A 57,671-nucleotide genomic window follows, 5' to 3' on the forward strand; every position below is an offset into this window, starting at 1 on the left:
TACTGGCCGCCTGCGCTTACAATCTGCGCACCATGATTGGCGTCCTCTATCCACCCGATGAGAGGCGGACATGAGGGAGGAGTGCGTCCACAATCCGGCAGGATGGCTGCCTAAACCGACAAAGGCCCCGCAAGGGCCGCGGAAAACCGCTCTGCCGGCCTTCAAAAAGGCCCTCACTGACCACCGAAATCCACTTCGCTCCCCGTGCAAAGCCCTCACAAGGGGAGAAGGGCTCGCCGCATGAGCCAGCTCGGCGCTACCATTACCCCCGAAGGTATCCGCTTCGCCGCATGGTCGTCTGCGGCCAGCCGGCTCTGGGTCTCGATCTTTGACGAACGGGGAAACCGCGAGATCGACCGGCTCGAACTCCGGTCGGAAGGCGAGGGCGTTCACGCGCTTTTCGTTGCCGGCCTCGCTGCCGGCACCCGATACGGCTTTCGCGCCGATGGCGACTATGCGCCCGAGCGAGGGCTCTGGTTTGATCCCGACAAGCTGCTGGTCGACCCCTATGCCGTCGAGATCGACAGGCCGTATGTCTATGACGACCGGCTCGCCGCTCGCCGGGGCGAGGGGACCGACACCGCCCCGCTGCTGTCGAAGGCGATTGCCGGCGCCTTGGCAGAGCCGCTGGCTGCTTTGCCGCCGCTGTTCCAGCCCGGTGGACTGGTCTACGAAGTGCCGGTGCGAGCCTTCACCATGTTGCATCCGGACATCCCGAAGCAGCAGCGCGGCACGATTGCCGCCCTTGCCCATCCGGCCGTCGTCGAGCACTTGAAAAAACTCGGGGTCGGCGCGGTCGAATTGATGCCGGTGACGGCGTCGATCGACGAACGACATCTGCCGCCACTCGGGCTCCGCAACGCCTGGGGCTACAATCCCGTGACCTTCATGACGCTCGATCCGCGCCTCGCGCCCGGCGGTCTCGCGGAATTGCGGCAGACGGTCGCCGCACTGCGTGAGGCCGGCATCGGTGTTATCCTCGACTTGGTCTTCAACCACACCGGCGAAAGCGACAGGTTTGGACCGACGCTGTCGCTGCGGGGCCTCGACAGCCGCGCCTACTACCGGCATTGGCCGGACGGCAGCTTGGCTAACGACACCGGCACCGGCAATACGGTCGCTTGCGATCATCCGGTCGTCCAGGAAATGGTCCTCGACACGCTTCGTCATTTTGTCCGCCATGCCGGCGTCGACGGTTTCCGTTTCGATCTGGCGCCCATTCTAGGGCGGGTCGAGGGCGTTTTCGACACCGATGCGCCGTTGCTGAGAGCTGTTCGGAACGACCCGGTTCTTGGCGACAGGGTGCTGATCGCCGAGCCTTGGGATATCGGGCCGGACGGCTATCAGCTCGGCAACTTCCCGCCGCCTTTCCTCGAGTGGAACGACAGATATCGCGACGATATCCGCCGCTTCTGGCGTGGCGATCGCGGCATGATCGGCGCGCTGGCAACGCGGCTCGCCGGCTCGTCCGATGTCTTTGCCAAAGCGGGAGAGCGAACAAGCCGCAGCGTCAACTTCATCGCCGCGCATGATGGCATGGCGCTGGCCGATATCGTTGCCTACGAGCACAAGCATAACGAGGCCAATGGCGAGCAGAACAGAGATGGCCACAACGAGAACCTGTCGTGGAACAACGGCGTCGAAGGCGAAGCCGGCGATGAGGCCATCGCCAAGGCCCGCTTTGATGATCAATGCGCGCTGCTGGCGACGCTGTTTGCCTCGCGTGGAACGATCATGCTGACCGCAGGCGACGAATTCGGCCGCACGCAAAAGGGCAACAACAACGCCTATGCGCAGGACAACGAAATCACCTGGCTCGACTGGGCCGGCCGTGACCAGACGCTGGAGCATTATGCCTCTGGACTTGCCGCGATGCGTCGCGCCGCGCCGGCACTTTCCGACACGCGCTTCCTGACCGGAGAGCCGCGGCCCGGGTCGGAAGTACCGGATGTTGCCTGGCCGACCGAGACCGGGGCGCCAGTCGATGAGAGAAGCTGGCAGAACCCTGAGCGGCATCGCCTGGCCATGGTGCTCGGCGGCACTGGCGACGGGGGCTGCCGTCTTGCGGTCGTCGTCAATGGCGATCGTCGGGCCTGTATGTTCACGCTACCGGAGCGCGAGGGATTTTTCTGGGGCCCGGCCATGGAAACATCGGCTGGCGCTTTCGACATCTCGCAGCCGGTGCCTGGGCGAACGGTCGTTTTCATGATCGAGCGCAAGGTCGGGCCGGCCCGCATCGAGGAGAACCCATGATGGCTGATGACAATGCCGAGTGGTGGCGCGGCTGCGTCATCTATCAGATCTACCCGCGCTCCTTCCAGGACACGACGGGGGACGGCGGCGGCGATCTGCGTGGCATTGCCTCAAGGCTGGCTCATGTTGCATCGCTTGGCGTCGACGCCATCTGGCTGTCGCCCATCTTCAAATCCCCGATGGCCGATATGGGCTACGACGTGTCCGACTATACAGCCGTCGATCCGATGTTCGGCACGTCGGAGGAATTCGACGCGGTGGTCGCCGAGGCGCACCGTCTCGGCCTGAAAGTCATCATCGACCAGGTCCTGTCGCATTCGTCCGATCGGCATGAATGGTTCGTCGAAAGCCGCTCAAGCCGCGATAACCCCAAGGCCGACTGGTATGTCTGGGCCGATCCGAGGCCTGACGGCACCGCGCCCAACAACTGGCTGTCGGTCTTCGGCGGCCCTGCCTGGGAGTGGGATGCGACCCGCAGGCAATATTACATGCACAATTTCCTCGCCTCGCAGCCGGACCTGAATTTCCACAATCCGGAGGTTCAGGACGCCTTGCTGGAGACGGTGCGGTTCTGGCTGGAGCGCGGCGTCGACGGTTTCCGGCTGGATACGGTCAACTACTACGTCCATGACCGCTGGCTGCGCAGCAACCCGCCGCTGGCATCGAGCGTCGCCGGCACCAACACCGAAACCAATCCCTACCTCTACCAGGAGCATCTGTTCGACAAGACGCAGCCTGAAAACCTCGCTTTCCTCAGGCGTTTTCGGGCGCTACTCGATGGATATGAGGGTCGCGCCGCTGTCGGTGAGGTCGGCGACGAGGACCGTTCATTGCAGACGCTCGCCGCCTACACCGCCGACGGCGACAAGCTTGACATGTGCTACACTTTCGACCTGCTCGGTCCGCAATTCTCGGCAGCACACGTACGTGGCTGCGTCGAGGCCTTCGAGCGCGCAGTGTCCGACGGCTGGGTCTGCTGGGCGTTTTCCAACCACGACGTCGTTCGCCACGTGACGCGCTGGACAAGACCCCACGGCGATCCGGAGAGGGTCGCAAAATTCTCGATCGCGCTGCTGTCATGCCTGCGTGGATCGATCTGCCTCTATCAGGGTGAGGAGCTTGGGTTGGAGGAGGCGAAACTGGCGTTCGAGGATCTGCGCGACCCCTACGGCATCCGCTTCTGGCCCGGGTTCAAGGGCAGGGATGGATGCCGCACGCCGATGGTCTGGGAGAAAGGCGCCGAGAATGCCGGTTTTTCCACCGGCAGGCCGTGGCTTCCGGTGCCGGATAGCCATCGCGCCCGCGCGGTTGATGTCCAAAACGGCGAGGAGAAGTCGGTTCTAGCCAGCTACCGGGCGATGCTCGCCTTGCGCAAGCAGCATGTGGCCCTGGTACAGGGCTCGATCCGGTTTCTCGATGCAGAGGGTGATGTCCTTGCCTTCATTCGTGAAGGCGGCGGCGAGAAGCTGCTCTGCGTCTTCAATTTCGCCGACGCGCCGGCCAACTGGCCGTTGGCGCCGGATGTAGATGTTGCAGAGACAATCGATCTTGGCGGCACTGGGGCCGCCTTGCAGAGCAAAATTCTGTCGCTGCCGCCGCTGGGCTGCTTCCTCGGGCGAGCCGGCTGACCTTCCTACCTGGCCGTCATTGAACGAGCACGGAGCGCCCGCAAGTCGCGCCCAAGACCCGGACATCGGCCTCGCCGACACGCACGCCCAGTGCCGCAAGCACGTTATAAACCAATTCGTCGACAGGTGCAGTCACACCGTTCAGCAGCGCCACAATTGCTGGCTTCACCGTTCCAAGCAGCGCGGTTACATCAAGCCCGAGGCTCAGCGCACTGACCGAAAGCGACAAATTGTTGACCAGCGACGTGGTAAGAGATTGCGTCAGGTTTTTCGTGGAAGCGGTCTTTATCGTCTTGTTTGCGATTTCGGTGCTGTTGAAGGTCAATGCCGTCGGCTCGGTGTTGGTGATCTCGAAGGCCGCAGAGCCATTCACGCCGATCAGATTTAGGGTGAGAAACAGAAGCTTCACGCTGACCTGCGCGATTTCGGCATTTTGAAACGACTGTGGGTTGCTGAAATCGGCGAAGGCGGAGGGGCTGTTGTCGGCATCGCTGGCGCCAAGGTGCAGCGATGCTAGGCTCGGCCGTGCGGCAATGGAAACCTTCAAACTGTCGGGATGCCCCGTCGGGCAGCTGATGTCGGTCAGCTTGGCTTCGGCAGAGGCCACCTCGACATGCAGCGGCAGTTTGACGGCCAGGAGGCTGATGCCGCCACCGAGAGTCGCATTGCTGCCGCCGACCGACGCCACCAGCTTGATCCGTGTCTGCGCCGTACGCACCACGGCGCCCTTCTCGCCAATTGTCAGCCATGGCGAGAATTGCGCAGGTTCGCCGATGGCAACGGCAAGCGTGGTGGAGACAAGCCCCGGAATCGTGGCTCCGAGATTGAGCTCGACCTGCTTCGAGCCGTTGGCCAGCGCGGCGGCGGTGGTCAGTATGCCCATGGCGCTAGCGTCGACCGAAAAACCGGCCGACTGTTGCCCGAGGCCCAGTTGGCCAATTGATCCAAGGTCGACAAGATGATTGAGCGGTATCTTGACCGTGCTGGTGGTCCTTGAGGCGATTGTCTGCAAAGCAAGCTTGCTGGTGCTGCCAACGGGTGAAACGTCAGCCATGGCCGTCGCTATCTGGCCCACCGTAGCTTTCGAAGCCAACACCTCCGAATAGCTGACACCTGTCAGCTGCAACTGAACGGCAAGTGCGTCAAAGAACGAAAGCAGGTTGACGTCGGCAGCGATCAGAGCGTTGTAGTCCATGACGCTGAGCGAAATGTTGCCGCCCAGGAGGCCGCTGAGAAGCGAGTTCAGGATGCCGCCATTGACGCTGAGAAGCCTGGACCCGACCGAAAACATCGCCTGCGGCGCTATGCTGGCAACGGCTTGGGTACCGATCACCGGAGTCGCGATAAGCGAACTCGCGAAATAGCGGGCGGGTATCTTTTGCAGGGCGACATGGACGGCGTTGTAGGGCGTCTTGCCGGCCTCGAAGCGCTTGTCGATGCCGAGCGACGACTCTGGTGAATATCGACCGGCGGTGACCGACACAATGGTCTTTCCGAGAGTAGGAACGATTGCATGTCCTGCCTTCTGAACAACGATACCCGGCATCCCGTTATCGCCGAGCGTTGTCACCACCGCGGCCTCAATGTTGTTGATGTTTGAGGCGGCCGTGATTGCCGCCAGATCGGTTATTGTCTGGGCCTCCCGGCGCTCCACATAGATCGAACCTTCATCGATGGCGAAGGCAGCCAGCGCCAGCGCGAACGGAGCGCACAGCGCCGTCATGACGGTGAAGTTCGCCTTCGAGTCGCCAAGCATCGAGCGGGCGACCCGGCCGATCCTCCCCAGCAAAAGTTCCGACATTCAGATGCCCCCGACCCGTATTGTCGACTTGCGTGAGATCGTGCTTCCCGGCATGGGCAGCGCCGGGAATAGATTCCAGACGGGCAGGTTGCTGGCATCGTATTGGATGGAGACCACGAACTGTTTTCCGTCGGCCGTGCTGTCTTTAGCCTGATAGGTCAGCTTGTCGGAATCGACAAAGGGATATCCACTGGCGTTGTTGTTGACGAAGCTGGTCACCAGCGCCTGGCGCTCGGTTTCGTTCAGCCCGGCAATTGCCGTGCGTGCGGCATCCGCCGCGATCTGCTGCACGGAGTTGCTTGCACCAAAATAGATACCATATGCAACCATGCCGAGCAAAAGCAGGATGAAAATGGGCGAAAGCAGTGCAAACTCGATTGCAGAGGTGCCGGAATTTTCTCTACATAGACGCCAGATTATTCTTAAGTGGAGTGTTTTTTGGCACTCTGTGGCGGCTGCCTTACTTTCTGTGCTGTTCATACCCTTTGCCCGTTGGGAAATGTGTGAGATCTATCGAAGCCCATCGTGCAATGTAACCCATGGTTGCTTAAAGGCGGCTTAAGACATTTCGACAAAGTGGAATCGACGACAGGTTTCTTGCCGGAAACGAAAATCTCGAAGTGAGAAAACGCTGCCAAGCCTATGGTTTCAATTACTGTTCTATCGGCCACGAGGTAGCTCTCGGCGCGCCTTACTTTGGGTGACCCCTAGAGCCTGTTGAAATAAAAATTCTCCACGTTACTGTCTGGCCACCAGCTGCCGGAAAGGGAACCGGCGGCGCGCTCAAAGGGGCCATCTGATCGGTTTCGGGGCGTCAACACTCAAGAGGCGTAGCTGTAGGGCCGTCTCGACAGGGAGAACTTCATGCTGAAAAATATGCTGAAGGCGACGGTATTCGCCACAACCATGACGTTGGCCGCGGGCACGTTCTACGCGCCGGCTTTCGCCGAGGTCGTCTATAACAGAGGCAGCGCCGCCGAAGTGGAGTCGGTCGACCCGCACAAGACCTCGACAGTCTACGAAGCCAATGTTTTGCGTGACCTGTTCCAGGGACTGGTCATGCAAGATCAAAAGGCGAATGTCATTCCGGGCGCCGCCGAGAGCTGGACGGTATCGGACGACGGCACCGTCTATACCTTCAAGCTGCGCAAGGACGGCGTCTGGTCGGACGGCAGCCCGGTGACGGCAGATGACTTCGTCTACTCTTTCCAGCGGCTGGAAGACCCGGCCACCGGCGCCGAATATGCCTCGATGCTCTATCCCGTGAAGAACGCCGAGGAGGTGAACACCAAGAAGGCCAAGCCCGAGGAGATGGGCGTCAAGGCAATTGACGCAAGTACCCTGGAAGTTACGCTGAAGGCGCCCACGCCCTACTTCCTCGAAATGCTGACCCACCAGGCGGCCTATCCGGTCAACAAGGCTTCCATCGAAAAGCTTGGCGCAGATTGGATCAAGCCGGGCAACCTGGTCTCCAACGGCGCCTTTACGCTGGCGGAGTGGGTTCCCAACGACCACATCAAACTGGTCAAGAATCCGAAATTCTGGGATGCTGCGACCGTCAAGATCGACACCGTCAACGTTATCCCGACCGAAGACCGCTCGTCGGCGATGAAGCGCTTCGAGGCCGGCGAACTCGACAGCTACGACGATCTCCCGACCGAACAGCTCGCCGATCTCAAGGCCAAGTTTGGCGATCAAATCCGCGTCGGGCCGTATCTCGGCACCTACTATTATGCGATCAAGACCGACAAGGCCCCATGGGATAATGTCGAGCTGCGCAACGCCATCTCCATGGCAATCGACCGCGACTTCATTGCCGAAAAGGTCTGGCAGAACTCGATGCTGCCCGGTTATTCGATGGTGCCTCCGGGCATCGAGGGTTACACGCCGGCAATGGCCAAGTATGCTGAGATGTCGCAAATCGACCGCGAGGACGAAGCCAAGAAGGTGCTTGAGAAGCTTGGCTACACGCCCGAGAATCCGCTGAAGATGGAAATCCGCTACAACACTTCGGAAAACCACAAGAACACCGCGGTCGCCATCCAGGAACAGTTGAAGCCGCTCGGCATCGAAATCACGTTGCTCAACACCGACACCAAGACCCACTACTCCTTCCTGGAGCAGAAGGGCGACTATGACGTCGCGCGTGCCGCCTGGATTGCGGACTACAAGGATCCGGAAACCTTCCTCGGCATCACCCGCAAGGCCAGTGGCAACAACTATTCGGTCTACAATAGCCCGAAATACGAGGAGGCCATGGACAAGGCGGCAGCCGCCGGCGGCAAGCCCGAAGAGCGCATGAAGGAACTCGCCAAGGCCGAGCGCATCCTCGTCGATGAGGTCGGCAACATCCCGCTTCTCTACTATAGTTATCACGATATCGTTTCTCCGAAGCTTCATGGCTTCGAGGACAACGTCATGGACGTGCATCCGTCGCGCTTCATCTCCAAGGACTGATTTTCCTTGGCCGAACTGCCGCTCTTTTGCAGCGCCGCGCGTCCTTCGGGACGCGCAAAGGACGCTGTAACGCTTTGATTTTGCGCATGGCCCCTTCCGAACCTTCGGTTCGGTTCGGGGTCATGAGTTAGGGCGGCGGTTCCGGTTTGCTAGCAAAGCGGGGAACCGATGCTGCGTTACGTATTTCGGCGGCTCCTGACCGCCATTCCGACGCTGTTCGTCATCGTGACGATGGCGTTCTTCCTGATACGCGTCGCGCCGGGCGGGCCATTCAATCAGGAGCGGGGCCTGAGTCCGGAGATCAAGGCCAATCTTGAAGCGCAGTTTGGCCTGAACGATCCGCTCTGGCTGCAATATGTCCACTATCTCGGCAATCTGCTGCGCGGCAATTTCGGGCCGAGCTACAACATGCCGGATTTCACCGTCACCGAATTGTTTGCCAAGGGGCTGCCCATTTCGATTCAGATCGGCGCCTCGGCCCTGATCCTGGCGCTGCTGCTCGGCAGTCTCCTCGGCACCATTGCCGCGCTCAATCAGAACAAGCTTGCCGACTATTCGGTGATTGCGCTGGCTGCCGCTGGCAGCACTATCCCGACCTTCGTCATCGCACCAGTGATCCAGCTTTTGTTCGGTCTGACCTGGAAGCTGCTGCCGATCGGCGGCTGGGGGGATGGCGCTCTCCTCAACAAGGTCGGGCCTGTGCTGACCCTCGCTTTGCCGCAGATCGCCATCGTCGCCCGCCTGATGCGCGGCTCGATGATCGAATCGTTGCGCTCGCACCACATCCGCACCGCACGCGCGCTCGGTCTGTCGGACTGGTCGGTGGTCGTCAAGCATGCGCTGCGCGGCGCCATTCTGCCGATCGTCTCCTTCACCGGCCCGGCGGCGGCGGCATTGCTCACCGGCTCGATCATCGTCGAGACGATTTTCGCCGTTCCCGGCATCGGCCGCTATTTCGTCGAGGCTGCGCTCAACCGCGACTACACGCTGGTCATGGGCACCGTGGTGGTCATCGCTCTGTTCACCATCGTCTTCAACCTGATCGTCGACATCATGTACGCCTTCGTCGATCCGAGAGTGCGCTATGACTGACATCGCAGCCACCGTTCCGGCCGTCGTCGGCCGCTCCTTGTGGGCCGATGCCTGGGCGCGCCTCAAGGCCAATCGCGCCGCCATGTTCAGCCTGTATTATCTTGCCTTCATCGCGCTCCTCAGCGTGTTCGGGCCCTCTTTGGTGCCGCATCGATACACCACCATCTACGCCGACTATGTGCGCACGCCGCCGAGCTTCTCGGCCTATCCGAAGGCCGACAAGATCGAAACGGCGCTCAATGAGGCGATCAAGCGTATGCGTGTCGACATCAAGGAGTGGCGGCAGGAAGACAATCGCATCTTCGTCACCGTCACATCTTCCAAGCCGATCGACGACCGCAATGTCCGCTACCTCGACCGTTCCGATGCCTTCGACAACACGAAGATCGAGAGCAAATCGCCTGACGGCCTTGAAGCGGTGATGAGCGCTTCGATCAGGCAGCAGTATTTCCTGTTCGGCACCGACAATACCGGCCGCGATCTCCTGTCGCGGACGCTGATGGCCGGGCGCATCTCGCTGGCCATCGGCCTGCTCGCCGGGGTCGTCGCCGGCGTCATCGGCGTGCTCTATGGCGCTACTGCCGGCCTTGCCGGCGGCAAGGTCGACGAGGTGATGATGCGCATCGTCGATGTGCTTTATTCGCTGCCGTTCATCTTCTTCGTCATCATGCTGGTGGTCTTCTTCGGCCGGAACTTCGTGCTGATGTTCCTTGCGGTCGGCGCCGTGCTCTGGCTCGACATGGCGCGCATCGTGCGCGGTCAGGCGCTGTCGATCCGGCGGCAGGAATATGTCCAGGCGGCGGAGGCGATGGGCATCGGCCAGCGCGGCATCCTGATCCGCCACGTCATTCCCAACCTGCTTGGCCCAGTGGTCATCTACATGACGCTGCTGGTGCCGCATGTCATCATCCTGGAGAGTTTCCTGTCCTTCCTCGGGCTTGGCGTGCAGGAACCGATGACCAGCTGGGGCGTACTGATCTCGACCGGCGCCAAGAACATCGGCACCGCCAACTGGCTGCTCTTGTTCCCTGCCTTCTTTCTCGTCTCGACGCTGTTCGCGCTGAACTTCGTTGGCGACGGCCTGCGCGATGCGCTCGACCCTAGGGATCGTTGAGATGGACGCTTCCGAAACGATCCTCAACGTTAAAGACCTTCGCGTCCGCTTTCGAACGCTCGACGGCGTGGTCGAGGCGGTCAAGGGCATCAACATCCACGTCAATGCAGGCGAAACCGTCGCCGTGGTCGGTGAATCCGGGTCCGGCAAGAGCCAGACGATGATGGCAGCGATGAGCCTGCTGGCCTCGAACGGCGAGGCGACAGGCGTCGTCGACTATCGCGGCCGCAACCTTTTAACCCTAAGCAAGCCCGAGTTGAACAAGGTCCGCGGCCGCAAGATCAGCATGATCTTCCAGGAGCCGATGACCTCGCTCGATCCGCTCTATTCGATCGGCAATCAGCTGATCGAACCGATCCGCCGGCATCGCGGGCTTAGTGCGGCGCAAGCACGCGAAGAGGCGCTCAAGCTCTTGCGGCTGGTTCATATTCCCGATCCCGAAAGGCGGATGAAATCCTACCCGCATGAAATGTCGGGTGGCCAGCGACAGCGGGTCATGATCGCCATGGCGCTGGCCAACGATCCCGACATACTGATCGCAGACGAACCGACGACGGCGCTCGACGTGACGATCCAGGCGCAGATCCTCATGCTGCTCGCCGAGCTGCAGCGCAAGCTCGGCATGGCGATCGTCTTCATCACCCATGATCTCGGCATCGTCCGGCGCTTTGCCGACCGCGTCTACGTCATGCGCTACGGCGAAGTCGTAGAGGAGGGCGAGGCGGAAGCGATCTTCGTCAACCCGCAGCATGCCTACACCAAGATGCTGCTGGCCGCCGAGCCGACCGGAACCAAAGCGCCGCCGCCGCCAAACGCGCCTGTCCTGCTCGAAGGCAGGAATGTCGAAGTGAACTTCAAGATCGGCGGCGGGTTTCTTGCCGGAGAGCCGCTGGTGCTGCGCGCGGTCGATCACATTTCGATCCGGCTGCAGCGGAACCAGACCATTGGCATCGTCGGCGAATCCGGTTCGGGAAAATCGACGCTCGGTCGGGCTTTGCTGCGGCTCCTGCCAAGCGATGGCCTCATCCGCTTTGGCGATCGCGATATTTCCGCCGCCGACCGTCAGGCCATGCGGCCGCTGCGGCGTGAATTGCAGCTCGTCTTCCAGGACCCGTTCGGTTCGCTGTCGCCGCGCATGACCGTCGGCCAGGTCATCACCGAAGGACTTCTGGTGCATGAGCCGACCCTGTCGGGCAAGCAACGCGATCTGCGCGCGGTCGAGGCCTTGCGCGAGGTCGGGCTCGATCCGAATGCGCGCAATCGTTATCCGCACGAATTCTCCGGCGGCCAGCGCCAGCGCATCGCCATCGCGCGCGCGATGATCCTCAAGCCCAAGGTGGTCGTCCTCGACGAGCCGACCTCGGCGCTCGACCGCTCCGTCCAAAAGCAGATCGTCGAGCTGCTGCGCAAGCTGCAGGCTGACCATGAATTGTCTTACCTGTTCATCAGCCACGATCTCGCCGTCGTGCGCGCCATGGCCGACTACATCATCGTCATGAAGCAGGGCAAGATCGTCGAGGAAGGGCCGACCGAGGCGATCTTCAGCAATCCGCAAGCTACCTACACACAGACGCTGATGGCCGCAGCCATCGACGTCACACGGTTTCGCTTAAGCGCGTAACGCGATCAGTCAGGCCTGCAGCGGAGGGAGATTTTTTCGGGAGCAAAACAGCCAACCACTGGCCGTTCCGGGAGAAGGGAGACAGTTCATTCCGGCTAGGTGATTAGTATCAAGTCTGACCACACAAACCCTGAAGAGTGGGACCCACGTGATTGACCTTTCGGGACCAACGCCGACAAAAGCGTAAATGCGCAATGGGGATAAACCACGCATGCTTTGAGCTTGCATTCCAGACAGAGCACCCGCCTGATTTGCGCGACAGTTGGCTGTTGTTAACGAACATCCAGCGCAGGTCGATGTAGGAAAACGTCGCTAGTCGGGTCGAGCGCGGCAGATGCCGGCGAGAATGGTTCAGTCGAAGAAGCCCGCGTCCTCTTCCCTGAGGTACTTCCTGGTTGCTTCGGCGTCGATATCGAGGCCCAGCCCCGGCGCTTCCAGCAGGTCCACCATGCTGTCCTTCACGATCTGCGACGGCAGGCCAATGACGATGTCGCTCCACCACGGGTCCGAAGCGCTGGGATATTCGAAAGCCACGTAGTTGGCGGGCAAGGTGGCGCAGACATTGATCAACGCGCCGAGGCCGAGCAGGCCGTTCGCCGTGCCGTGCGGCGCCATCAGGATCGAGTGCATATGGGCGTGCTCGGCTACCCATTTGAGCTCGGCGATGCCACCGATATCGGCCGGGTCCGGACCGATGATACGGACCGCCTGCGTTTCGATCAGCTCCTTGAAATTATGGCGCAGGTAGATCTGCTCGCCGGTATGGATTGGCGTCGAGGTGGAGGTGGTCAGCTCCCGATAGGCCTGCGGATTGACCCACGGCACATAGTCGCCAGTCAGCATGTCCTCGAGCCACATCAAATTGTACTTCTCGACCGCGCGAGCAAACTTGATCGCATCGGGCAGCATCCAGCCCGGGCCGCAGTCGAGCGCCAGGCTGACCTCGTCGCCCAGCACTTCCTTCATCGCGATCACGCAGTCGAGCATGTGATTGAAACCGCGCTCGCTGATCACGCCTTGATCCATGGCACCGTGATAGCCGGCCTTCTTCTGCGTCACGCCGTAATGGAAGCCCTCAATGGTGTCCTTCATGTTGGAGTGGAACGAGATTCCTTGCTTGATCATGAAGAAGTTCTGCGGCTGCTCCATCATCCATTTGACATCAGCGGCGTAATCCTCCGGCCGGTCGCCCGTGCGTTTCTGGCGGATCGAGCCGTTGTAGACGCGCACCTTGTCGCGCACTTTGCCGCCGAGCAGTTTGTAGGCCGGCACGCCTGCAGCCTTGCCGGCAATGTCCCATAGCGCATGCTCGATAGCGCTCACCGCCGCGCCATAGGGCTTGAAAGAGCCGCGTTGGCGGATCTTCAGCATCACCCGCTCGACGTCGGTCGGGTCTTCGCCGATCAGCGCCTCGCGAAAATGCAGGACCCAGGGCTTGAGGTAGGGCTTGGTGTACTCGACCTCGCCCAGGCCATAGAGGCCCTCGTCGGTGACGACGCGAACGATGGGGTGCTTGCCGATGACGGCACAGCGGAGATCGGTGATCTTCATGGCGCAGTCCTATTTCACAGACGAGAAAGCTGTCGGCGTGAGCATCTGGCTGCTGATATTGGCAATGATCTGCCCGTCGCGCTCAGACTCGTCCCGGGCTCTGTGCCATGCCGGATCGGTGACGAAAGCCGCCCATTTCGCCTCACGCTCGGCCAGCGATTCCCAGGCGAGGAAATAGGTGAGGCGATTGCTGTTTTCGCCGATCGCCGTGGTGAAAAACCCGGCTTGGCGGATGCCATGCCTCTCCCAGATGGCCAGCGTTTGGTCGGAAAAGCGCTTGAGCAAAGCCGGCAGCCTGCCCGGCAGGCAGTCATAGATACGCAGTTCGTAGATCATGGTTTCGTCCGTTTCTTTCTTCGCCTCTCCCTTGGGAGAGGTCGACACGAATGGTCGGTCGTTGGCCCTGTGAGCCTGGGGGAATGAGGGAAGGGGTCTGGGCTAACTCCAGGTCCGGTCCCAGCTATATTCATTGTCCCAATGCTCGGTGGATTGCCATATCCCCGTGACCCCCGGTTGCAGGTGCAGCGAGATTACCTCGTCGACTACGTCGTCAATCCCCAGGCCCGGCTTGTCCAGAACAGTGATAAAGCCGTCCTTGACGAGCGGCTTGGGAACGCCGGTGACGATATCGTCCCACCAGTCGACATCGGCGGAGTGATATTCGAGCGCCATGAAGTTTTCGGTCGCGGTCGCGACATGCGCCGCAGCCATTGCCGCGATTGGACTTTCCGCCATATGGATCGCCATGGCGACACCATGGTCCTGTGCCGCGTCGCCGATCTTCTTGGTCTCGAGGATGCCGCCGGTGGTCAGCAAGTCCGGATGGATGACCGAGATGCCTGAGTTGAGCAGCGGCTCGAAGCCTTCCTTGAGATAGATGTCCTCACCCGTGCAGATCGGCACGGACGTAGCCTGCTGCAACTGCCGATACTGCTCGGTGTACTGCCAGGGGATCACGTCCTCGAGCCAGGCCGGTGCATATTTCTCGATCCGCCGGGCGAGACGGATGCCATCCTGCAGCGAGATGTGGCCGACATGGTCGATGGCGAGCGGGACCTCGTAGCCGATCACCTCGCGGACCTCGTGGATATATTGATCGAGCAGGTCGATGCCCTTTTCGGTGAAGTGGAGGCCGGTGAAGGGATGCGGCACGTTCTGCGCGTCATAGGCGGCATTGCGCGCCCGGCGTTCGTCCAACGTGCGTGCCCGGCCGCGGCTGGCATGCGTGCGGAAACCGTCGAGCACGCCAGCCGGCGCGACCACCGCGCCCGGGATATGGGAGATCTGCGCCAGCCCCAGATCCATCTTGAGGAACGTGAAGCCGAGTTCCATGCGCTGCTTGAGGCGCTTGCCGGTCTCGGTGCCACTTGGCTTGTCGGCGTCGGTGTCGCAATAGACACGCACCTTGTCGCGGAACCGTCCCCCGAGCATCTGGTAGATCGGCACGCCATAGGCCTTGCCGGCGAGATCCCACAGCGCGATTTCGACCGCCGAGACGCCGCCGCCTTGCCGGCCATGGCCACCAAATTGCTTGATGCGGCGGAACAGTCGGTCAATGTCACAGGGATTCTCGCCGAGCAACCGGCTCTTCAGCATCAGCGCATAGGTGGCGCTAGCGCCGTCACGCACTTCGCCCAGGCCGACAATGCCCTGGTTGGTGTAGATCTTGATGAGCGCCGAGGTGAACGGCGCACCGACGATTTCGGCTACCCGCATGTCGGTGATGCGAAGGTCGGACGGCTTGGAGTTCGCGTTCACCCGATTGAGCGCCTCGTCGGCGCCACCCGTCTTTGGCATGGCTTGTCCTCGTTCTAGGTCAGCGGAGCTTGCCGCCCCGCACGCTGAGCATCGAGTTGCTAGTCCAGCTCGATCTCGTGGGCCTGCAGGTAGTCGCGGTCCATCTCAATGCCGAGACCGGGCCTCGACGTCAGCTTCAGGCTGCCATTCGAAACGTCGAGTGGTCTGTCGATGAGGTGATCGTATTTGCCCAGGTTCCACTCCGACGTTTCGAGCTTGTAGAAGTTGGGAACGGTCATCATCACCTGCGCTCCCGCAACCACGTTGATCGGCCCAGCTGCGTCATGCGGCGAGACCGGGATGTAGTAGGCTTCGCATAGGGCGGAAATCTTCTTGAATTCGGTAATGCCGCCGGTCCAGGTCACATCAGGCATGATGTAGTCAGCGAGCTTGTTCTCGAGTACCGGCACGAAATCCCATTTCGTATGGCCGCGCTCGCCCCACGAGATCGCGGCACTGACCTTCTCACGCACCTGCTTGAGTGCGTTAAGGCTCTCGGGCGGACAGGGCTCCTCAAACCAGTCGATCTGGCCGGCTTCCTCCAGGCTCCGACATAGGCGAATGGCGGTGGGAACGTCGAAGCGGCCATGCGCGTCGATGAGAATGTCGACATCAGGCCCCGCCGTTTCGCGGATCAGCGCCGTGAGTTCGGCCGCTTCGCGCTCGTCCTTGCGGGTCATGCTGCCATCGAGGTAACCGTCCCGCTGTTCGCGGGACAGCCCATCGGCGGTGCGGCCCTGGTGGGGGAAAGGATCGAACTTGAGCGCTGTGTGTCCGGACTCGACGATGTCCAAAATTTCGCGGACCACAGCCTCCTTGCTGGTGAATTTGGCCTGGTTAGGATGGGTGTAGAGTGCGATTTCATCGCGCACCGGTCCGCCTAGCAGCTCGTAGATCGGCTTACCGAGGACTTTGCCCCGGATATCCCAGAGGGCTATATCGATGGCGCTCACGCATTCGACGGCGGCGCCGCGGCTGCCCATGTAGGTGAAGCTGCGGAAAATCTTGTGCCAGAGACGCTCGATATGAGCTGGATTCTCGCCTGTCACGGCGATGCCGATCTGCCGCAGGATCGTGCACAGGGCGCGGTTGGCGAGCCTTGTGGTTGTCGTGATCTCTCCCCAGCCGCTCACCCCTTCGTCGGTCGTCACCTCGACGAAAAGGAACTCTCCCCAATAGGAAGCATCGGACTTGATCAGCCACGGCCGAATGCTCGTGATTTTCATCTCAACTACCTTTTTCGAAATGGTCGGGCTAACGATGTTCTGGACTGGACATTCTATCCGGCCCGAGCGGCGTTGCGCGCTCGCATCTGTTCGAGAATATGCCGGCCCGAACCCTCGACATGGCGAGAAACGAGTTCGGCCGCCTTGTCGGCCTCTCCCGCCTTTACGAGCGCGATGAGTTCGCGGTGCTCGCGAATGATCGCGGCACGCCGTGCAAGCGTGAAGTTGAAACGCCGGCTCACGGCTCGCAGCACTTCGCGATGCTTCCACCAAAGTTCGGCGGCATGGCGGTTATAGTGCCGCTGGTACATCACGGTGTGGAAAGCCGTATCCAGCTCGCTGTGCCTGAACGTGTCGGCGAAGTTGTTCTCTTCGATCAGGCCTTGGAGACGTTCGAGCTCGGCGATGTCCTCGCCGGTCGCCATATTCACAAACCATCGCGTCAAGGCCGGCTCGATCAGAACACCGATTTCATAGATATCCCGCACAAAATCCTGATCTATAGGTCGGACGCGCGCCCCGCGGTTGGGGAGAAATATGACAAAACCCTCCCCGCGCAAGAGCTGCAGGGCCTCGCGCACGGGGTTGGTCGAGGTGCCATGACGCCGGGCGAGATCGGTGACCACAAGCCGTTCGTTGGCGGCGAGCCGTCCTTCGATGATGTCTTCCCTAATCAGTTCGTAAACTGAGGCGCCCTCGCTGGAGGCCCCTATGGGGTCAATCTCCACCGGTGGCTTGGCTTTAAAATCACTTATTTCGGCCAATGCCGGCTCCCCTATTTCAGTACATACTCTGCCCGATATCACACACGGTTTCCACAAACAATGTACGATCCTATGCGTTGACAGGCAATCCACGATCTGAAAACGTACAAGGTGATCGAAGGGATACATAGAATAGGGAGGCGTCCCACGGTCGTACGAGCTAAGCCGCTTTGCCTCGGCGCAGGGCGGCATGGAGAACCAGGGAGGATACCTATGACGAGGATTACGCTCGGCAGTGCGGTCCTGCGCGGCACTGTCGCCACTGCTTTGATGGCATCGCTGATGTCCACATCGGCACTCGGTGCGCCGCCGGTCGACCTGAGCAAGTGGTCGCCGGAATATGTGCGCTCCATTGCCGGCACACAGGATTTTGACACGGCAGCCGATTGCGCCAAGGTCACCCCGCTCGACTACAAGGGGCGACTGACTTTCTGGTATCAGGGCGTGTTCGAGGGCGACCCCGACCTCCTGCGCCAGTACTACAAGGAATTCTTCGAGACCTTCCGCAAGACCTATCCGAACATCCAGCTCGAGGAACAAGCCCTCACCTATAACGACCTTCTTGACAAGTTCCGCACGGCGCTCCTGGGCAATGCCGCGCCGATGGCGGTCCGCCTGCAAATCCTGGGTGGTACCGAGTTCGCGTCAAAGGGCTACCTGGAACCGCTCAAACCCGAGGATGTCGGCTATTCGACCGATGATTTCTGGCCCGGCGCCATGAAGGCTGTAACCTGGGAGGACGTAACCTACGGCATTCCGACCAACAACGAGACGATGGCGTTCATCTGGAACGCCGACATCTTCAAGCGGGCGGGCCTCGATCCGGACAAGCCACCGGCAACCTGGGACGACGTCGTCAAATATTCCAAGCAGATCCACGACAAGCTCGGCATTGCCGGCTATGGCCTCGTGGCTCGCAAGAATGCCGGCAATACGCCGTACCGTTTCATGCCACAGCTATGGGCTTATGGCGGCGGAGTCTTCGACGAAGCAACCGCGAACCCGACCTATGAGGAGGTCGAGCTCAATAGCCCGCAGAGCAAGGCGGCGCTGCAAGCCTCCTACGACATGTACGTTCGCGACAAGTCGGTTCCGGTTTCGGCACTCACCAACCAGCAGGCCGATAACCAGCCCCTGTTCGTCGCCGGCCAGCTTGGCATGATGATCTCGCACCCGTCCGACTACGACGTGATGCTCGACCTGCAGAAGAAGGCGACGGGCACCGACAAGGACAAGGCGCAGACCGTCATCGACAACATGCGCTACGGCCTGATTCCGACTGGCCCCGACGGCAAGCGCGCCGTCGTCTTCGGCGGCTCGAACATTCACATCCTGAAGCCCGAATATGTCGAGGGCGGCAAGGTAGACGAGCCGGCTGCAAAGGCTATCATCTGCATGTGGACGAGCCCTGAATGGTCGCTGAAGATGGCCTACGCCGGCTCGAACCCGGGCAATCTTAACGGCTTCAAGACCAAATGGATGAAGGAACGTCTGGACAACATCGAGTTCCTCGATGTGACGACCTCGATGCTACCATATGGCATCCCGTTCCCAGCGCTGCCGCAGTCCCCCGAGATCATGAACATCATCGTCCCGGACATGCTGCAGAATGCCCTGACCGGAGCGATGACCGTCGACCAGGCAGCGGACGACGCGGCCCAGAGGGTCAAAGACCTGATGGGCGGACTCTAGTCCAAGCCTGACCTGGATCTGGCCGGCTGCGCCGATAGTGCAGCCGGCTCGTTCCGAAGAACGAGGGCACGCCACAGTGACGATCGTGACCGGCAAGGCCGAGGCTCGCCGAATATTGCAACCCGGTAAATCCGGCCTGTTGCGGAAGATATGGGAGCATCGCGCCGACTACGCGTACGTGCTCCCTGCGATCGCCGTGATGCTCATCGTCATCGCCTATCCGATCTACTACACGATCGAACTGTCGTTCTTTAAGACGCCGCCCGGCCTACAGCTCCGCGACAAGACCTTTATCGGCTTCGACAACTACACGACCATCCTCGCCAGTCGTGTGTTCTGGAAAGTCACCTGGAACACTCTGATCTGGACACTGGGATCCACTTTCATCTCCTTTGTCCTGGGGTTTGCCGCCGCGCTGGCGCTCCACCGCGATTTTATCGGCCGTGGTGTCCTGCGCGCTATCCTGATCGTTCCCTGGGTCATCAGCGCGGTCGCCGCCTCCTATATCTGGAGGTGGATCTACCATTCGGACTTCGGGATCATCGGCGCAGTGCTGGTCGGCCTCGGATTGGCCGACCGGCCGCCGAATTTCATCGACAGCGTTAGCACGGTGCTGCCATCCCTGATCGTCGTCAATATCTGGCGCGAGTTTCCGTTTGCCATGATCATGATGATGGCCGGCCTGCAGACAGTCCCCGAACAGTTGCTGAGCGCTGCAAAAGTCGACGGAGCCAGTGCATGGCAGCGCTTCTGGCACGTCACCTTCCCGCATTTGCGCAACGTCTCGACAGTGACGATCCTGCTGCTCGCGGTGGCCAACTTCAATTCCTTCATCATCCCCTGGATCATGACCGGCGGCGGGCCGTCGAACGCATCGCATATCTGGATCACCCACATTTATGAGCTCGCCTTCGGCCGACAACTCTGGGGCGTGGCATCGGCCTATTCGGTGCTCCTGTTCCTCATCCTGATGACGCTGGGCTACTTCTACGTCCGTGCGCTAAGCGGCAACGAGCGGAAAGAAGGGAGCGCATGAGCACGATTGTCGAGACAGCCCCTCGAGGTCAGACCCGGCGCCGCATGCGTGTCGACGGATGGCGGTGGGCCGGGCGCATCTTTCTCGTTTTCATGCTGCTTTACACCGCGTTGCCGATGATCTGGATGCTGATCACTTCGATCAAGTCCGGGTTCGCGGCGATGCAATTTCCCCCGCAATGGTGGCCGGACCAGCCTACCCTCGCCAGCTATCAAAAGCTGCTCGATCCGCAGAACAGCGTCGGTCAGGACTTCCTCCGCTTCTTCTGGAACAGCCTTTTCGTCTCGACCGTCACGACAATCCTTTCGGTGATCGTGGCTGTCCCTGCGGCCTACGCGTTTTCGCGCTTCAGTTTCCCCGGCCGAAACTTCCTGTTCTTCTCGGTGCTGCTGCGCAACATGTTCCCGGCGGTGATCTTTCTCGTGCCGCTCTTTATCCTGATGCGCGTGCTGGGGCTGGTGAACACGCATGGCTCGCTGATCCTCACCTATCTCACCTTCGGCCTGCCGCTGGCGATCTGGCTGCTCAAGGGCTTTTACGACAACATCCCGGTGCAGCTTGAGCAGGCGGCGCGCATCGATGGGGCAACGCGGTTCCAGGCCTTCATCCTGATCGTGATGCCGCTCTCGACGCCGGGAATCATTGCCACCGCGATCTATTCCTTCATCGGCGCGTGGAACGAGTACATCTACGCCTACACTTTCCTCTCCAAGAACGAACAGCTGACACTGCCGGTCGGCATCCAGCGCTTCTTCTCGGAAAATACGACGGACTTTCCGGGCCTGATGGCGGCCAGCTTTATGATGAGCGTGCCCGTCGTGGTGCTGTTCCTCGTCCTGCAACGATACTTCGTACGCGCCCTCACAGAAGGCGCGGTCAAGCATTAGGGAGTTGCCGATGGCCCACGTGGTCCTCAAAGATCTCGTCAAGACCTATGGCAGCTTCAAAGCCGTCAACGACGTTTCGTTGACGGTCAATGACGGCGAATTCGTTGCGCTCGTCGGCCCTTCGGGCTGCGGCAAGACAACCACGCTTAATCTCGTCGCGGGGCTGATCCCAATCACATCGGGCGACATCGTCATCGGGGAACGAGTGGTCAACGACCTCGACCCCAAGGACCGCGACATTGCAATGGTGTTCCAGAACTACGCGCTCTACCCGCAGAAATCGGTCTACAAGAACCTGGCGTTCCCGTTGCAGATGCGCAAACTCCCGAGGGACGAGATCGACAGGAAGGTCAAGGAAGCGGCGCGAGTGCTCGACATGACGCACTTGCTCGAGCGCAAGCCGCGCGAACTTTCGGGCGGGCAGCAGCAGCGTGTGGCCCTGGGCCGTGCCCTCGTCCGCGACCCCGCTGTGTTCCTGATGGACGAGCCGCTCTCTAACCTCGATGCCAAACTGCGCGTGCAGATGCGGTCCGAAATAAAGCGGTTCCATCAGGACCTGAAGGCGACGATCATCTATGTAACGCACGACCAGCTCGAGGCCGTGACCATGGCAGACAGGATGGCGGTGATGAACGGCGGCTATCTGCAGCAATACGATTCGCCGGCGCAGGTTTTCGCCCATCCCGTGAACATGTTTGTCGCGAGCTTCATAGGCAGCCCGGCGATGAGCCTTATTCCGCTGGAGGCATCGACGGCAAACGGCAACACCGTGTTGACCAGCGCGGAAGGCTGGAGCCTCGAGCTGTCGCAACTCAACGCGCGCAAGGTCCAGAGGGCGACGACCAAGAAGGTCGTGCTCGGAGCGCGACACTCGACGATCAAGCTGCACAACAGCGCGGTCCCCGGTGCCATTCCGGCCAAGGCCTTTACGGTGGAACCAACCGGAGACGTCACCTTCGTGCAGGCGTTCCTCTCCGGCGCCATCGTCAACATCAGCGTGCCTCCCAACATCGCCGTCGCACCTGACGAACAGATCTGGCTCGAGTTCGATCAGGAGCGGATGCATCTGTTCGACGGCGAAACTGAAATGGCCCTCACGGCCAACTGAGATAGGGCGGCGCGTGGAACGTGGGCGTAGATGACTGAGAAGCTTAAGATCACCGCGATCAAGCCCTATCCAGTATGGGTAGGAACGCGCAACCAGATGCTCGTCAAGGTCGAGACCGACCAAGGCATCTTCGGCTGGGGCGAGAGCGGCTTGAGCGGTCGCGAGAAGGCCGTGGCCGGCGCGGTAGAGCACTATCGCGAGTTCCTCATCGGCCGCGACCCGATGCAGATTGGCCGGATCTGGCAGGAGGTTTATCGCAGCCAGTACTTCGAAGGCGGCCGAGTTCTGCAGGCGGCGATTTCCGCCATCGACATCGCCCTTCACGACATCAAGGGCAAGGCGCTGGGGGTGCCTGTCTACGAGCTGCTGGGCGGCAAGCAGCGCGACCGCGTCCCCACCTTCGCCTCGACCGGAGACGAGGCCGAGGGGGATGTCGCCATAGAACGAGCCCGCGAACTCCGCGCGCAAGGGTGGCAGGCGATCCGCTTCTTCCCCGTCGGGCAAAACGGCAGGGACATCTTCGAGCCGCGCGAGTCGATCGGCGCCACCGCGAGTATGATGAACAAGGCGCGCGAGGCGCTGGGCGACGACGTCGTCCTCGGCATCGACTATCATCATCGGCTATCGGTGGCGGAGGCGGCGAGCTTCTGCAACAAGCTCGGCCGCGGCGTGCTTGATTTCCTCGAGGAGCCGATACGGGACGAGACACCGGAGGCCTACGAATCCCTGCGCACGATGACCGACATCCCCTTTGCCATCGGCGAGGAATTTGCCAGCAAGTGGCAGTTCCTGCCCTATATCGAACGCGGCATCCACCAGTTCAACCGGCTCGATGTTTGCAATGTCGGCGGACTCACCGAGGCGATGAAAGTCGCTGGCTGGAGCGAAGCGCACTACGTCGACCTGATGCCGCACAATCCGCTTGGCCCGGTGTGCACGGCCGCGACCATGCATCTCGCTGCCGCGGTCTCCAACTTCGCGTGGCTCGAGACCAGGGCGCCCGAAAGAAAGCTGGGCTTCGACAATTCCGACTTCTTCCCGGTGCAACCACAACTCGATGGCGCCGACTATCCGGTCAGTGACCTGCCGGGGCTAGGCGTCGAGGTCGACGAAAAGGCGGTCCAGGCGGAGAGCTTTCGTTTCTGGGAAGCGCCTCACCTTAAGCGCCGCGACGGTTCCGTTACGAACTGGTAGTTCTCTTTCAACCGGAGTCCACGATGACACATGCTCCTGACATCACGCGGCCGCCAAAAAACCTGATCGACGCGCTAAGGGAGATCGGCGCCGCGACGGTTGCCGGCACCCTTGGCCACATGGGATTTCGCAATCCGCACATGGTCGGACCGGTAGCCCAAAACCACGGGAAGTCGATCGTCGGGCCGGCGCTGACGCTGCAGTTCATGCCACAGCGGCCGGATCTATTCACCGAGGGAGAATATGCCGATCCGGAGACGCAGTTGCATCGGCACGTGCTCTATCACGCGCAGGAGGGCGATGTGGTCGTGGTCGACGCGCGCGGCGACATGAGCTCGGGCGTCTTCGGCGATATGATGTCGACGTATTTCAAAGGCAGAGGCGGCGCGGGTATCGTCATCGACGGGTGCATGCGCGACCGGCCCAATGTTGAAAAGCTCGATCTGCCCCTATGGCTGCGCGGCTGGACGCCAAATTATCATGTGCAGACCAGCATCTACCCCAATGCCGTCAACGTTCCGATTGCCTGCGGCGGGGTCACGGTGATCCCCGGCGACATCATCGTCGCCGACGACGATGGCGTGGTGGTGCTCCCCGTCGCGATGGCCGCAAAGGTAATCGAAGAATCGCAGAAGCATCACGACTGGGAGGAGTTCTCGCGAGTGAAACTCATGGGAGGCGGTTCGTTGCAGCGCTACTACCCGCTGCATGACGATGCCCGCGGGGAGTATGAGGAGTGGCGCAAAACAAACCGCTTGGAGAACCCGACTTAGCGCATGGATTACCCTGCGGCGGGCGGCAGACCGTCTGGCGGTATCGCCGGCGTCTACGAAAAAGTGGGGAGTCGAATTTCGCTTTGGGGCACCGCTTTCGATCTGGCAGCCGGGATTGACGTGATTCAGACTTCCCCGAAGTCCGCCGAATGTCGGCTCTTGACGGACTGTGTTGATTCTGGTTTCGGGTTTTCGAGAGTCACTTCTTGCCGACCTCGGCGAACAGGAGGGAGGGATCTTCGTTCTCGAAGCGAGGCGTTTGACGCGGTCCTAGAGGTCACGAGCGCGGTCGGACGAGTTGGTATTTGCTCGGCACACCAGGCCCCTAGTTTCCTACATCAAGAAACGCACAAGTCAGCGCTGAAGCGCGAGGCCGAAGCTCATGCTTTCCGCGTTAATGTTCAGGATGGTAAGGTGATCCTTGACGGCAACGTCAAGGTTTAGTCCGAGCGCCAGGCTCCCAAACTTGCTGCCTGGTTGTCGCAGGGAGTCCGGACTGTGGAAGATCGGATTTCGATCATCCGATGGCTCGACAAGCTGGACGCGGCGATTGCTTTGGAGGCTACCTCCCTTCGATCGATAGGCGCGGTACTCGACAGGCCCTGCATGAACATTGTGATGTTTACCAACACATTCAGCCCGCATGTCGGCGGCGTTGCACACAGCGTTGCGTCGTTGTCGGAAATGCTGCGTGAGTTGGGGCATGCAGTCCTGATCGTCGCGCCGGACTATGCGGAAGCAGCTCGATCAGAAAGCGACATCCTTCGTGTCCCTGCGATCCAGAATTTTAACGGCAGCGATTTTTCAGTGCCGATTCCGTTCACCCGCTCGCTCGAGAAGACACTGAACGCCTTCGAACCGGATGTCGTCCATTCGCACCACCCGTTTCTTCTCGGCGACACCGCCCTTCGCACCGCGGCGTCGCGAGCATTGCCGACGATATTTACCTATCACACCCGCTACGAACTCTACGGCCACTACGTTGCGCAGGATGCACCGGTCCTCCAACGGCTCGTGCTCAGCCTGGCGGCTGGCTACTGTGACCTGTGCGATCATATCATCGCTCCAACTCACAGCATTGCCGACCTCTTGCGCCACCACGACGTCACCAAACCGATCACCACAATCCCGACCGGCATTGATCTGGCCAGGTTCGCCGATGGAGATCGGCTGAGATTGCGGAGCCGGTTGGGAATAGTGGAAACCGATTTCATCGTCGGGCACGTAGGCCGGCTGGCGCCGGAGAAGAACCTGACTTACCTCACTGAAGCGGTTTGCCTGTTTCTTTTGCAAAATGAGCGCGCGCATTTTGTCGTCGCCGGCGACGGTGCGTCAGCGTCCGAAATGCGCCGCATGCTGGACGAGGCGGGTCTTCAGGACAGGTGCCATCTGCTAGGCGTGGTCGAAGGCGCCGATCTGGCCGACGTCTATGCCGCCATGGACGTCTTCGCCTTCTCGTCGCGTTCCGAAACCCAGGGTCTTGTGCTCGTCGAGGCGATGGCGACCGGCGTTCCGGTAGTTGGGCTTGATGAACCTGGAGTCCGTGAAGTGGTACGCACCGGAAAGAACGGCTATCTCCTGTCAGCCGATGCGTCCCCAGGCCAATTCTCCAAGGCTCTCGCCAGAGTCCGCGCGCTCACTCCGCCGGGCCGAGCAGCACTGCAAGAAGAAGCCAGACTTACTGCGGCCTCCTACTCACAATCTTCGACCGCGCAGCAGACCGTCGATCTCTATTCGCACGCTGTCGCGAGCCATGCCGGTGCCCGGGCTACCCGCACCCGTTCGTTTGAGGCGACGCTCGAAGGTCTCAAGCAGGAATGGAGAATCCTCGCCAACCTTGCGAATGCCGTCAAGGACGCGGTGGCGACGCGCAGTGACTCCACAAAGTGACGGCTGTGGGACGCTGCGTTCGCGCCTGGACTGCTGCATCCGTCTTCAGCCTATCCCTTCCGCTGAAAGGAAATTTCGTCGGCTCGGTTCGTGTACCTGCCGGTCTCTCGATGCATCATCGATGTCTCTTTAATCTGCTGGCGATCCAGTCCAGGCCGGTAAACAATCCGACGCGATGAAATTCTACCCAAAACTTCGTCGCGAATCCGTTGACGAGAAATGCCCTGACAACATGAAACCCTGTCACAAGCCCGACGGACAAGTGCAGCGTTTGTGCGGTGATGGCCATTTCGACCAGGCCGCCAGGCGAGGCGCCGAGGGTCGCACTGGCCAGGTCCAGTCCCGTTAGCCAGCACAGAAGGGCAGCATAACCGAAAAGCAAGGTGGCAAGGATCAGAATGAAAACCGCGCTGCTGACGAAGACGCGAGGAAGCCGCAAGACCACCTCCCTCTTGAAGCGAGAGCCAATCGAAATGCCGATGAGAAACTGTCCGAACCAATTAGGTCCGCAGGTTGATGCCGTCGGTTGCCGAGCCATGGATGTCAAACAATGAGTGGCGGCAGAATGCAGACCAGAAGCGCCTGGCTGATGCTATGGCCGATACCGTGGTCCTCACCTACTCGCTTTGCACGATCCCGCACCCGAACGGCGCGCTGGCTGAGTTCCGCCGCGTCCTGAAGGCCGGCGGGCGGCTGGTGTTCATAGAGCATGGCGGCGGCGAAACTCCGCTCCCCGAGCACGCTGCAAGGGCGTCTTGTCGGACTGTGGGGCTGGCTTGCCGGCGGCTGGCATCTGACGCGCGAGCCAGCGTGGCTGATCGCGGACGCCGGTTTCACGATCCAGCGCCAAGAAAGAAGGTGGTTTCCCGCGCCTCTGGCAGCTCGGAATTCACACCACCGGGGAAGCGCTCCTCGGCGCTGAAACAAACGAAACACTTCGCGTTCAGCGCGGAAAAACGCCTGAAACAGGGATGGTTTAAATGCAACGGCACCGCTGCATTCCGCGGCGTTAATCATGGAGCGTTGCAATGTCGATAATGCGAGCAGCTTACCGCTCTTTCCGGGACTACCGGGTTCACCGTATGGCGGAACGGACCCTTGCGGCAATGGAGGATGCCCTCCTGAAGGACATCGGGATCAGCCGGTCCGAAATTGGTTTGGTGGTCCGCGGCTTGAAGCGCGGCCAAGAAGACAAGGCGGGCTGAAACCATGAAGCTTTCATTTAGGCTCCCGCTACTGGCCTGTGCGAGCGTGGCCGCCCTTCTGGCGGCGCCCGCCGCCAATGCCCATGACTCGGGCCTTCCGCACCGCCAGGCCAAGGCGGCGGCGGTTGCCGAGGATTCGACAAGCGTCCCGCTGTTCGAAAACCTAGGTAGCCATTCCTACCTTGTCACCACCGCTAACCCGCTGACGCAGACCTATTTCGACCAGGGCCTGCGCTGGGCGTGGGCGTTCAATCACTCTGAGGCGCAGCGCGCTTTCAGGGCCGCGCAGAAGCTGGACCCGACCTGCGCCATGTGTTTCTGGGGCGAGGCTTACGTGCTCGGCCCCAACATCAACGCCGGCATGGATCCGGAGGCAGCCGCGAACGCCGCCGAAGCCGTCGCGCAGGCGCGCAAGTTGGCGCACCTCGCCTCCAGCCGGGAAAAGGACCTCATCGCCGCGCTCTCCAAGCGTTACAGCGCCGACACTTCGACCGACCAGGGCGCCCTCAACCGGGCCTATGCCACGGCGATGGCGAAACTGGCCGAACGCCATCCGCAGGACGACGAGATCGCCACGCTCTACGCCGACGCGCTTATGAACCTGATGCCGTGGGACTACTGGCTTGACAGCGGAGCAACGCCAAAGCCGGACACGATCAAGCTTGTGGCCTCACTGGAGCGGGTGCTGGGCCGCAATCCGGATCATGCCGGCGCGATCCATCTCTATATCCACGCCGTCGAAGCGTCCAAGACGCCGGAAAGGGCCGAACCCTACGCCGACCGGCTTGCCGCCCTCATGCCCGGCGCCGGACACATCGTGCACATGCCATCTCACATCTATCACCAGGTCGGCCGGTGGATCGACAGCCTGGAGATCAACCGCGAGGCGGTGGTCGCGGACGAGGCCTATTTCGAGCGCGTCAGCATAGCGCCGGAGAGCACGCCCGGTGTCTACACGGACGGCTATTATCCTCACAACCTGCATTTCTTGATGACCTCCGCACAGATGGCGGGCGACGTCGAGGCAATCGCCGGGGCGGCCAAAAAGCTCGAAGCGCTGGTCTCCGACACCATGGCCAGAAAGGTGGCTGGGCTGCAGCCGATCAAGGCGGCCACCTATTTTGCGCACGCCCAGTACAGCGATCCCGAGGTCATACTCGCGCTGCCGGTGCCGGCAAACGCCCTGCCGTATGTCGAGGCAACCTGGCGATATGCGAGGGGTGTCGCCTTCGCCGCAACGGGTGCGAGCGAGGCGGCGCGCGCAGAAGCCACCGCAATCCGCAAGCTCGCCGCCGAGACCGATTTTTCCACGGAGACGGCGGGAGGACTTCCGGCGCCGGACCTGCTGGAATTGAGCGCGCTAATCGTGGAGGCCCGCATTGCCCAGCACCAGGGTGACCTACAGGAAGCGCGCAACAAGCTTGAGGCGGCGGTCGCGATCGAGGACGGCCTTGCCTATATGGAACCGGCCTACTGGTATTATCCGGTCCGACAGACGCTCGGCGCGATCCACATGGCCATGGGCGAGCACGAGGCGGCCGCGGCAGCTTTCGAGCACGTCCTGGAGCAGACTCCAAACAACGCCTGGGCGTTGTGGGGCCTGCGCGAGGTTTTCCGCAGGACCGGCAGGGCAGCGGACGCCGAAGAGATGGATGCACGCCTCAAGGCCGCCTGGGTGGGAGCGCCGGACTTTCTCGGCATCGAACGGCTCTGAGCCGCGCTTAAGGTGCCGGCGTCGTTGTCGGCTCAGGAAACGTGTCGCAGCCTCGCAACCCGGCGGCTGCGGCACACAATTCCAGGTGTCGAGAAGACAGGCTTGGCCTGCACGCCTGCCTTTCAGTGCCCACACGTCATAGTGGAACCGCAACCCAACGCAGCATGGATCCCGAAAATCAGAAGTTTGAGCGGGGGAGCCACAAAATCGCAATACCTCGGCCGCAAGGGCTGCGCTGGTCCAACTAGGCAGCGGCGCGCTCAAGAGTAGAGGTAACCCATGCCGCGGATTGTCCTGATCACCTCCGGCTTGGAGGGATCGACCTCAATTTTCTTCCGCAGGCGCGAAACGCGAATGTCGATGCTGCGATCGAAGGGATCCCATCCGCGGTCGTGGGCGAGTTCGAGCAGTTGATCGCGGTTGAGTACTCGTCCGCGATGTTCGCTGAATACTTTCAGAAGCCGGAACTCCATCGCGGTGATCGCTATTTCGGCCCCGTCGGCGTTGTATAATTTGTGTGCGTCCGGGTCGAAGCGGCACTTGCCGAACTGGACCTGGTGGCCCGGAGTGCTCGCTTTCTCCGCAGCTCTTTCGCTCGCCGATGTTCTGCGCAGCACGGCCTTTACCCGCGCCAGCAGCTCCCGCAGGTCCACGGGCTTCGCGACATAGTCGTCGGCGCCAATCTCCAATCCGACAACGCGGTCGACGATTTCCGCCGATCCGGTCAGCATGATAATGGCAACGTCTGAGTGCTCTCGTAGATATCGCGCCAGGGAGAGGCCATCCTCTCCTGGCATTCGGATATCCAATATGACCACATCGACGTGCTGGCTATCAACAAGTTCACGCAGGGCAGGCCCTGCATTGGCCGGCGTCACGGCATAGCCATGATGCTCCAGATATTCCGCCACCGTGTCGCGGATATCCGGTTCGTCATCGCAGACAACTACGTGTGCGTGCGTCGTCAAAATCGACCACCGAGCAACTAGCCTAATGGAAAAGTTGCCTCTGGAGTGACGTGCAATTCAATGGATCTGTCAAGTATTGTTGTTAACCAAGTTCGAGACAAACGAAAGGAGCTCGTTAGGTTTGATCGGTTTCTCAAGATAGGGCCGTTTCGCGGCGCGCAGGAACATCTGCGCGTCCGGGCTGATCGTGTCCCCCGTCAGGAAGGCTAACCTGTCGAGCTCGGCCGGATGGAGCTTGGCAATCTGGTTGAACAATCCCCGTCCGTCCATGTTCGGCATTTTCAGATCGCTCAGGATCAGCGCGAAAGTGCGGTTCTGGAGGTGCAGCAGCGCTTCTTCGCCGGATCTGGCAAAGGTGACGTTGAAACCATCTCGTCTGAGCACCTCAGCGACCAGCTCACCCACTTCCTCTTCGTCGTCCACCACCAGACAAGCAATGCCGGTTGAATTCGGGAGCTCGTCTTCGGCCGTTTCGGCTCGTTCGTCGAGACGGTCCGAAGCCGGCAGCGAAAGTATGAAGGTCGAGCCACCCCCCTCGGGGGATTCGACCTCGATGGTTCCTCCATGGGATTGAACGATCCGATGACAGAAGGATAGCCCGATCCCGGTTCCTGCCCCAATCTCTTTCGTCGTGAAGAACGGCTCGAAAATGCGGGGAAGTATCTCTTTGGAAATTCCCGGACCCGTGTCGGCAACGCTGACGACTATGTTGCCGGTCGTGGGATGAAGCCGCGTTGAAACCGTGATTGTCCGTCGCCCTTCCCAGCCGTGCAGCGCCTGTTCTGCATTGACAAGCAAATTGATCAGCACCTGGGCAAGCTGATCGGGATCCGCCCAGATCGGGGGAAGACCAGGTTCAAGATGAACTGAAAGCCCGATGTCCGACGATCGAATCGAATAGCTCGCCACGTCCACCGCTTCGGAAATAATGTCATCGATCGCAACGTTTGAGGTTCGCGTCGGCTGCTGTCTGGCCATAGCCAGGAAAGTCTTGACGATCCTGGCGCAGCGTTCGGCTGCCTTGCTCATCTTGTCGGCGCGTTCCACGACCTTGGCGTCGGTTGCGGTCTCCTTCAACAGCGATGACAGGCCAAGCACCACCGAGAGCGGATTGTTGAGTTCATGCGCCACCCCCGCCAGCAATCCGCCGAGCGCCGACATTTTCTCGTTCTGGTGCAGCGTCTCGCGCTGCCGCTCCAATTCCTGCTGCATTTCGATACGGTCGGTAAGATCGTAGGCGTGGGAAACAATCACCTTCTCACCGTGGTAATCGATCAGTCGAGACGAAATCGAGCACCAGCAGGTTCCACCGTCCTTGCGTTTGAGCTGGGTTTCGAAATCGTCGACCAACCCCATCGCGAGCAGCCGCTCAACGTATCGCATCCGCGCTGAAGGATCGACATAGTAGTCGATGGCGCTGGTCACGTTGCCGAGCAGCTCAACGGTGGCGGGGCTGCGGTAAAGCAGCTTCCCGTCATGCGCGCGGGTCATCTGGATGTTGACGGGGCAGGCTTCGAGGACCTTGCGGACCATTTCATCCGCTTCCTTGGCGGCCTCCTCGGCCCGCTTGCGCTCTGTAATGTCGACACGGGTGACCACGAACCCGCCTTCGCGGGTCGGACAGTTCGAGACGAAAAACCAACCCCCGTCTGTGTGACGGAATTCCTGTTGCCGGAATTCGCGGCGGTCCCTTGCCCTCTCGGCAAGCCAGTCGTCGATCTTGTCCCGTGGAACCGGAAACTGGTTGCGCTCTGCGGTCACGCGGAGGAACTCGAACCAGTTCACGCCGGGAACGAGCACATCCGCGCTTATCGCGTGCATCTGGCGGTACCTGCTGTTGGCCAGCACCAGGCAATCGTTCCTGTCGTAGAGGGCAAACCCTTCGGCCAGAGATTCGATCGCGTCGATCAGCCGCTCGTTGGCCTTGCGCGTTTCTTGCTGGGCGGCGATCATGTCGGTGATATTCGTCGTGTTCGACACTATCACCTGCCTTCCCTGGAAATCGATCAGGCGAGCGGAAATCGAAGCCCAGAAGGCCTTGTTCTCGGTGTCGTACTGCTGGATCCGAAAATCATCGATCCTGCCCTTTTCGATCAGGGTGCGCTCCAATATTGCGCTATAGTCTGGATCGACATAGTGGTCGGTTATTCGAGGACGGTCGGCGTAGAGATCTCTGGTAGCAGGATTGCGGTAGAGCGTTTCTCCCTCGATCGTGGTCATGTGTATCGGCGAAGGGCAGGCATCGAGCACCTTTTGCAGCAGTGCCGTGGCGTCGCGCTCGGCAGCCTCGGCCTTCTTGCGCTCGCTGATGTCGGCGCGCGTTACGACGAAGCCGCCAAGATCGGTGGGATGTATCGATACCGAGTGCCATTTGCCGTCGGAGAGGGGGACTTCGAAATGGGAGTGAAACTCGATCCGGCCTTGAATCCGCTCGTCCAGCCACTCATCCTCGCGCCCAACCGCATTGCGGTAAACGCCGCGCTTGGCGGATTCGCGAAGGAGTTCGGCCCATTCCACGCCCGGTTTAACGAGATCCCGCACCGGGTGGTTCAGCTCGCGGTAAAGGCTGTTGCACATGACCAGGCGGTGATCTTCGTCGTACAGTGCGAACCCCTCGGAGAGTGATTCAACGGCGTCTGCGAGCATCTCCCGCGCCGCAGCGACCTCGCCGTCACGCTTCTTCTGCTTGGTCACATCGGCGATGCCGGCGAGAACCACTCGCCGGCCCTGGAACTCGACGATCCTGAGATTGCCCGTGGCCCAGAACTCTTGGCCGTCGGGTCTTTTAAGAAGCACCTCGCAATTTTCGACGACGCCCTTTTGCATGAGCTCCCGATTGATTTCCCGGTGTTTCTCGGGGTCGACAAAGTAATCGCCGAGCCGCACCGTCTCGCGTTGCGCCTTTTTGCTCCATCCAAGCAGCCGTTCGGCAGCATTGCTCTGGTAGATGAGTTCCCCCGAACTCGCGTCGTTCATCCATACCGGCAACGGATGATGCTTGATCAAGAAACCGAACAGATCCTCGCGCTGCTTCCGTTCCGTGATGTCCAACACCCCGATGATGAGCGAGCGGCGCCCGCCATAAACACCGCGACGGCAGTTGGTCGAACACCAGACAGTCGATCCGCTCGCGTTTCTAAGCTGGATTTCGTGATCCCGCACGATGTCGCTGTTGTTGGCAAGAGACCTGATTTCATCGAATTCGCCAGTATTCACGAAATGATCCGTCAGGAATTGCGGTTCGTTCGACGTCCATTTTCGGCCAAGCAGGTTCGACGCATCGAGGCTTTCATAGAGGATTTGCCCGCTTCCCGCGTCCACCACCCAAACGGGCAGCGGGTGACTGTCCGTGATGCAGCGGAATATCTCGGCGTTTTCCAGGTGCGCGATCTGCGCTCGCTTCATGTCAGTAATGTCGACGCTTACCAGGGCGATGCCACCGTCCGGCCGAGGATGTGCCGTGAGCAACTTCCACCGCCCATCCAAAGTCTCCGCTTCAACAGGAGCGTCGTCGATTTGCATCCATCGCGCCGCAGCGCTTTCAGCGAACGCGTCGCCCGGCTCGATGGGGCGGCCGTCGAAACTTTTCAGACATGAGAGGGCTTCGGCGATTGCGGCAATGGCGTCCATCGGCTGCATCTCGCCGCGGTCGAGCCGCTGGCTTCCAAATATCTCCGGATTGCTACCAACGAGGACATTGTTGGCGTCAAAGAGGGCATAGCCTGTGGGTGTGGATGTAACCGGATTATCAGGCCGCATGGACGTTCCCTTTGTTCGCGTGATGTCCCGAGGGCGGATACTAGACCCTCTTTGTTTCAGCACACATTCAGACGCTGCGTGATTTGTTTCAACTGTTTCGGCGCGTGGGAGTCTTCACCAGCGCTGGCGTGAAAACGAAATTTATCCAACGCTCCAGAAAAACGGCCGAAACATGAATGGCCTAGATTGCACGGCCGAAACCACGGCTCGAGCTAACGACTCGGGATCTTAACCAGCCACAAAATGCCGCCTGTCATCCCCTTCGAGCGTGCCGCTGAAACAAACGAAACATTCCCACGGCGTCACAGAAAAACGTCTGAAACGAAGGCGGTGTATGACAAGAAGAGCCGCAGTGCGGCAGATTCAACCGGCGAAACGCAAATGTCCGGCGCCCAGGACGAACAATCTAGTCTTGGCGAGTTGCCGACGCGTCTTGCTCCGAAACCTGAGGGTTCAAAATGGATAAGCCAGTAACTTCGTATGATTTCCCCGACCGGCTCCGCGCGAGCCTTATTGACCAAAACCATCCGGTCTATGAAGAGGCTCGCGGGCTCTACAACGCTATGATCGACAAGAGGCCGCGCTGGATCATCCCTTGCGCCGAGGTCGCCGACGTCGTCGCGGCCGTCAATTACGCCCGAGAGAAGCATTTGCTTCTTGCCATTCGCGGCGGCGGCCACAACGGTCCAGGCTTCGGCAGTTGCGACGGCGGGATGGTCATCGACATGTCGCCGATGAAACGGGTCGATATCGATCCCACGACTCGAACGGTTCGCGTCGAGGCCGGCTGCACCCAAGGCGATGTCGACCGCGCCACCAGCGTTCATGGGCTGGCGGTGCCGGCGGGCATCGTCGCGACCACAGGCGTCGCCGGACTGACGCTGGGAGGCGGCACCGGCCATCTCACGCGCAAACACGGCCTCACCATTGACAATCTGCTTGCGGCCGAGGTCGTGCTGGCCGACGGCAGCGTCGTGACGGCAAGTGAGGACGAACACCCGGAGCTGTTCTGGGCGCTGCGCGGCGGCGGCGGCAACTTCGGCGTTGTGACGCGCTTCATATTTCAGGCGCATCCGGCGAAGGATGTCTATGCCGGGCCGATCTTCTTCGACATCGCAGATGCCGCGGAGATCATGCGCTGGTACCGCGACTTCCTGCCCGGAGCGCCGCGAGAGCTCGGGATGTTCTTCGGCATCAAGACGGTGCCCTCCTGCGACCCTTTCCCGCGCGAGATCTGGGGAAGGCGCATATGCGCGCTGATCAGTTGCTACAACGGCGCAGAGGAGGACGGCATCCGGGCGATGCAGCCCGTGCGCGACGCGCTTCCCAAGCCTTTGATGGACGGTATGGTGCAGATGCCCTTCGTCGATCTGCAGGCGCTGTTTGATCCGCTGCTGCCGAAGGGCTTGCAGTGGTACTGGAAGGGCGATTATGTCGACGAGCTGTCCGATGCGGCCATCGCTGCCCATGCCGAGCACGGCTCGAAGACCCCGAGCGAGCTGTCGCTGATGCATCTCTACCCCATCGACGGAGCGGTTCAGGACGTGGCTCCGGACGCCACCGCCTGGGGGGCGCGGCGAGCGCGTTGGTCCATGGTTATCGCGGGCATCGATCCCGACCCGACGAAGGCGTCGGAGCTGAGGCGCTGGGCAAGCGAGTATTGGGCCGCGGTGCACAAGCACAACCCGCATGGCGGCGCCTACATCAACTTCATGATGGATGATGAAGGTGAAGCGCGCGTGCGCGCCGCCTACGGTGCCAACTATGAGCGGCTCGTCTCGGTTAAGCGCAAATACGATCCGGCGAACCTCTTCCGCGTCAACCACAACATCCGGCCGTAAGCCGGGCTGAGCCTGTCCGTCTTTGGGTCACGCCGAGGCGGACAGGCTTGTGGCATGCGAAAGCCGGTGTCGCGTTCCATCGAGGGCTGACCGGAAAGCGGCCCTTACGAACTGGAAATGCAAGACAGCAATTGGCCTGCGATCATCAGCCCTCGCCGTCATCGTCGCGGGTAGTGGCGCGCCCCCATTTCGGTCGACAATCCCTCTAAGACGACTTTTCCCAACATGCGGCCGCCCTCAACAAGCCGATGCGCCTCCAGAAGACTGCTGGGCGTGAGCTTTCCAAGGTCGGTCGTCACTGTGGAGCGCAGGACACCGGAGTCAGCGAGCGCCGAGACCTCTTCGAGAATCCTGTGATGAGCGACCATGTCGGCACCGCCAGAATGAGGTCGCGTCACCACGTCCTCCCAATGCAACGAAGCGCTTTTCGACCGAAGCGGCGTCGCATCAAGGATTGCATGGTTGGTAATGACTCCGACCTTGCCGTAGGGGGCAATGATCGCTGCGATCGCAGCCCAATGCTGCTCTGTCTGGTTGAGGGCTGCGATGTGGGTGATTGCCGAAGCGCCTGTAGCGGCAAGCTCCTCGATCATCGATCGCGAATGATCGATGACATGGTGCGCCCCGAGCGACAGGCACCACTCCCGGCTCTCGGGCCGTGAGGCGGTCGCGATGACGGTCAGGCCGGTGAGGCGTCGCGCCAGCTGGATCAGCATCGAGCCGACACCGCCCGCCCCGCCGATGATCAGCAGCGTGCCGCCATCGTGCAGCCTTCCGGGCGTAACGTCGAGGCGGTCGAACAGTAGCTCCCAGGCCGTCAGCGACGTAAGAGGCAGCGCTGCCGCCTGCATGAATGTGAGCCGGGCCGGCTTGCGACCCACGAGACGTTCGTCTACCGCGTGCAATTCCGCATTGGCACCGGGCCGATTGAGATTGCCCGAATAGAAGACTTCATCGCCTGGGCGAAAGAGCGTGACGTCGGCACCAACATCGACAACGACCCCTGCAACATCCCAGCCGAGGACGTCGATCTCTTCGCCTAGGAAAACCTGGCCGTTGCGGATCTTGGTATCGACCGGATTGACAGAGACCGCGCGTACCGAGACCAAGAGATCGCGCGGGCGCGGCTTGGGATACTCTTTGCTGATCTCTACGAAGCATTGAGGGTCGGACAAGGCGGAGCCTGGACGGTAGCCGATAGCCTGCATGGGAATTCCTTTTCGATGCTGAAACACCGAGCAAATTGCCATTGCGACAGACTTTGCCAATACGGCTGTTTGGCGTATTAGCTTCCCAAAAGGGAACCGTCGGGAATGAAGGTAAAGCACTATGTTGATGTGCCGGGGTGCCCGGTGGAGGTTACGCTCGACCTTATCGACGGGCGTTGGAAGGGCGTCGTGCTATTTCATCTGCTCGACGCCGGCTGCTTGCGCTTCAACGAGCTGCATCGCCGTGTACCCGATATCACCGCACGGCTTCTCACCAAGCAACTTCGGGATCTGGAGGAGGCAGGCCTGGTCAGCAGGACGGTCTATGCCGTAGTTCCACCGCGGGTGGAGTACCGCGTCAGCCAGGAAGGTGAAAGTCTCCGGCCTATTGTGGAGATGCTTTCGAAATGGGGCGAGGCGCGGCTCGAGCGCCAGCGTACGAAGCAGGCTGCAACTCACGCCCGCCGGACTGTTTCGCGGAACTCATAGATAGCGGCAGCATGCGGACTTTGAGATGGCGCAATGCGACCTTGAGGTTGGTGACCTCCGACACAAATCAATAATGACTGCAATATCAACAGCATAGTGGAAAGCCGAGCTAGGGTCATGCTCCGGCGCCGGTCCACATGCACGAGGTCACCCGCTGCGATAGCGAGCGTGGTGTCTCGCTCGGCGGATGTGCGTATGAAATATATTTCTGCATATGAATTTTATTGACAGCTGAGTGAACTCCTGCGAATGATAAATCGCTGGGCCTCGGGAGGAGGTTCGGTGTCAGCAACCACAAGCGGCGGCACGTAAGTGTCCGACCGTCCAATTGACCAGGCTTCGGCCGAGGGAGGATTCTTGCGCAAATTTTTGAGCATGCTCGCCATTTCGGCAGCAGCCACCACTGTGTTGGGGGCAAGCCACGCCGCGGCCCAGGCCGCCAACCCGTTCAAATGCGAGCCGGGTGAAAAATACGTCATGAACGTCATGGTGTCCGGCGTCGAATATTGGTTCCCGGTCTACGAGATGTTCAAGCAGGCCGGACAGCAGTTCGGTTGCGAGACCGAATACACCGGAACGCCCGAGTACGACGTGAACAAGCAGATAGCGACATTCGACCAGGCGCTGGCTCAGAAGCCGGCTGGTATCCTGGTGCATCCGATGAACTCCGATCCATTCATCGAGCCGATCAATCGGGCTATCGACCAGGGAACGGCGGTAGTCACATTCGCCGCAGATTCGCCCAACTCCAAACGAGTGTCCTACATCACCTCCGACAATCTCGCCGAAGGTACCTATGCTGCTGATGCAGTTGCCAAGGCGATGGACGGCAAGGGTGAATACGCGGTCCTCGAAAACCCCGGACAGGATAATCACGACAAGCGCATCGCCGCTTTCATCGGCCGCATGGAAGCCAAATGGCCTGAGATGAAGCTCGTCGGCCGCGCGGCGTCGAACCAGGATGCGACGAAAGCCTATCAGGCCGTGCTCAGCCTTGCTCAGGCGCATCCCGAACTGGGCGCAGTGTTCATGCCGGAAGCCAACTCGGCAATCGGCGCGGCGCAGGCCGCGAAGGAGGGGGGCGGCAAGATCCGGGTTATGCTGGCCGACGTCAACGCCAAGATCCTCGATATGATCAAGGCCGGCGAAATCTTTGGCTCGGTCAACCCGAACCAGGGCATGCAGGGCTACATGGGGTTCATGCTGCTGTGGCTGGCCAAGCATCCTGAGCTGATCGATCCGATGAACGACGCTCGGCGGTCGGGATTCAACGGCATGGGCGTGCCTTTCGTCGACAACGGCTTTTCCATCGTCACTGCGGAAAATGCCGATGATTTCTATTGGGACGCCTATCTCAAGCGGCGCGGCACCAAGGGCATCGAGGAATAGGGCCCGCCGCTCTCGGAGCTCTTTCGGAATGCTCGAACCGGACGGGGCGCGCTCGCGCCCCGTCGACCGGGCCATTGTCGTCAATATCAACGCTGCAGGGGGACGGGGTGACTGCCGCCGCCATTCTTGAAATCCGCGACATCTCGAAATCCTTCGGCGCCATCAAAGCGCTGACCGGGGTCGATTTCACGCTGCAGCGGGGCGAAATTCACGCGCTGTGCGGCGAGAATGGCGCGGGCAAGTCCACGCTGATGAATATCATCGCCGGCATTGTGCAACCCGACGAAGGCACCATTCATCTCGAAGGCAAGGACATCACCATCGCATCGCCATCCGCCGCGCAGCGGCTTGGCATAGGGCTCGTCCATCAGGAAATCGCGCTCTGCCAGGATGCTACGGTCGCCGAGAATATTCTCATGGCGGCGATCAACAACCGGCGCGCGCCCCTGATGAATTTTCGTCGGCTCTACGCCGATGCGCAAAAGATAATGGACCTGCTGGCGCCGATCCCGGTCGAGACGCCGGTCGCCGAGCTTTCGATTTCCAACCAGCAACTTGTGGAAATCGCCAAGGCGTTGACGCTCGAATGCCGGGTGCTGATGCTCGACGAGCCGACAGCCGCCCTGACCGATTTCGAGGCGCGGCGCCTTTTCGCAATCATACGCGATCTCAAGGCGCGCGGAATTTCAATCATCTACATCAGCCACCGCATGGCCGAGATCTTCAGCCTGTGCGACCGCGTCACGGTCTTTCGTGACGGCAGATATGTAGCGACCGATTCTATCGCTTCGGTCACTCCCAATGATGTCGTGCGCAAGATGGTCGGGCGCGAAATCACGCAGCTCTATCCGCAAAAGCTCTCGCCTGAACGGCGCGGCGATCGTCCTGTGCTGTCGGTCGGGAACCTCTCCTATCGAGAGGGTTCGGACGGCGTCAGCTTCGCGCTTCGCGCAGGCGAAATTCTTGGCATCGGCGGATTGATTGGCGCCGGCCGCAGCGAGATGGTTCAGACCGTTTGCGGCTTGCGCCCGAAAGTGTCGGGATCTATCGAACTCAATGGCGAGCCGGTCAGCATCAGGACCTACAGCGATGCAGTGCGCGCGGGCCTGGTCTATCTCTCCGAGGACCGCAAGGCGTCGGGCCTGTTCCTGGACCTGTCGATTGCGTCGAACATCTCCGCGCTGGACCTTCGGAAACTCACCACCCCCCTTGGGCTGCTCGACCGCCGCGCCGAGGCAAAGCAGGCCACCGAGCTGGTGGAGCGCCACGGTGTGCGCATGGGCGGCATCGAGACACAGGTGTCGACGCTTAGCGGTGGTAATCAGCAGAAAGTAGCCATCGCCAGGCTTCTTTCGGTTGGCCCCAAAGTGGTCATTCTGGACGAGCCCACACGCGGGGTCGATGTCGGCGCCAAAGTGGAAATCCATCGCCTGCTTCGCGACCTTGCCGAGCGAGGCGTCGGCGTCATCGTGATTTCATCCGAGCTTCCGGAATTGATCGGGCTCAGTGACCGGGTGCTTGTCGTGCACGAAGGGGTCATCGTCGGCGAATTAGGGGCGGACGAATTGACCGAAGAGGCGATCATGCTGCTGGCTTCGGGTGTCCGGCAGCAACGATCAAACGCAAGGCAGGCTCACAATGTCGCTTAGACAGACCGGAGGAACCCTCATGGACGCTGAAATCAAGGCGAGCGCCCCGGGGCTTGGCGGGCGCAACTGGCTGCGTCTGGGGTCAATGCGCGAGGCGGGGCTGATCGCAATCATGCTGGCGCTGTGCGTCGCCATGACATTTGCCTCGCCGCATTTCCTGACCTGGGGAAATTTCCGGGCCATGCTGATGAGCTTCTCCATTGAAGGCATCGTCGTGGTCGGCATGACGATACTCCTCATTGTCGGCGGCATCGATCTTTCCGTCGGGTCGGTGGTCTGCTTCTCCATGGTCGTGTCAGGCGCTCTCTTCCTGATGGGACTGGACCCGTGGACCGCGAGCCTCATTGGCATAGGCGCCAGCGCGCTGATCGGCGCAGCGATGGGCTTCTTCGTGACCGTCATCGGGCTCAATCACTTCATCACGTCGCTGGCGGCGATGGTCATCGTGCGCGGTCTTTGCCTTGTCATCACCAAGGGAACCCCGCTTTCGCTGTTCACCCTGCCGCCCGGGTTCAAGGCGATCGGCCAGGGCAGCTTCGGCAACGTGCCTTATGTCATCGTCATCTTTGTCGTGGTCGTGGCCATCTTCGATTTCCTGCTTCGGCGCGCCACCGCGTTCCGCAAGGTCTTCTATACCGGCAGCAACGAGAAGGCGGCTCAGTTTTCGGGCATCAAGACCAAGCAGGTCAAATTCTGGGTCACGGTCCTCTGCTCGACCCTCGCGGGCTTTGCCGGCGTCATCTACATGTCGCGGTTTGGCGCTGCGACCCCGACCTTCGGCGCTGGCATGGAGCTTAACATCATCGCAGCGGCCGTGATCGGCGGGGCGTCGCTCAATGGCGGCTCGGGCACCATCTTCGGCGCCATACTGGGCATGGCGCTGCTCTCCGTCGTCACAAGCTCGCTGATCCTGCTCGACGTCTCCGTCTATTGGCAGGACATGATCAAGGGATGCATCCTGCTCGCGGCGGTATCGATCGACCATTTCCTGCACAGCAGGAAATCCTGAGCAGCAGCGCAAGAGTTGAGCATCCATCATGTCACCAACCAATTCGCGGGACGACATCACAATCGTCCGCCAGATGTATCAGGCGCTTGTGCTTCATTACATGGAAGGCAAGACGCAGGCTGAAATCGCCAAGGAGCTCGGCATCTCGCATGCGACCGTCAACCGGCTGATCAAGCGCGGTCATCAACTCGGGCTTGTCGAGATCAAGATCAAGTCGCCGATCGAGCAACTGGTCGACATCGAAGCGCGACTTGTGGCGATAGGTGGCATTCAAAGGGCCGTCGTCGTCCCTTCCGTCTCGGACAATCCGCAGACTGCGCTCCAGCGCGTCGGCGAGGCCGCGGCCCGGCTGGTGCTCGAGACGATCAAGGACGGCGATACGATTTCCATTACCGGGGGCAAGGGAGTGAGTGCCGTCGTCGCCGGCCTCAAGCCGAACCGCAGCTACGACGTCGAGGTCGTGCCCGCGACCGGCCTGGTCCAGGGCAAGCATTACACCGACGTCAATCATGTCGCGTCGCTGATGGCCGACAGGCTCGGCGGGCGCGCCTATCAGATTCACGCGCCGCTGTTTGCCGACAGCCCGGCCCAACGCGACATGTTGATGGGCGTCCGGGCCGTTTCGGACGTCTTCAGCAAGGCGCGGGAGGCAACGCTTGCGGTTGTCGGCATCGGCTCCATCCTGACCGACGATTCGAGCTATTACGATCTGCACCCGTCCTCGAGCGCCGACCGGCTGGCCATTGAACGCTCGGGCGCGGCGGGCGAGCTGCTCGCCCATCTCATAGACGGCAACGGCGAGCTCGCGGACTACCGCCTCAACCACTCGCTCGTTTCGCTGACGCTCGAGGAATTCGCGACCATTCCGCAGTCGATCGGGGTCGCCAGCGGCGCAAGCAAGGTGGTCCCGATCCTCAGTGCCATGCGCGGCACTCACCTCGATACCCTCGTCACCGACGAAACCACCGGCTTGAAGATCCTCGAGCTCGCCGAAGGAAATGCAGCATGAATTCTCGACAGATCACCCGCTCAATCGGCAAGTCCGGCGTTGTCACTTCGGCGGTCGGGCTCGGCACCTGGGCCATCGGCGGCTGGATGTGGGGTGGCACCGATGAAGCAGAATCGATCGCTGCGATCCAGGCGTCCATCGAAGCCGGCGTCTCGCTGATCGACACCGCGCCGGCTTACGGTCTCGGCCGCAGCGAGGAGATCGTCGGCAAGGCCATCAAGGGCCGGCGCGATCGCGCGGTCATCGCCACCAAATGTGGCCTGAACTGGCATTCGAAAAAGGGCAACCACTTCTTCGATCAGGACGGAAAGCCCGTGAACCGATATCTGGGCGCCGACGGCATCGCTTATGAAGTGGAGCAGAGCCTACGGCGGCTCGGCACCGATTATATCGATCTCTACATCACTCATTGGCAGGACCCGACGACCCCCATTGCCGAGACAATGGAAGCGCTCGAACGCCTCAAATCAGCTGGCAAGATCCGCGCCATCGGCGCAAGCAATCTCAACGCCGCCGAGCTGCAGCAGTATGTAGAAGCTGGCCAGCTCGACGCGATCCAGGAGAGATATTCGATGCTGGATCGCGAGATTGAGCAGACATTGCTGCCGATCGCGCGCCGGCATCGAGTGGCTACGCTCAGTTACTCGTCGCTTGCGCTCGGCCTGCTTTCGGGTGCGATCGATCCGGCACGTGAGTTCAGCGGCGACGACCAGCGCAAAGACAATCCGCGCTTCTCTCAGGCCAACCGGCGCAAGATAGCCGCTTTGAAGCATGCCCTGACCCCAGTCGCGGAGGCCCACCAGGCAAGCATGGCGCAGATCGTCATCGCCTGGACGCTGGCGCAGCCCGGCATCACCTTCGCGTTGTGTGGAGCACGAAACGCGAAGCAGGCGGTCGACAATGCCAGGGCAGGGGAGATTTCGCTGAGCGCCGCGGAACTGACGGCCGTCGATGCGGCGGTGGCCGGGCATCTCGTGGCGATAGATGCGTGATCGAAAGCGCATCCTGAGATGAATCGCATCCAGACGATCGTCGGCTTGCGCGACAATCCCGATGTTGACGTGCTCGTCATAGGCGGCGGCATTAACGGCATCAGCGTGTTTCGCGAACTCGCTTTGCAGGGCGTCGATGTGCTGCTTGCGGAAAAGGGCGATTACTGTTCCGGCGCCAGCGCAGCCCTCTCGCGCATGGTTCATGGCGGCTTGCGCTATCTTGAAAACGGTGAGTTCAAACTGGTCCGCGAATCTCTGCTCGAACGCGATCGGCTGTTGAAGAACGCGCCGCACTACGTTGCGCCACTGCCAACCACGGTGCCTATCTTCGACCTGTTCTCAGGCATGGCAAATGGCGCAGTTCGCTTCCTTGGGCTAAGCCGTCGTCCTGGCCGGCGCGGCGCATTGGTCATCAAGACCGGCTTGGCGATGTATGACTTCTTCACCGCCGCACGGCGTGTCGTTCCTACGCACAAATTCAGGAGCCGCGCTGAGACACTCAAGGTCTGGCCTGCAATCAATCCTGCTATTCGCAATTCTGCGACATACTATGATGCCTGGGTCAGCCACCCCGAGCGGCTGGGTACCGAGATGCTGTGCGATACCATGAAGGAAAAGCCGTCCGCTCGGGCGCTCAACTATGCACGCGTATCGCTCGGTGACGCGAGCCTGATGCTTAACGACGGATTGTCCGGCGAAACTGTAGCCGTGAAGCCGCGGCTCGTAGTCAACGCCACAGGCGGCTGGATCGACTTGACCAATTCGGCGATCGGAGCCGTTGCGCCGAAGCTTATGGGCGGCACCAAAGGTTCGCATCTGATCGTCGACAATCGCGAGCTTCATGGCGCGCTCGACGGTCACATGATCTACTACGAGAACGAGGACGGCCGGATCTGCATCCTGTTTCCCTATCTCGGCAACGTGCTGGTCGGCTCGACGGATATCCGTGTCGACGATCCCGACCAGGCACGCTGCATGGACGACGAGCGGCAATACATTCTGCAGTCCCTGTCCTTCGTGTTTCCTGGGATCGAGATCGCCGATACCGATATCGTTTTTCAGTTCACCGGAGTGAGGCCGCTGCCGATAAGCCAAGACAGTTTTACCGGGCGCATCCCCCGCGATCATTTCTGCGAGCTTGTCGAGGGTGCCGGTATAGTGCCGCCGACGCTCTGCATGATCGGCGGAAAATGGACGACCTTCCGATCGTTCGGCGAACTGGCAGCCGATATCGTGCTCGAGCGATTGCGCCGGCAGCGCATCGTCGGCACCGAAAACATGCCGATCGGCGGCGGCCGGGATTTTCCCATTGCCCCCGCAAAATGGTGCGCAGAACGCGCGACGGCGCACGGCCTGTCGCTTGAGCGCATGCGCAGCCTTTTCGAGCGCTACGGTACCGCGGCGGATGCCATCGCCGCCCATATGGCAGCGGGACAGGACGAGCTCTTGCCCGGCAGCGACTACTCGGCCCGGGAGGTTCGATATCTCATCGCCAATGAATATGTCGAGCAGTTGGAGGATCTGCTGCTCCGCCGCACGACAATCGCCATCACCGGTGCGCTCTCGGCCGATCTTCTCGATGCGGTTCTCGACATTCTCGCTGTCGAAAAGAACTGGGACGCCACGCGCAAGGCGTTCGAGCGGACCGATTTCCTTGCCCTCTTGCAACGCCGGCACGGCGTCGATCTCGACCAGCTATCCCAAAAAGACCACGGAAGGAGCGCCGAATGCGCATCAACAAGAAAGTCCGCATGAACCGCTTGTTCGGCGGAGCGCGCTGTCTCGACGTCGCAATCGACCATGGCGTGTGCAACGAGCCGTCGTTCCTCGAAGGGCTAGAGGATATGGCCGGCGTCGTCGCTCAGCTGGTCGCCGCGGGACCGGACGCCATTCAGATGAATTATGGTCAGGCCGATCTGCTGCAGTCCTTGCCCGGCAAGGACAAGCCAGCATTGGTCATGCGCATAGACATGGGAAATCCATATAACAAAAACCGCCATCGCTCGATGTGGGCCATCCTGCAGAACGAAGCCGAGCCACTGATCGGCGCGCTCGAGATGGACGCGGCCTGCGTGGTCGTCAATCTGTTCATGCTGCCCGATGAGCCGGATCTCTTCCGGCAATGCGTCCACAACATTGCCCGCGTTCGCGCCGACTGCGAAAAATACGGCCTGCCGCTGATGATCGAGCCGCTGGCAATGCTGCCCAACTCGGAGCGCGGAGGCTACATGGTCGACGGCGACCCCGAAAAGATCGTCACCCTGACCCGGCTCGCCAGCGAGATGGGCGCCGACATCATCAAGGCGGACCCGACCTCCGATCCGAACGACTTCCACCGGGTCGTGGCGGCGGCGCGCTGTCCTGTCCTTGTGCGCGGTGGGGGCAGGGAGGATTTGCGCGCCGTCTTCGACAAGTCGGCGGCGCTGATGGCGCAGGGCGCGGCAGGCATGGTCTATGGCCGCAACATATACCAGCATTCCAACCCTCGGGCCGTCGTGAGAGGATTGATGGCGATCATCCATGAGAATGCGGACGGCGCGGCGGCCTGGGAGCTCTACCAACAAGAATAATCCTGGCGCTTGGGAGGAGCTTAATGCAGCAATACATTCTGGGTCTTGATGCGGGCAACACCGTCATCAAGGCCATCATCTTCGACACCGACGGTCGCGAGCTCGCGCTCGCCGCTCGGGACGGCCGCTCCTGCATGCCAAAGCCCGGCCATGTCGAGCGGGACCTCGGCGAACTGTGGCGCAGCGCCGTCGAGGTCATCCGCCAGTGTCTCGACCAGTCGGGCATCGACCCCCGCGACATCGCCGTGATCGGCTGCGCCGGCCACGGCAACGGGCTTTATGCGCTAGACCGCAGCGGCGACCCGCTGCTCGGCATCCAGTCGCTCGACACGCGCGGCGTCGGCTTCGTGAGCGAATGGGCCGCCGCAGGCGTTGGCGACCGGACCTATGTCCACTGCCTGCAACGGCCCTGGGCGGCGCAGACGCCGACTCTGCTGGCGTGGCTCAAGCGCCATGACCCGGCGCTTTTTGCCCGAATAGGCACCGTCTTCCTGTGCAAGGATTTTGTCGTCAACCGCCTCACCGGCGCGCGCTCAACCGAGACCTCGGATATGTCGGGCTGCGGGCTTTTGCACATACCCGGCCGACGCTACGAGCGTGAGTTGCTGGCCGCCTACGGTCTCGACGATTGCATGGAACTGCTGCCGAACATGCTGGAAGCCTCCGACATCGCCGGCCATATCACGCGCGATGTCGCCGCCGCCACCGGCCTTCGGGCGGGCACGCCCGTGGTGGCTGGCCTGTTCGACGTCGTCGCCAGCGCCATCGGTTCGGGTGTCACCAGCACCGGCGCCGCCTCCATCATTGCCGGCACCTGGAGCATCAACCAGGTTATCACCGAAGAGCCGATCCGCGATCCGTCGATCTTCATGCTGTCGACATTCGATCCGGTGCGCTACCTCGCCATCGAATCGAGCGCCACTTCGGCCGCAAATCTCGAGTGGATCGTGCGTGAGTTCTTCGAGCATGCGCCGGCAGGCGCATCGCCATTCGAGATATGCAGCGAGCTTGTTGCTTCCGTCGATCCCGCGGGAGACATGCCGATCTACCACCCATTCCTTTACGGCTCGCAGCAGAATGGCAAGGCGCGTGCAGGTTTCTACGGCATCGCCGGCTGGCACACGCGGGCGCATATGCTGCGCGCACTGTTCGAGGGTGTCGTCTTCGAACATCGGCGCCATGTCGAGACGCTGCGTCGAGCGGGAGCCACTGTCAGCCAGGCGGTTCTTTCGGGCGGCGGCTCGCGCAGCGCCATCTGGCCGCAGATATTTGCCGATGTGCTGAAAGTGCCGGTGACCGTGGCGCGCAGCCGCGAGACTGGTGCGCTGGGAGCTGCAATTGCAGCCGGGACCGGCGTCGGCTTGTTTGCCGACTTCTCTGCGGGCGTCGCCGCGATGACCGCGCCCGACCGCTTCTACAAGCCCAATAGCGAGATCGCACCGTTCTATGAGCAGCGCTATCGTCTGTATGGCGAGATCAACCAGGCCATGGGTCCGCTATGGGACAGGATGGCAAGCGAACGGACCTCAAATTGACACAGACCGTTGCCGATTTTGGACAATACGACTTCATCATCGTCGGCGCGGGTTCAGCCGGCTGCGTGCTGGCCAACAGACTGTCGGCCAATCCAGGCATGCGCGTGCTGCTTCTGGAGGCCGGCGGCAGTGACCGCTACCACTGGGTCAACATTCCCATCGGCTATCTCTATTGCATGGGCAACCCGCGCACCGATTGGCTGATGAAGACCGAGCCTGAAGCCGGGCTGAACGGTCGTGCGCTTAACTATCCGCGCGGCAAGCTTCTGGGCGGCTGCTCGTCGATCAACGGCATGATCTACATGCGCGGCCAGGCGGCCGACTATGACGGCTGGCGGCAAGCCGGAAATCTTGGTTGGGGCTGGGATGACGTGCTTCCATATTTCCGCAAGTCCGAGGACCATTTTGGCGGTGCGAGCGACCTTCACGGCGCCGGTGGCGAATGGCGCGTCGAGCGCCAACGCCTGTCCTGGCCAATCCTGGATGCCTTCCGCGACGCTGCCGAGGAACTCGGCATCCCCCGGACCGAGGATTTCAACGGCGGGACCAACGAAGGGTCGGGCTATTTCGAGGTCAACCAGAGGAAGGGCGTGCGCTGGAATACCTCGAAAGCGTTCCTGCGGAGCGTGCTTCGGCGGCCGAATTTGCGCGTCGTGACCGGCGCCGAGACCGAGAACCTAAATTTCGACGGAGCTTGCGTCACCGGCGTTGTCTTCCGCATGGGCGGTCAGTTGCATCGTGCGCGGGCAGGCGAGACGATACTTGCTGCTGGCGCGATCAATTCGCCGAAGCTGCTCGAGCTTTCCGGCGTCGGCCGACCTGCCGTGCTTGGCTCAGCAGGAATCCCGGTTCGCCACGCATTGGGTGGCGTCGGCGAGAACCTGCAGGATCATCTGCAGATCCGCACTGTCTTCAAGGTCGCCAATGCCTCGACGCTAAACCAGCGCTACCACAATCTGCTCAGCCGCGCGGCCATGGGCGTCGAATACGCCGTCCGTCGCACCGGACCGCTGTCGATGGCGCCGAGCCAGCTTGGCATCTTCGCCAGAAGCGACCCACGCCTGGAGACGCCCGATCTCGAATACCATGTTCAGCCATTGAGCACCGACCGGCTGGGCGAGCCGCTGCATCGCTTCCCCGCGGTCACGGTTTCGGTCTGCAACCTCAGACCGGAAAGCCGCGGCACTGTCCACATAGAGACGCCCGATCTGCAGACTGCCCCGAAGATCCGGCCGAACTATTTGTCTACCGAGGGAGACCGGACGGTGGCTGTAGCATCGCTCCGCCATGTCCGCCGCTTGATGAAGGCGCGCGCCGTTGCCCGTTTCGCGCCTGAGGAAATGCTGCCCGGCGCACAATATGAAGGCGATGAAGATCTCGTCCGCAAGGCTGGCGATATCGGCACGACGATTTTCCACCCGGTTGGCACCTGCAAGATGGGCGCAGACCCGATGGCGGTTGTCGACGGCCGGCTGCGGGTGCACGGCATTTCAGGCCTGCGCATCGTCGATGCTTCGATTATGCCGACGATCGTTTCCGGCAACACCAACTCTCCAGTGGTGATGATCGCGGAGAAGGCATCGGAAATGATCTTGCAGGACGCAACCACAAGAATGATCCTCGGTGGCGCATCTGCGCCAACCTAGGCTGACACCTCTTGACTTGAGGATCAGGGTGCCGATGCGCCAATCGCGCCATCAGCGCCTTCGCGGCGATGGACCAAAGTAGCCAGCAGTGCCCAGTCCTGGGCTGGCACACCGCCGCGGGACGCCCGAATCGGCCAACAGCATCGGCGTATGGTCGAACTTCAGGTCCCTCAGAGGCTTCGCGGGCGACATGCCCAAACACTCATTGGCTGTTAAAAGCCGAGCGTCCCCTGGCGGATATCGGAGGGTGTCGCGCCGTAGAGCCGCCGGAAGGCGCGATGAAAGTAGGAGAGATCCCCGAAGCCGGCTTCGAATGCGATCGAGCTGATCGTCCAGTCGGCGTAACGTGGATCACTGAGGAGCCGACGGGCGCGCGCGAGACGCTGATCGAGCACGAAGGAGGAAAACGTCCTCCCCTCGGTCTCGAACAGCTTTTGAACGCAGCGTGGCGTGACGCCATGGCGCAGCGCCACGGCGCCGACGGTGAGGTCGTGGCAGCCGAGATTGCTGACGATATCGGCCTTGACAGCCTTGAGCCGTGCTGCACGCAGGCCGCGACCTTCGGTGATCGCCGCGGCATCCCGGGTCGCGCCGATCGCCAGCGCGACGAGGTCTTGGATATGGGTTGCCGCAAGGTTCGCAACCGCTGGCGTTAAGGGCTGGTCCACATCCTCAAGTGTGGCAGCGTAGCTGACGAGCAATCGCAAGGAATCGACTGTCGACGGAATGGGTTTGCAGATCGCGTCCTCCACGTTGCCGACCATCGGGGCGAGCACATCGTGCGGGGTGCGAAAGGCGAGCCGGTGTTGACGTTCACGAGGAATTGCAAGGCCCGGCTCAGCACATGCAAACACTGCGGCCTCGCCCGCACTGATCGTGCACTCGCGGCCGATTTGGTCGACCGTTTGGGCGCCGGATAAAGCCACAAACAGAACGATGTCGTCGCTGTCGATCAGCGCCGGTGTGCGCCTGTACTGCATGCCGGCAGCTGCTCCACTGGCAATGTCAACACCGGGCAGCGCACGCAGCGTGATGCTTGCGTCAGGCGAGCTGTCCGGCACGGGGTCAATCTCGAATTTCGTAATCGCGCGCCCGAGCACTTCGCGCCAAAACTCGAAGCGGTCCGGCTCTGGCAACCCCTCGGTTGAAAAGCAGATTGACGCAAACTCGGCGGCTGAGGAGGCCATTTAAACCCTCTCTATGCTTCCCGATTTGTGCGAGAATTGCAACTTATCGACGAGAAATACAACTTTCCAGTAAAAAATCACGTTTTCGCGCGAGTCCATAATCGCGTTCGCTTCTGCCCACGACTCGACGAGCCGGGTTCGGTAGCATCAACAAACATGGTGATCGCGCACGGTGAAAAACGCCACGACCTTTCGAAGCGATAAACGAAACGACGCTGCGATGGCCTGTTGATCCACGGCAGTTCTCCAAGTCTACGCAGCGCAGGAAGGAACCCGACGTTCCGTTTGGTGGCAGTATTCGACATGCGTTTGTCATGGCCGCCACAACTCAAGTCTCGCGGCGGCGAGGTTGCCCGGCCGTGCCTTGGCGCAAACGCCTTTGTGCTGCCTCTTTCCAGGGGCGCGCAGTGTCCTGATCCAAGCGAACGCACGAGCCGAGCCGCAAATGACTTCTGAGCAGAGGAGGAGCCAGATGATCTGGAAAATCCGAAGAGTGCACGTGGAATGGAGATTCGTCCACGAAGACGCTCTCAGTCCTCATTCATTCCCACCTCCCGTCAAGGCGTGCGGGGACGACGCTGCAAGATGGCGTCAGTGGTTGCGCGACCCACTCTCGCATCCAGATCTCGAGGTGATGTCGCTGACCCAACTCGCCGACCTCCCGTTCGACCCGCGTCGTTTCAGCCGGGAATGAGGCCGGCCAGTTCTGTTGTTTTCAAATGGACAACCGCCATAGACAAAAGGCTCACCTGGCCGCGAGAGTTTCCACTTCAATGCAAACAAAGTGGCTCACGATGAAACATGACATGTCGAACACCCTTGCCGACATTTCCGACGTGCAAGACGTCCTGGCGATGACACTCGGCGTAGCGAAAACCCACGTACTTGGCGTCGCTGCAGAACTAGGCATTGCCGACCTGCTCAAGCACGGCCCCCGGTCGGTCGCGGAAATCGCCGCGACAACGAAGACAAATCAAGGCGCGCTGCTGCGTCTGATGCGCGTTCTGGCCAGCCTCGGTATTCTGGAAGAACCGACGCCCGGCATGTTCGTCAACACCAGCAAGGGGCGGCTCCTTCAGACTGGCGCGCCACGCTCGGTCCGCCACTATGCCATGCTGATGGCGCAGGAGTGCTTAGCCGCCTCGTGGCCGTGCCTGCTGCATAGTATGCGCACCGGCGAGAGCACGTTCGAGAAGACGAACGGCCATGGGATATACGAGTACTTCCGCATGAACCCAGCGGCGGGAGCAGTCATGAATCAGGCCATGAGCGAGATGTCCAGCCAGGAACGCGTAGCCATTTGCGACGCCTACGAATTCGCACCGGACCTTTCGGTCGTCGACGTCGGCGGCGGGCGTGGCGGACTTTTGCTGAGCATTCTCGAAGCCCATCCGGGCATTAGGGGAACGCTGCTCGATCTGCCGCACGTGGCCACCGAGGCGCAGGAGATGCTGGCGGCGCGCGTCGTTGATCGGTGCAAGATCGTCGGCGGTGACTTCCTTCGTGAGGTCCCGGGTGGCGGTGATCTCTACATTCTGAAGCGCATTCTCGTAGACCAAACCGACGATACGGCAATGGCGGTGCTGCGGAACGTCCGCACCGCCATCGCCCCACAAGGCGCCCTGCTGATCGCCGACCCGGGCGTAGAGTCCCTCTACGGCCGGAGCTTCGACATGCTCATGCTCATGATTTTCGGGGGAAAGCTCCGCAGCGAGTCTGATCTTGCGGCGTTGTTGGAAAAAGCCGGCTTCCGGCTCACGCGAACGATGAAAACTGCATCTGCAATCCATCTGGTCGAAGCGGTGCCGATCTAGGCACTGAACTATCGCCAATATGGAAGAGGGCCCGGCATTTGCAGCTCATCGCCTGGGCGACGGCTCTCAGCGGGGGAGAGCGTCCTGCGTCCTGGTCCATCTATGACCGACTGCGACCTCAAGGCATTGCCGGTATTCTGATTCCGAGTTTTGCTCCGGGCGCCGAGACGGAGGACCGCAACCTGGTGCTGTGGGACTGGGGTCCGGATCTTTCGCACAAGGTGAACGTGTTCGATCCGAGCGGCCGGCTGCCGAAGGACTAGCTGTCCTGGCGATGAAGCATTCGCGGAAGGGCAGGGGCTTTGGCCGCAGGCGTCAGCGCCAGCCCAGGGCCGGGGCGACATGGGTCAGGATCGCCTCGATGACATGCGCGTTGTAATCGACGCCGAGCTGGTTGGGAACGGTGAGCAGCAGCGTGTCGGCCTCCGCAACGGCCTCGTCCTTCTTCAGTTCCTCGATGAGGCCGTCCGGCTCGGCGGCATAGGTGCGGCCGAACACGGCGCGCCTGTCCGCTTCGATGTAGCCGAAATGATCCTCGCTCTCATTGCTACCGAAATAGGCGCGGTCGCGATCGTCCACCAGCGCGAAGATGCTACGGCTCACCGACACCCGCGGCTCGCGTTCGTGACCGGCCGCTTTCCAGGCCGCACGAAAGGCCCAGATCTGTTCGGCCTGCTGAATGTGAAAAGGCTTTCCGCCCTCGTCGAATTTGAGCGTGGAGCTCTGCAGGTTCATTCCCAGTTTCGCCGCCCATTCCGCGGTGGCATTGGTCGCGGCGCCCCACCAGATCCTGTCGCGCAAACCCTCCGAGTGTGGTTCGACGCGAAGCAGGCCGGGCGCGTTTGGAAACATCGGCCGCGGGTTCGGCTGGGCAAAGCCTTTGCCGCGCAAGACTTCGAGCAGCACTCCCGTGTGCCGCCGGGCCATGTCGGCGTCGCTCTCACCCTCTTGCGGGGCATAGCCGAAGTAGCGCCAGCCGTCGATCACCTGCTCGGGCGAGCCGCGGCTGATGCCCAGCTGCAGACGCCCGCCGGCGATCAGGTCGGCGGCACCGGCGTCCTCGGCCATATAGAGCGGGTTCTCGTAGCGCATGTCGATCACCGCTGTGCCGATCTCGATGCGGCTGGTCTTGGCGCCGACTGCCGCCAACAGCGGGAATGGCGAGCCGAGTTGCCGTGCGAAATGATGCACACGGAAATATGCCCCGTCGGCGCCCAGCGCCTCGGCAGCAACGGCAAGCTCGATGGATTGCAGCAGAGCGTCGGAGGCTGATTGCGTCTGCGATTGCGGCGAGGGCGCCCAGTGTCCGAACGACAGAAACCCGATTTTTTTCATGAGAATGCCACGTCAGAGTGAAAGGCGTTTTCGTTATCTAGTTATTGAACCGCTCGCCTGCCACGCCAATTCAGACCTGGCGGCTTTGGAAGCGCCATACGCAAACGCGTATTTTCACCTTTTATACGCCTTCGCGTATATCTAGATTTTAAACGCGAACGCGTATATTGACAGTTTATACGCCCTCGCGTATATTGATGCGTGGAGGATTGCTATGACCGATCAGATCGCCCGCACAGAAAAACAGCTTGGCGCCATCCTGCGCCGCGCTCGAAAACAGGCACGGCTGAGCCAGGGGGCTCTAGGCGAACAAATCCATCTGCGCCAGGGCACTGTCTCACGTCTGGAAGCCGGAGAGCCCGCTGTCCAGCTGCGCACTTTAATGGAAGCGCTTTCGGCTCTGAACCTTGAACTGGTCGTCCGGCCACGCACCCAAGGCAGTGCCGCCGATATCGAGGACCTGTTCTGATGGCACGGAAACGCGCTCACGCTCCTCTCAATGTCTTTCTGAACAGCCGCCATGTCGGCGTCCTGCGCCGTGAGGCGACAGGTGCTATCGACTTCCAATACGGACGCGACTGGCTGAACTGGCGCGGCACGTTCCCAGTGTCACTGTCGCTGCCCTTGCGCGAGGATCGGTATATTGGCACCCCCGTCATCAATGTGTTCGACAACCTGCTGCCTGACAGCGACCTCATCCGAAAGCGCGTCGCCGAACGCGTTGGCGCAGACGGCACAGACGCCTTCAGCCTGCTGACGGCCCTCGGTCATGATTGCGTCGGCGCACTCCAGTTTCTGCCTGATGGCGTCGAGCCCGGGACCGCCGGCGACACCGACGGCAAACCGATCACTGACGACGAGATCACCGACATTATCAAGAATCTCGCGGCAGCACCCCTCGGCATGGGCGAAGACGAAGATTTCCGAATCTCGATCGCCGGCGCTCAGGAAAAAACCGCGCTGCTGCGTAAGGACGGCCAATGGTTCAAGCCGACAGGAACGACGGCAACCACCCACATCCTCAAACCGCAGATCGGGCAGCTTCCCAATGGCATCGACCTCTCCAACAGCGTCGAGAACGAATATCTATGCCTCAGACTGCTGCATTCGTTTGGTATCCCAACACCCCCCGTTGAAATCGCCGATTTCGGGGAACGCCGCACACTGATCGTCGAACGCTTCGATCGCCTTTGGGCAAGAGATGGGCGACTGCTGCGACTGCCGCAGGAAGACATCTGCCAGGCGCTATCGATCCCGCCGACAAAAAAGTACCAGTCTGATGGTGGTCCCGGTATGCGCGAGATCATCAATCTGCTCAAAGGCAGCGACACGCCTGATGCCGACATCACGACGTTCATGCGTGCGAGCATCATATTCTGGCTGCTCGGCGCGACCGATGGGCATGCAAAAAATTTCAGCATTTTCCTCGGTCCCGGCGGACGCTATCGCATGACACCGCTGTACGATGTGCTGACAGCGCAGCCGAGCCTCGACCAGGGCCAAATTCAACGCAAGAAATTCAAACTTGCGATGTCCGTCGGAACAAATCGCCACTATGCCATCAGTGACATCGTGCCACGACATTTCATGCAGACGGCAGATATCGCTGGTGTCGGCACTCCGGCGATGCGGGCGATTTTTGAAGACATTGAAGCCAATGCCGATCGGCAAGTACAAGCTGTTGTCGGGTCGCTGCCCGGTAGCTTCCCCGATCAGCTTGTGACCTCGACCGTGGCGGCCATCAAGCACCGCAGCCAGCTCGTAGCAAATTCTCTGGAGGCTTCTCATGTCTGAGTTGGGGCAACGCCCGCGGATAGCAATCCTTGGCTAGGGCTCTCTGATCTGGGACAAGCGCCCCGAATTCGATGAAAAACATGCCCCCTGGGAAGATGATGGCCCGGCACTTAAACTGGAATTCTCGCGTATTTCCGATACCCGAACAGGGGCTCTGACCCTGGTGATCGACACTGACTACGGTCAGGAGTGCATCGTCCAATATGCGCTTAGTACCCGCACAAACCCAGCCGATGCCGTCGCTGATCTGCGCTGCCGCGAAGGCACTGTCATCTGAGCTAAAGCAGACCGGCAGCTATTCGTTGTCGTGCCGTCGCCCCGCTCCTTTGAGGCGACGGACGGCTTCAAACGAAGCAGGCATGGTGCGACCGACGCTGGCAGCGCCGAGGAGTTTACTTCGGCTTCGTCGCGCAGATCGCGAAGCGGTGTTGGATGGCTCGCTCGATCGCCTTAGGCCAACTCATCTGTCGAGCCTGAGCGCGATGGATCGCGCCCAGTTTCCAGTCGACGACGGGCTGATCGAACCCGGCTTCGGCCAGCAAGCGCCTTATCTCTCCCGCCCGTGCGCCGCCTGAGAAATGGACGCGGGCGAGAATGCGTTTGTGGCGTCCGGCCATGGCGGTGCATTCATTGTCTGCGACCCGCGACTTGCCTGCCGTGAGCTTCTCCCAAACCTCCCGCAATCTCGTCGCCCAGTTGCGGCTGACAAAATCCCCGTCGATGACCAGCAGCTTGCCGCCGGGCTTCAGTAGCGAGAACCATTCGGCAAAGGCCGCCTTCGGATCCACCAGCGTCCAGACGAGATGGCGGGTGACGATGACGTCATAGCTGGCCTTGTCTTCGAATGTCCGCTCAGCGTCCCTTACGCTGAAGCGGATATCGGCGCCGCGGTTTTGCGCTTTGGCGCGCGCCTTGGCGAGCATGGCTTCCGACCAGTCGAGGCCCGTCACCACAAATCCCAACTCGTGCATCAGATGCGAAATCACGCCCGTCCCACAGGCGAGGTCCAGAGATGTCCGCCCTGCGCCGGGTCCAAGATGCCTGCTTATGAGCGCATGCCAGGCGGCGCGCTCCCGCTCCGAAAAAATCTCGTGGCCGACCTGCAGGTCGAACGTCTCGGCGCGGTCGGACCAATAGTCCCGAATTTCGTCGCGCAGCGAATAATTTGCGTGAGCCGTCATCGCCCGAAACGCTCTCCCCCAAAGCCGTACATTGGAATTGCTCTAAAAGATAATTCTTGATTACACAACTCATGTTTTCTAAGCCGTGGCGGCAAACTAAATCACGAGAGCACAATGATTTTGAAGTCGATATTTGCGGCCGCGGTCGCCCTCGCAGCGTTCATGCCGCTTACCCTCGGCGCGCGCGCCGAAACCGTCACCGACATTAGCGGCCGCAAGGTCGAGGTGAAGACGCCGGTTGAGAAGGTCATCCTCGGCGAAGGCCGGCAGACCTACCTGATTGCCGCGCTCGATACCGACAATCCCTTCAAGCGGATCGTCGGCTGGCGCGAGGATTTCTCGCAGGCCGATCCCGACAATTACGCCGTCTATCTGGAAAAATTCCCCTCGATGGCCACGATCCCGACCTTCGGCGGTTTCAAGGACGGCACGTTCGACATCGAGCAGGCCATCGCGCTTCAGCCGGACGTGATGATCATGAATATCGAGTCCAAGCAGGCAACCGAGGACGCGCAATACATCGAAAAGCTCGCCGCCGTCGGCATCCCGGTGGTCTATGTCGATTTCCGCGAGCATCCCTTCACCAACACCGAGCCGAGCATGCGCCTCATCGGCAAGCTCTTTGGCCAGGAGGAGCGGGCGGAGGCGTTCATCGCCTACCGCGCGGCCCAGATCGCGCGGGTCACCGATGTTATAGCAAAGAATGTTCCCAAGCGCCCAACCGTGTTCATCGAGCGCGCTGGAGGCTATTCCGACGATTGCTGCATGAGCTTCGGCAACGACAATTTCGGCAAGTTCGTAGAGATGGCCGGCGGCCAGAACATCGCGGCGGACCTGATCCCGGGCACGTTTGGCGCGCTCAACCCCGAACAGATCATCGCAAGCGATCCCGACCAGGTGATTGTGACGGGCGGTAACTGGGAAGCGTATGTGCCGGGCGGCAAATGGGTCGGCGTCGGTCCCGGCGCGGACGAGGCGGAGGCACTGAAGAAGCTCAAGGGTCTGACGGAACGGCCCGCGCTAACCGGCGTCAAGGCGGTGGAAAACGGGCAGGTCCACGCCATCTGGCACCAGTTCTACAACAGCCCCTATCAGTTCGTCGCCATCCAGCAGATGGCCAAGTGGCTGCACCCCGACCTGTTCGACGATCTGGACGCCGAGGCCACCTTCAAGGAGTTGCACGAGAAGTTCCTGCCGGTCGAGTACAGGCCTGGCCATTGGGTCTCGCTCTCCAATGAGCAGTGAGCCAGCGGCATTGTCGGCAAAGGAAGGGCGCGGCCTCTACCGCGCCCTCGTCCTGCGCAAGCAGCTTATCCTCGCAGGCCTCGTCCTGGCGCTGCTCCTGAGCCTTTGCGTCGACCTCGCCCTCGGCCCTGCCAGCTACAGCCTCGACCAGGTGGTCCTCGCCCTCGTTTCTCCGGGCAGCGTGCCGCTTCAGGTGCGCGTGGTGCTGTGGGAAATCCGGCTTCCCATCGCGCTGATGGCGGTGGTCG

General features: G+C 61.1%; 46 protein-coding genes and 1 pseudogene (1 of these 47 running past the window's edge). 33 read left to right on the forward strand and 14 right to left on the reverse strand.

Going from position 1 to position 57,671, the window contains the following annotated elements; all coding sequences use genetic code 11:
* Positions 1–240 precede the first annotated feature (240 nt).
* Complete coding sequence (glgX, locus tag EOB36_RS08630) at positions 241–2,253, forward strand: glycogen debranching protein GlgX (RefSeq protein WP_128284669.1); 2,013 nt, start codon at positions 241–243, stop codon at positions 2,251–2,253.
* On the forward strand, positions 2,253–3,881 hold the full coding sequence (locus tag EOB36_RS08635; RefSeq protein WP_095486236.1) for an alpha-glucosidase family protein: 1,629 nt from the start codon (positions 2,253–2,255) through the stop codon (positions 3,879–3,881). Before glgX ends, EOB36_RS08635 begins: the two co-directional genes overlap by 1 nt.
* A gap of 16 nt (positions 3,882–3,897) precedes the next feature.
* Here EOB36_RS08635 and EOB36_RS08640 read toward each other — a convergent pair whose 3' ends face one another.
* Together EOB36_RS08640 and EOB36_RS08645 are read right to left on the reverse strand one after the other, a co-directional pair.
* Positions 3,898–5,682, reverse strand: coding sequence for a pilus assembly protein TadG-related protein (locus EOB36_RS08640; RefSeq protein WP_245467693.1), 1,785 nt, complete (start codon positions 5,680–5,682; stop codon positions 3,898–3,900).
* On the reverse strand, positions 5,683–6,162 hold the full coding sequence (locus EOB36_RS08645) for a TadE/TadG family type IV pilus assembly protein (protein WP_128284670.1): 480 nt from the start codon (positions 6,160–6,162) through the stop codon (positions 5,683–5,685). It lies immediately after the preceding gene.
* A 384-nt stretch (positions 6,163–6,546) separates the two neighbouring features.
* Between EOB36_RS08645 and EOB36_RS08650 the strand changes: the two genes are divergently transcribed.
* The 4 genes from EOB36_RS08650 (at position 6,547) to EOB36_RS08665 (ending at position 11,966) form a co-directional block, all read left to right on the forward strand.
* Entirely contained in the window at positions 6,547–8,139 is a 1,593-nt protein-coding gene (locus tag EOB36_RS08650; RefSeq protein WP_095486239.1) for a peptide ABC transporter substrate-binding protein, read from the forward strand.
* A 168-nt stretch (positions 8,140–8,307) separates the two neighbouring features.
* A complete protein-coding gene (locus EOB36_RS08655) occupies positions 8,308–9,231 on the forward strand; it encodes an ABC transporter permease subunit (RefSeq protein ID WP_095486240.1) in 924 nt (307 codons plus the stop codon).
* Positions 9,224–10,345, forward strand: a complete 1,122-nt coding sequence (locus tag EOB36_RS08660) for an ABC transporter permease subunit (protein WP_095486241.1) — start codon at positions 9,224–9,226, stop codon at positions 10,343–10,345. The genes EOB36_RS08655 and EOB36_RS08660 overlap by 8 nt, the downstream gene beginning before the upstream one ends.
* Position 10,346: 1 nt before the next feature.
* On the forward strand, positions 10,347–11,966 hold the full coding sequence (locus EOB36_RS08665) for an ABC transporter ATP-binding protein (RefSeq protein WP_128284671.1): 1,620 nt from the start codon (positions 10,347–10,349) through the stop codon (positions 11,964–11,966).
* Positions 11,967–12,317: 351 nt separating this feature from the next.
* Here the strand turns inward: EOB36_RS08665 and EOB36_RS08670 are convergent, their stop codons facing one another.
* The 5 genes from EOB36_RS08670 to EOB36_RS08690 all read right to left on the reverse strand — a co-directional run bounded on the left by EOB36_RS08670 (position 12,318) and on the right by EOB36_RS08690 (position 17,304).
* Complete coding sequence (locus tag EOB36_RS08670; protein WP_128284672.1) at positions 12,318–13,517, reverse strand: mandelate racemase/muconate lactonizing enzyme family protein; 1,200 nt, start codon at positions 13,515–13,517, stop codon at positions 12,318–12,320.
* A gap of 9 nt (positions 13,518–13,526) precedes the next feature.
* Positions 13,527–13,853 carry an NIPSNAP family protein gene (locus EOB36_RS08675; RefSeq protein WP_126103151.1) on the reverse strand — a complete coding sequence of 109 codons (327 nt, stop codon included), beginning with the start codon at positions 13,851–13,853 and terminating at the stop codon, positions 13,527–13,529.
* A gap of 102 nt (positions 13,854–13,955) precedes the next feature.
* On the reverse strand, positions 13,956–15,314 hold the full coding sequence (locus tag EOB36_RS08680) for a mandelate racemase/muconate lactonizing enzyme family protein (protein ID WP_128284673.1): 1,359 nt from the start codon (positions 15,312–15,314) through the stop codon (positions 13,956–13,958).
* Positions 15,315–15,373: 59 nt separating this feature from the next.
* A complete protein-coding gene (locus tag EOB36_RS08685; protein ID WP_128284674.1) occupies positions 15,374–16,540 on the reverse strand; it encodes a mandelate racemase/muconate lactonizing enzyme family protein in 1,167 nt (388 codons plus the stop codon).
* Positions 16,541–16,593: 53 nt separating this feature from the next.
* Positions 16,594–17,304 (reverse strand): GntR family transcriptional regulator, encoded by a 711-nt coding sequence (locus EOB36_RS08690; protein WP_126107207.1) that lies wholly within the window; start codon positions 17,302–17,304, stop codon positions 16,594–16,596.
* Between the two features lie 213 nt (positions 17,305–17,517).
* Here EOB36_RS08690 and EOB36_RS08695 point away from each other — a divergent pair, with 213 nt between their 5' ends.
* The 7 genes from EOB36_RS08695 (at position 17,518) to EOB36_RS08725 (ending at position 25,884) form a co-directional block, all read left to right on the forward strand.
* Positions 17,518–18,996, forward strand: a complete 1,479-nt coding sequence (locus EOB36_RS08695) for a sugar ABC transporter substrate-binding protein (protein WP_126103148.1) — start codon at positions 17,518–17,520, stop codon at positions 18,994–18,996.
* Positions 18,997–19,072: 76 nt separating this feature from the next.
* The gene (locus tag EOB36_RS08700) at positions 19,073–20,032 is read left to right on the forward strand and encodes a sugar ABC transporter permease (protein WP_126103147.1); all 960 of its coding nucleotides are present in this window, start codon (positions 19,073–19,075) and stop codon (positions 20,030–20,032) included.
* Positions 20,029–20,919, forward strand: a complete 891-nt coding sequence (locus EOB36_RS08705; protein WP_126103146.1) for a carbohydrate ABC transporter permease — start codon at positions 20,029–20,031, stop codon at positions 20,917–20,919. Before EOB36_RS08700 ends, EOB36_RS08705 begins: the two co-directional genes overlap by 4 nt.
* Before the next feature lie 10 nt (positions 20,920–20,929).
* Positions 20,930–22,027: an ABC transporter ATP-binding protein gene (locus EOB36_RS08710; protein WP_128284675.1), complete on the forward strand. Its 1,098-nt coding sequence runs from the start codon at positions 20,930–20,932 to the stop codon at positions 22,025–22,027.
* 30 nt (positions 22,028–22,057) lie between these two features.
* The gene (locus tag EOB36_RS08715) at positions 22,058–23,221 is read left to right on the forward strand and encodes a mandelate racemase/muconate lactonizing enzyme family protein (protein WP_126103144.1); all 1,164 of its coding nucleotides are present in this window, start codon (positions 22,058–22,060) and stop codon (positions 23,219–23,221) included.
* 23 nt (positions 23,222–23,244) lie between these two features.
* Positions 23,245–23,994 (forward strand): ribonuclease activity regulator RraA, encoded by a 750-nt coding sequence (locus tag EOB36_RS08720; RefSeq protein WP_128284676.1) that lies wholly within the window; start codon positions 23,245–23,247, stop codon positions 23,992–23,994.
* A 498-nt stretch (positions 23,995–24,492) separates the two neighbouring features.
* Entirely contained in the window at positions 24,493–25,884 is a 1,392-nt protein-coding gene (locus tag EOB36_RS08725) for a glycosyltransferase (RefSeq protein ID WP_095486253.1), read from the forward strand.
* Between the two features lie 115 nt (positions 25,885–25,999).
* On the opposite strand, the gene EOB36_RS08730 is transcribed toward EOB36_RS08725, so the two are convergent.
* Positions 26,000–26,422 (reverse strand): AbrB family transcriptional regulator, encoded by a 423-nt coding sequence (locus EOB36_RS08730; RefSeq protein WP_128284677.1) that lies wholly within the window; start codon positions 26,420–26,422, stop codon positions 26,000–26,002.
* 2 nt (positions 26,423–26,424) lie between these two features.
* Between EOB36_RS08730 and EOB36_RS08735 the strand changes: the two genes are divergently transcribed.
* From EOB36_RS08735 to EOB36_RS08745, 3 genes are read left to right on the forward strand one after another with little or no spacing between them, the layout of a single operon-like run.
* Entirely contained in the window at positions 26,425–26,922 is a 498-nt protein-coding gene (locus EOB36_RS08735; RefSeq protein WP_245467696.1) for a methyltransferase domain-containing protein, read from the forward strand.
* Positions 26,922–27,089 (forward strand): DUF1127 domain-containing protein, encoded by a 168-nt coding sequence (locus tag EOB36_RS08740; RefSeq protein ID WP_280953381.1) that lies wholly within the window; start codon positions 26,922–26,924, stop codon positions 27,087–27,089. The genes EOB36_RS08735 and EOB36_RS08740 overlap by 1 nt, the downstream gene beginning before the upstream one ends.
* Positions 27,090–27,093: 4 nt before the next feature.
* On the forward strand, positions 27,094–28,803 hold the full coding sequence (locus tag EOB36_RS08745) for a tetratricopeptide repeat protein (protein ID WP_128284679.1): 1,710 nt from the start codon (positions 27,094–27,096) through the stop codon (positions 28,801–28,803).
* 260 nt (positions 28,804–29,063) lie between these two features.
* Here the strand turns inward: EOB36_RS08745 and EOB36_RS08750 are convergent, their stop codons facing one another.
* On the reverse strand, positions 29,064–29,771 hold the full coding sequence (locus tag EOB36_RS08750) for a response regulator transcription factor (RefSeq protein WP_095486258.1): 708 nt from the start codon (positions 29,769–29,771) through the stop codon (positions 29,064–29,066).
* A gap of 69 nt (positions 29,772–29,840) precedes the next feature.
* Positions 29,841–33,530, reverse strand: a complete 3,690-nt coding sequence (locus EOB36_RS08755; RefSeq protein ID WP_128284680.1) for a PAS-domain containing protein — start codon at positions 33,528–33,530, stop codon at positions 29,841–29,843.
* 458 nt (positions 33,531–33,988) lie between these two features.
* Here EOB36_RS08755 and EOB36_RS08760 point away from each other — a divergent pair, with 458 nt between their 5' ends.
* Positions 33,989–35,371, forward strand: a complete 1,383-nt coding sequence (locus tag EOB36_RS08760; protein ID WP_095486260.1) for an FAD-binding oxidoreductase — start codon at positions 33,989–33,991, stop codon at positions 35,369–35,371.
* A gap of 158 nt (positions 35,372–35,529) precedes the next feature.
* On the opposite strand, the gene EOB36_RS08765 is transcribed toward EOB36_RS08760, so the two are convergent.
* Positions 35,530–36,579: a zinc-binding alcohol dehydrogenase family protein gene (locus EOB36_RS08765; protein ID WP_127288769.1), complete on the reverse strand. Its 1,050-nt coding sequence runs from the start codon at positions 36,577–36,579 to the stop codon at positions 35,530–35,532.
* Positions 36,580–36,684: 105 nt separating this feature from the next.
* Between EOB36_RS08765 and EOB36_RS08770 the strand changes: the two genes are divergently transcribed.
* The 10 genes from EOB36_RS08770 (at position 36,685) to EOB36_RS08815 (ending at position 48,867) form a co-directional block, all read left to right on the forward strand.
* A complete protein-coding gene (locus tag EOB36_RS08770) occupies positions 36,685–37,068 on the forward strand; it encodes a helix-turn-helix domain-containing protein (protein ID WP_128284681.1) in 384 nt (127 codons plus the stop codon).
* Between the two features lie 357 nt (positions 37,069–37,425).
* Positions 37,426–38,457, forward strand: coding sequence for a substrate-binding domain-containing protein (locus EOB36_RS08775; protein ID WP_128284682.1), 1,032 nt, complete (start codon positions 37,426–37,428; stop codon positions 38,455–38,457).
* 107 nt (positions 38,458–38,564) lie between these two features.
* A complete protein-coding gene (locus tag EOB36_RS08780; RefSeq protein ID WP_128284683.1) occupies positions 38,565–40,106 on the forward strand; it encodes a sugar ABC transporter ATP-binding protein in 1,542 nt (513 codons plus the stop codon).
* Between the two features lie 19 nt (positions 40,107–40,125).
* Entirely contained in the window at positions 40,126–41,115 is a 990-nt protein-coding gene (locus EOB36_RS08785; RefSeq protein WP_095486265.1) for an ABC transporter permease, read from the forward strand.
* A gap of 28 nt (positions 41,116–41,143) precedes the next feature.
* Positions 41,144–42,124 (forward strand): sugar-binding transcriptional regulator, encoded by a 981-nt coding sequence (locus tag EOB36_RS08790; RefSeq protein ID WP_128284684.1) that lies wholly within the window; start codon positions 41,144–41,146, stop codon positions 42,122–42,124.
* On the forward strand, positions 42,121–43,116 hold the full coding sequence (locus tag EOB36_RS08795; RefSeq protein ID WP_128284685.1) for an aldo/keto reductase: 996 nt from the start codon (positions 42,121–42,123) through the stop codon (positions 43,114–43,116). The genes EOB36_RS08790 and EOB36_RS08795 overlap by 4 nt, the downstream gene beginning before the upstream one ends.
* Before the next feature lie 18 nt (positions 43,117–43,134).
* Positions 43,135–44,871 (forward strand): glycerol-3-phosphate dehydrogenase/oxidase, encoded by a 1,737-nt coding sequence (locus tag EOB36_RS08800; protein ID WP_128284686.1) that lies wholly within the window; start codon positions 43,135–43,137, stop codon positions 44,869–44,871.
* Positions 44,844–45,686 carry a class I fructose-bisphosphate aldolase gene (locus EOB36_RS08805; RefSeq protein ID WP_128284687.1) on the forward strand — a complete coding sequence of 281 codons (843 nt, stop codon included), beginning with the start codon at positions 44,844–44,846 and terminating at the stop codon, positions 45,684–45,686. Before EOB36_RS08800 ends, EOB36_RS08805 begins: the two co-directional genes overlap by 28 nt.
* A gap of 23 nt (positions 45,687–45,709) precedes the next feature.
* Positions 45,710–47,221, forward strand: coding sequence for an FGGY-family carbohydrate kinase (locus EOB36_RS08810; protein ID WP_128284688.1), 1,512 nt, complete (start codon positions 45,710–45,712; stop codon positions 47,219–47,221).
* Positions 47,218–48,867, forward strand: a complete 1,650-nt coding sequence (locus EOB36_RS08815) for a GMC family oxidoreductase (RefSeq protein WP_128284689.1) — start codon at positions 47,218–47,220, stop codon at positions 48,865–48,867. The genes EOB36_RS08810 and EOB36_RS08815 overlap by 4 nt, the downstream gene beginning before the upstream one ends.
* A 212-nt stretch (positions 48,868–49,079) precedes the next feature.
* Here the strand turns inward: EOB36_RS08815 and EOB36_RS08825 are convergent, their stop codons facing one another.
* Positions 49,080–50,054, reverse strand: a complete 975-nt coding sequence (locus tag EOB36_RS08825) for an AraC family transcriptional regulator (RefSeq protein ID WP_128284690.1) — start codon at positions 50,052–50,054, stop codon at positions 49,080–49,082.
* A gap of 806 nt (positions 50,055–50,860) precedes the next feature.
* On the opposite strand from EOB36_RS08825, the gene EOB36_RS08830 reads away from it, so the two are divergent.
* Both EOB36_RS08830 and EOB36_RS08835 read left to right on the forward strand, forming a co-directional pair.
* Positions 50,861–51,868, forward strand: coding sequence for a methyltransferase (locus EOB36_RS08830; protein ID WP_164897481.1), 1,008 nt, complete (start codon positions 50,861–50,863; stop codon positions 51,866–51,868).
* Positions 51,869–51,909: 41 nt separating this feature from the next.
* A pseudogene (locus EOB36_RS08835) lies at positions 51,910–52,131 on the forward strand (RES domain-containing protein); the annotation flags it as partial.
* A gap of 52 nt (positions 52,132–52,183) precedes the next feature.
* Here EOB36_RS08835 and EOB36_RS08840 read toward each other — a convergent pair.
* The gene (locus tag EOB36_RS08840) at positions 52,184–53,203 is read right to left on the reverse strand and encodes an LLM class flavin-dependent oxidoreductase (RefSeq protein WP_128284692.1); all 1,020 of its coding nucleotides are present in this window, start codon (positions 53,201–53,203) and stop codon (positions 52,184–52,186) included.
* Positions 53,204–53,417: 214 nt separating this feature from the next.
* Here EOB36_RS08840 and EOB36_RS08845 point away from each other — a divergent pair, with 214 nt between their 5' ends.
* Both EOB36_RS08845 and EOB36_RS08850 read left to right on the forward strand, forming a co-directional pair.
* Positions 53,418–53,672: a helix-turn-helix domain-containing protein gene (locus EOB36_RS08845; RefSeq protein ID WP_095486276.1), complete on the forward strand. Its 255-nt coding sequence runs from the start codon at positions 53,418–53,420 to the stop codon at positions 53,670–53,672.
* Entirely contained in the window at positions 53,672–54,997 is a 1,326-nt protein-coding gene (locus EOB36_RS08850) for a type II toxin-antitoxin system HipA family toxin (protein WP_127204206.1), read from the forward strand. The genes EOB36_RS08845 and EOB36_RS08850 overlap by 1 nt, the downstream gene beginning before the upstream one ends.
* Positions 54,998–55,389: 392 nt before the next feature.
* Here EOB36_RS08850 and EOB36_RS08855 read toward each other — a convergent pair whose 3' ends face one another.
* On the reverse strand, positions 55,390–56,178 hold the full coding sequence (locus EOB36_RS08855; protein ID WP_128284693.1) for a class I SAM-dependent methyltransferase: 789 nt from the start codon (positions 56,176–56,178) through the stop codon (positions 55,390–55,392).
* 162 nt (positions 56,179–56,340) lie between these two features.
* Here EOB36_RS08855 and EOB36_RS08860 point away from each other — a divergent pair, with 162 nt between their 5' ends.
* Positions 56,341–57,423 (forward strand): ABC transporter substrate-binding protein, encoded by a 1,083-nt coding sequence (locus tag EOB36_RS08860; RefSeq protein WP_245467700.1) that lies wholly within the window; start codon positions 56,341–56,343, stop codon positions 57,421–57,423.
* Positions 57,413–57,671, forward strand: partial view of an iron ABC transporter permease gene (locus EOB36_RS08865; protein WP_126103123.1) — the 5' portion only. 809 nt of this gene lie beyond the right edge of the window; 259 of the gene's 1,068 nt are visible here — the first part of the coding sequence; it begins with the start codon at positions 57,413–57,415; the stop codon falls past the right edge of the window. The genes EOB36_RS08860 and EOB36_RS08865 overlap by 11 nt, the downstream gene beginning before the upstream one ends.

It is taken from the genome of Mesorhizobium sp. M6A.T.Cr.TU.017.01.1.1 (assembly GCF_004023115.1).
Lineage (GTDB): Bacteria > Pseudomonadota > Alphaproteobacteria > Rhizobiales > Rhizobiaceae > Mesorhizobium > Mesorhizobium mediterraneum.

Excerpts from the sequence above, each read along its gene's own strand:
- EOB36_RS08860 (WP_245467700.1), top strand. The coding sequence starts at position 56,341 with ATGCCGCTTACCCTCGGCGCGCGCGCCGAAACCGTCACCGACATTAGC.
- EOB36_RS08680 (WP_128284673.1), bottom strand. The coding sequence starts at position 15,314 with ATGCCAAAGACGGGTGGCGCCGACGAGGCGCTCAATCGGGTGAACGCG.
- EOB36_RS08825 (WP_128284690.1), bottom strand. The coding sequence starts at position 50,054 with ATGGCCTCCTCAGCCGCCGAGTTTGCGTCAATCTGCTTTTCAACCGAG.
- EOB36_RS08735 (WP_245467696.1), top strand. The coding sequence starts at position 26,425 with ATGTCAAACAATGAGTGGCGGCAGAATGCAGACCAGAAGCGCCTGGCT.
- EOB36_RS08740 (WP_280953381.1), top strand. The coding sequence starts at position 26,922 with ATGCGAGCAGCTTACCGCTCTTTCCGGGACTACCGGGTTCACCGTATG.
- EOB36_RS08745 (WP_128284679.1), top strand. The coding sequence starts at position 27,094 with ATGAAGCTTTCATTTAGGCTCCCGCTACTGGCCTGTGCGAGCGTGGCC.
- EOB36_RS08650 (WP_095486239.1), top strand. The coding sequence starts at position 6,547 with ATGCTGAAAAATATGCTGAAGGCGACGGTATTCGCCACAACCATGACG.
- EOB36_RS08765 (WP_127288769.1), bottom strand. The coding sequence starts at position 36,579 with ATGCAGGCTATCGGCTACCGTCCAGGCTCCGCCTTGTCCGACCCTCAA.
- EOB36_RS08645 (WP_128284670.1), bottom strand. The coding sequence starts at position 6,162 with ATGAACAGCACAGAAAGTAAGGCAGCCGCCACAGAGTGCCAAAAAACA.
- EOB36_RS08685 (WP_128284674.1), bottom strand. The coding sequence starts at position 16,540 with ATGAAAATCACGAGCATTCGGCCGTGGCTGATCAAGTCCGATGCTTCC.
- EOB36_RS08840 (WP_128284692.1), bottom strand. The coding sequence starts at position 53,203 with ATGAAAAAAATCGGGTTTCTGTCGTTCGGACACTGGGCGCCCTCGCCG.
- EOB36_RS08720 (WP_128284676.1), top strand. The coding sequence starts at position 23,245 with ATGACACATGCTCCTGACATCACGCGGCCGCCAAAAAACCTGATCGAC.
- EOB36_RS08760 (WP_095486260.1), top strand. The coding sequence starts at position 33,989 with ATGGATAAGCCAGTAACTTCGTATGATTTCCCCGACCGGCTCCGCGCG.
- EOB36_RS08785 (WP_095486265.1), top strand. The coding sequence starts at position 40,126 with ATGGACGCTGAAATCAAGGCGAGCGCCCCGGGGCTTGGCGGGCGCAAC.
- EOB36_RS08810 (WP_128284688.1), top strand. The coding sequence starts at position 45,710 with ATGCAGCAATACATTCTGGGTCTTGATGCGGGCAACACCGTCATCAAG.
- EOB36_RS08675 (WP_126103151.1), bottom strand. The coding sequence starts at position 13,853 with ATGATCTACGAACTGCGTATCTATGACTGCCTGCCGGGCAGGCTGCCG.
- EOB36_RS08635 (WP_095486236.1), top strand. The coding sequence starts at position 2,253 with ATGGCTGATGACAATGCCGAGTGGTGGCGCGGCTGCGTCATCTATCAG.
- EOB36_RS08665 (WP_128284671.1), top strand. The coding sequence starts at position 10,347 with ATGGACGCTTCCGAAACGATCCTCAACGTTAAAGACCTTCGCGTCCGC.
- EOB36_RS08715 (WP_126103144.1), top strand. The coding sequence starts at position 22,058 with ATGACTGAGAAGCTTAAGATCACCGCGATCAAGCCCTATCCAGTATGG.
- EOB36_RS08845 (WP_095486276.1), top strand. The coding sequence starts at position 53,418 with ATGACCGATCAGATCGCCCGCACAGAAAAACAGCTTGGCGCCATCCTG.
- EOB36_RS08800 (WP_128284686.1), top strand. The coding sequence starts at position 43,135 with ATGAATCGCATCCAGACGATCGTCGGCTTGCGCGACAATCCCGATGTT.
- EOB36_RS08710 (WP_128284675.1), top strand. The coding sequence starts at position 20,930 with ATGGCCCACGTGGTCCTCAAAGATCTCGTCAAGACCTATGGCAGCTTC.
- EOB36_RS08855 (WP_128284693.1), bottom strand. The coding sequence starts at position 56,178 with ATGACGGCTCACGCAAATTATTCGCTGCGCGACGAAATTCGGGACTAT.
- EOB36_RS08795 (WP_128284685.1), top strand. The coding sequence starts at position 42,121 with ATGAATTCTCGACAGATCACCCGCTCAATCGGCAAGTCCGGCGTTGTC.
- EOB36_RS08755 (WP_128284680.1), bottom strand. The coding sequence starts at position 33,530 with ATGCGGCCTGATAATCCGGTTACATCCACACCCACAGGCTATGCCCTC.
- EOB36_RS08640 (WP_245467693.1), bottom strand. The coding sequence starts at position 5,682 with ATGTCGGAACTTTTGCTGGGGAGGATCGGCCGGGTCGCCCGCTCGATG.
- EOB36_RS08770 (WP_128284681.1), top strand. The coding sequence starts at position 36,685 with ATGAAGGTAAAGCACTATGTTGATGTGCCGGGGTGCCCGGTGGAGGTT.
- EOB36_RS08660 (WP_095486241.1), top strand. The coding sequence starts at position 9,224 with ATGACTGACATCGCAGCCACCGTTCCGGCCGTCGTCGGCCGCTCCTTG.
- EOB36_RS08670 (WP_128284672.1), bottom strand. The coding sequence starts at position 13,517 with ATGAAGATCACCGATCTCCGCTGTGCCGTCATCGGCAAGCACCCCATC.
- EOB36_RS08805 (WP_128284687.1), top strand. The coding sequence starts at position 44,844 with ATGCGCATCAACAAGAAAGTCCGCATGAACCGCTTGTTCGGCGGAGCG.
- EOB36_RS08695 (WP_126103148.1), top strand. The coding sequence starts at position 17,518 with ATGACGAGGATTACGCTCGGCAGTGCGGTCCTGCGCGGCACTGTCGCC.
- EOB36_RS08730 (WP_128284677.1), bottom strand. The coding sequence starts at position 26,422 with ATGGCTCGGCAACCGACGGCATCAACCTGCGGACCTAATTGGTTCGGA.
- EOB36_RS08850 (WP_127204206.1), top strand. The coding sequence starts at position 53,672 with ATGGCACGGAAACGCGCTCACGCTCCTCTCAATGTCTTTCTGAACAGC.
- EOB36_RS08830 (WP_164897481.1), top strand. The coding sequence starts at position 50,861 with ATGTCGAACACCCTTGCCGACATTTCCGACGTGCAAGACGTCCTGGCG.
- EOB36_RS08790 (WP_128284684.1), top strand. The coding sequence starts at position 41,144 with ATGTCACCAACCAATTCGCGGGACGACATCACAATCGTCCGCCAGATG.
- glgX (WP_128284669.1), top strand. The coding sequence starts at position 241 with ATGAGCCAGCTCGGCGCTACCATTACCCCCGAAGGTATCCGCTTCGCC.
- EOB36_RS08655 (WP_095486240.1), top strand. The coding sequence starts at position 8,308 with ATGCTGCGTTACGTATTTCGGCGGCTCCTGACCGCCATTCCGACGCTG.
- EOB36_RS08705 (WP_126103146.1), top strand. The coding sequence starts at position 20,029 with ATGAGCACGATTGTCGAGACAGCCCCTCGAGGTCAGACCCGGCGCCGC.